Annotated in this window: 42 protein-coding genes and 1 tRNA gene (2 of these 43 running past the window's edge); 21 read left to right on the top strand and 22 right to left on the bottom strand. The window is 52.6% G+C overall.

The features are described from left to right. Positions 1 to 781: the 3' portion of a hypothetical protein gene (locus CA13_RS17215; RefSeq protein ID WP_146398660.1), read on the top strand. It extends 758 nt beyond the left edge of the window; only the last 781 of its 1,539 coding nucleotides appear in the window; its start codon lies off the left edge, out of view; the stop codon is at positions 779 to 781. 33 nt (positions 782 to 814) lie between these two features. Beyond that, positions 815 to 1,234 (top strand): hypothetical protein, encoded by a 420-nt coding sequence (locus CA13_RS17210; protein ID WP_146398658.1) that lies wholly within the window; start codon positions 815 to 817, stop codon positions 1,232 to 1,234. Between the two features lie 109 nt (positions 1,235 to 1,343). Here CA13_RS17210 and CA13_RS17205 read toward each other — a convergent pair whose 3' ends face one another. From CA13_RS17205 to CA13_RS17165, 9 genes are all read right to left on the bottom strand, one after another. Beyond that, positions 1,344 to 2,249 (bottom strand): transglutaminase family protein, encoded by a 906-nt coding sequence (locus CA13_RS17205; RefSeq protein WP_146398656.1) that lies wholly within the window; start codon positions 2,247 to 2,249, stop codon positions 1,344 to 1,346. Between the two features lie 13 nt (positions 2,250 to 2,262). Next, positions 2,263 to 4,773 carry a circularly permuted type 2 ATP-grasp protein gene (locus CA13_RS17200; protein WP_419194488.1) on the bottom strand — a complete coding sequence of 837 codons (2,511 nt, stop codon included), beginning with the start codon at positions 4,771 to 4,773 and terminating at the stop codon, positions 2,263 to 2,265. A gap of 161 nt (positions 4,774 to 4,934) precedes the next feature. After that, on the bottom strand, positions 4,935 to 8,276 hold the full coding sequence (locus tag CA13_RS17195) for a transglutaminase family protein (protein ID WP_146398652.1): 3,342 nt from the start codon (positions 8,274 to 8,276) through the stop codon (positions 4,935 to 4,937). After that, the gene (locus CA13_RS17190) at positions 8,273 to 9,259 is read right to left on the bottom strand and encodes an alpha-E domain-containing protein (protein ID WP_419194487.1); all 987 of its coding nucleotides are present in this window, start codon (positions 9,257 to 9,259) and stop codon (positions 8,273 to 8,275) included. The genes CA13_RS17195 and CA13_RS17190 overlap by 4 nt, the downstream gene beginning before the upstream one ends. A gap of 58 nt (positions 9,260 to 9,317) precedes the next feature. After that, complete coding sequence (locus CA13_RS17185) at positions 9,318 to 10,850, bottom strand: circularly permuted type 2 ATP-grasp protein (RefSeq protein ID WP_146398650.1); 1,533 nt, start codon at positions 10,848 to 10,850, stop codon at positions 9,318 to 9,320. 361 nt (positions 10,851 to 11,211) lie between these two features. Further along, positions 11,212 to 13,440 (bottom strand): NADP-dependent isocitrate dehydrogenase, encoded by a 2,229-nt coding sequence (locus CA13_RS17180; RefSeq protein WP_146398648.1) that lies wholly within the window; start codon positions 13,438 to 13,440, stop codon positions 11,212 to 11,214. A 262-nt stretch (positions 13,441 to 13,702) separates the two neighbouring features. Further along, on the bottom strand, positions 13,703 to 16,081 hold the full coding sequence (locus tag CA13_RS17175) for a hypothetical protein (RefSeq protein WP_146398647.1): 2,379 nt from the start codon (positions 16,079 to 16,081) through the stop codon (positions 13,703 to 13,705). A 602-nt stretch (positions 16,082 to 16,683) separates the two neighbouring features. Continuing rightward, the gene (locus tag CA13_RS17170) at positions 16,684 to 16,872 is read right to left on the bottom strand and encodes a hypothetical protein (protein WP_146398645.1); all 189 of its coding nucleotides are present in this window, start codon (positions 16,870 to 16,872) and stop codon (positions 16,684 to 16,686) included. Next, a complete protein-coding gene (locus tag CA13_RS17165) occupies positions 16,850 to 17,278 on the bottom strand; it encodes a hypothetical protein (protein ID WP_146398643.1) in 429 nt (142 codons plus the stop codon). Before CA13_RS17165 ends, CA13_RS17170 begins: the two co-directional genes overlap by 23 nt. Before the next feature lie 444 nt (positions 17,279 to 17,722). On the opposite strand from CA13_RS17165, the gene CA13_RS17160 reads away from it, so the two are divergent. From CA13_RS17160 to CA13_RS17150, 3 genes are all read left to right on the top strand, one after another. Beyond that, entirely contained in the window at positions 17,723 to 18,019 is a 297-nt protein-coding gene (locus CA13_RS17160; protein WP_146398641.1) for an O-linked N-acetylglucosamine transferase family protein, read from the top strand. Further along, entirely contained in the window at positions 18,000 to 18,473 is a 474-nt protein-coding gene (locus tag CA13_RS17155; RefSeq protein ID WP_146398639.1) for an O-linked N-acetylglucosamine transferase family protein, read from the top strand. The genes CA13_RS17160 and CA13_RS17155 overlap by 20 nt, the downstream gene beginning before the upstream one ends. Before the next feature lie 186 nt (positions 18,474 to 18,659). Further along, on the top strand, positions 18,660 to 18,992 hold the full coding sequence (locus tag CA13_RS17150; RefSeq protein WP_419194486.1) for an O-linked N-acetylglucosamine transferase family protein: 333 nt from the start codon (positions 18,660 to 18,662) through the stop codon (positions 18,990 to 18,992). A gap of 36 nt (positions 18,993 to 19,028) precedes the next feature. Here CA13_RS17150 and CA13_RS17145 read toward each other — a convergent pair whose 3' ends face one another. The 4 genes from CA13_RS17145 to glgC form a co-directional block, all read right to left on the bottom strand. After that, a complete protein-coding gene (locus CA13_RS17145; protein WP_419194485.1) occupies positions 19,029 to 20,672 on the bottom strand; it encodes an AAA family ATPase in 1,644 nt (547 codons plus the stop codon). A gap of 46 nt (positions 20,673 to 20,718) precedes the next feature. After that, positions 20,719 to 22,737, bottom strand: coding sequence for a peptide MFS transporter (locus CA13_RS17140; protein ID WP_146398634.1), 2,019 nt, complete (start codon positions 22,735 to 22,737; stop codon positions 20,719 to 20,721). Positions 22,738 to 22,840: 103 nt separating this feature from the next. Further along, on the bottom strand, positions 22,841 to 23,770 hold the full coding sequence (locus CA13_RS17135; protein WP_146398632.1) for a GGDEF domain-containing protein: 930 nt from the start codon (positions 23,768 to 23,770) through the stop codon (positions 22,841 to 22,843). A 24-nt stretch (positions 23,771 to 23,794) separates the two neighbouring features. Continuing rightward, positions 23,795 to 25,063, bottom strand: a complete 1,269-nt coding sequence (gene glgC, locus CA13_RS17130) for a glucose-1-phosphate adenylyltransferase (RefSeq protein WP_146398630.1) — start codon at positions 25,061 to 25,063, stop codon at positions 23,795 to 23,797. A gap of 217 nt (positions 25,064 to 25,280) precedes the next feature. Here glgC and CA13_RS17125 point away from each other — a divergent pair, with 217 nt between their 5' ends. Beyond that, positions 25,281 to 26,771 carry a Do family serine endopeptidase gene (locus CA13_RS17125; RefSeq protein ID WP_419194484.1) on the top strand — a complete coding sequence of 497 codons (1,491 nt, stop codon included), beginning with the start codon at positions 25,281 to 25,283 and terminating at the stop codon, positions 26,769 to 26,771. A gap of 13 nt (positions 26,772 to 26,784) precedes the next feature. Here the strand turns inward: CA13_RS17125 and CA13_RS17120 are convergent, their stop codons facing one another. Beyond that, positions 26,785 to 27,531 carry a YIP1 family protein gene (locus tag CA13_RS17120; protein WP_419194483.1) on the bottom strand — a complete coding sequence of 249 codons (747 nt, stop codon included), beginning with the start codon at positions 27,529 to 27,531 and terminating at the stop codon, positions 26,785 to 26,787. A 671-nt stretch (positions 27,532 to 28,202) separates the two neighbouring features. On the opposite strand from CA13_RS17120, the gene CA13_RS17115 reads away from it, so the two are divergent. From CA13_RS17115 to CA13_RS17105, 3 genes are all read left to right on the top strand, one after another. Then, positions 28,203 to 28,685, top strand: a complete 483-nt coding sequence (locus CA13_RS17115; protein ID WP_146398626.1) for a response regulator — start codon at positions 28,203 to 28,205, stop codon at positions 28,683 to 28,685. 117 nt (positions 28,686 to 28,802) lie between these two features. Beyond that, on the top strand, positions 28,803 to 29,432 hold the full coding sequence (gene hisH, locus CA13_RS17110; protein ID WP_146398624.1) for an imidazole glycerol phosphate synthase subunit HisH: 630 nt from the start codon (positions 28,803 to 28,805) through the stop codon (positions 29,430 to 29,432). Continuing rightward, positions 29,432 to 29,929, top strand: coding sequence for a hypothetical protein (locus CA13_RS17105; protein WP_146398622.1), 498 nt, complete (start codon positions 29,432 to 29,434; stop codon positions 29,927 to 29,929). Before hisH ends, CA13_RS17105 begins: the two co-directional genes overlap by 1 nt. 266 nt (positions 29,930 to 30,195) lie before the next feature. Here the strand turns inward: CA13_RS17105 and CA13_RS17100 are convergent, their stop codons facing one another. Beyond that, complete coding sequence (locus tag CA13_RS17100) at positions 30,196 to 30,831, bottom strand: hypothetical protein (protein ID WP_419194482.1); 636 nt, start codon at positions 30,829 to 30,831, stop codon at positions 30,196 to 30,198. Positions 30,832 to 31,405: 574 nt separating this feature from the next. Between CA13_RS17100 and CA13_RS17095 the strand changes: the two genes are divergently transcribed. Beyond that, on the top strand, positions 31,406 to 32,401 hold the full coding sequence (locus CA13_RS17095) for a hypothetical protein (protein WP_146398620.1): 996 nt from the start codon (positions 31,406 to 31,408) through the stop codon (positions 32,399 to 32,401). A gap of 6 nt (positions 32,402 to 32,407) precedes the next feature. Here CA13_RS17095 and CA13_RS35310 read toward each other — a convergent pair whose 3' ends face one another. Beyond that, the gene (locus tag CA13_RS35310) at positions 32,408 to 32,539 is read right to left on the bottom strand and encodes a hypothetical protein (protein ID WP_419194481.1); all 132 of its coding nucleotides are present in this window, start codon (positions 32,537 to 32,539) and stop codon (positions 32,408 to 32,410) included. Between the two features lie 4 nt (positions 32,540 to 32,543). Here CA13_RS35310 and CA13_RS17090 point away from each other — a divergent pair, with 4 nt between their 5' ends. The 4 genes from CA13_RS17090 to CA13_RS17075 all read left to right on the top strand — a co-directional run bounded on the left by CA13_RS17090 (position 32,544) and on the right by CA13_RS17075 (position 40,022). Next, positions 32,544 to 33,911 carry a polysaccharide biosynthesis/export family protein gene (locus CA13_RS17090; protein WP_146398618.1) on the top strand — a complete coding sequence of 456 codons (1,368 nt, stop codon included), beginning with the start codon at positions 32,544 to 32,546 and terminating at the stop codon, positions 33,909 to 33,911. Between the two features lie 297 nt (positions 33,912 to 34,208). Next, positions 34,209 to 35,465 (top strand): DNA-methyltransferase, encoded by a 1,257-nt coding sequence (locus CA13_RS17085; protein WP_419194480.1) that lies wholly within the window; start codon positions 34,209 to 34,211, stop codon positions 35,463 to 35,465. Between the two features lie 98 nt (positions 35,466 to 35,563). After that, positions 35,564 to 39,388 carry a DUF7133 domain-containing protein gene (locus CA13_RS17080; protein WP_419194479.1) on the top strand — a complete coding sequence of 1,275 codons (3,825 nt, stop codon included), beginning with the start codon at positions 35,564 to 35,566 and terminating at the stop codon, positions 39,386 to 39,388. Positions 39,389 to 39,494: 106 nt separating this feature from the next. Beyond that, complete coding sequence (locus tag CA13_RS17075; protein ID WP_146398616.1) at positions 39,495 to 40,022, top strand: O-acetyl-ADP-ribose deacetylase; 528 nt, start codon at positions 39,495 to 39,497, stop codon at positions 40,020 to 40,022. Between the two features lie 109 nt (positions 40,023 to 40,131). On the opposite strand, the gene CA13_RS17070 is transcribed toward CA13_RS17075, so the two are convergent. Then, positions 40,132 to 40,205: transfer RNA gene (locus tag CA13_RS17070), tRNA-Arg, on the bottom strand. Between the two features lie 169 nt (positions 40,206 to 40,374). On the opposite strand from CA13_RS17070, the gene CA13_RS17065 reads away from it, so the two are divergent. From CA13_RS17065 to CA13_RS17035, 7 genes are all read left to right on the top strand, one after another. Continuing rightward, on the top strand, positions 40,375 to 41,520 hold the full coding sequence (locus CA13_RS17065; RefSeq protein ID WP_419194478.1) for an MraY family glycosyltransferase: 1,146 nt from the start codon (positions 40,375 to 40,377) through the stop codon (positions 41,518 to 41,520). Beyond that, positions 41,499 to 43,805: an O-antigen ligase family protein gene (locus CA13_RS17060; RefSeq protein WP_146398614.1), complete on the top strand. Its 2,307-nt coding sequence runs from the start codon at positions 41,499 to 41,501 to the stop codon at positions 43,803 to 43,805. Before CA13_RS17065 ends, CA13_RS17060 begins: the two co-directional genes overlap by 22 nt. Before the next feature lie 72 nt (positions 43,806 to 43,877). Beyond that, entirely contained in the window at positions 43,878 to 45,140 is a 1,263-nt protein-coding gene (locus CA13_RS17055) for a DUF1573 domain-containing protein (RefSeq protein WP_146398612.1), read from the top strand. 32 nt (positions 45,141 to 45,172) lie between these two features. Continuing rightward, positions 45,173 to 46,969, top strand: coding sequence for a multiheme c-type cytochrome (locus tag CA13_RS17050; RefSeq protein WP_146398610.1), 1,797 nt, complete (start codon positions 45,173 to 45,175; stop codon positions 46,967 to 46,969). A gap of 11 nt (positions 46,970 to 46,980) precedes the next feature. Next, a complete protein-coding gene (locus CA13_RS17045; RefSeq protein ID WP_146398608.1) occupies positions 46,981 to 47,640 on the top strand; it encodes a toprim domain-containing protein in 660 nt (219 codons plus the stop codon). Next, positions 47,597 to 48,163 (top strand): hypothetical protein, encoded by a 567-nt coding sequence (locus tag CA13_RS17040; protein ID WP_146398606.1) that lies wholly within the window; start codon positions 47,597 to 47,599, stop codon positions 48,161 to 48,163. The genes CA13_RS17045 and CA13_RS17040 overlap by 44 nt, the downstream gene beginning before the upstream one ends. A 109-nt stretch (positions 48,164 to 48,272) precedes the next feature. After that, on the top strand, positions 48,273 to 49,292 hold the full coding sequence (locus CA13_RS17035; RefSeq protein ID WP_146398605.1) for an archaemetzincin: 1,020 nt from the start codon (positions 48,273 to 48,275) through the stop codon (positions 49,290 to 49,292). Between the two features lie 61 nt (positions 49,293 to 49,353). Here CA13_RS17035 and CA13_RS17030 read toward each other — a convergent pair whose 3' ends face one another. The 5 genes from CA13_RS17030 to CA13_RS17010 all read right to left on the bottom strand — a co-directional run. Further along, positions 49,354 to 50,706: a (Fe-S)-binding protein gene (locus CA13_RS17030; RefSeq protein ID WP_146398603.1), complete on the bottom strand. Its 1,353-nt coding sequence runs from the start codon at positions 50,704 to 50,706 to the stop codon at positions 49,354 to 49,356. 87 nt (positions 50,707 to 50,793) lie between these two features. Then, positions 50,794 to 52,173, bottom strand: coding sequence for an FAD-binding oxidoreductase (locus CA13_RS17025; protein WP_146398600.1), 1,380 nt, complete (start codon positions 52,171 to 52,173; stop codon positions 50,794 to 50,796). Positions 52,174 to 52,184: 11 nt separating this feature from the next. Further along, complete coding sequence (locus tag CA13_RS17020; protein WP_146398598.1) at positions 52,185 to 53,405, bottom strand: type II secretion system F family protein; 1,221 nt, start codon at positions 53,403 to 53,405, stop codon at positions 52,185 to 52,187. Positions 53,406 to 53,407: 2 nt separating this feature from the next. Beyond that, entirely contained in the window at positions 53,408 to 55,099 is a 1,692-nt protein-coding gene (locus CA13_RS17015; protein ID WP_146398597.1) for a GspE/PulE family protein, read from the bottom strand. 144 nt (positions 55,100 to 55,243) lie between these two features. Further along, positions 55,244 to 57,671: the 3' portion of a secretin N-terminal domain-containing protein gene (locus CA13_RS17010; RefSeq protein WP_419194477.1), read on the bottom strand. Its footprint extends 671 nt past the window's final position; the window shows 2,428 of its 3,099 coding nt (coding positions 672-3,099); its start codon lies beyond the right edge, outside the window — the gene reads right to left on this strand; the stop codon is at positions 55,244 to 55,246.

Below are 57,671 nucleotides of genomic sequence, written 5' to 3'. Positions count from 1 at the left end.
CGAGCCTTCGTCAATAATCCTTCGAAATTTATCCGAAATTGGAATTCCGCGATGTTGTTTCGGTGACGCTAAGCTAATGGACCAAATCAGTCCCGATCATCGCGCCGCCGCCGTGTTCGTCTACAGCCAAGCTCATACGGATGTGATTGCATACTTGCGAACCGTGGTAGCCGCCATTAATCGCGGTGGACCCGGCGTGACTACGGCGGCAGTGCTTGGACTTAGTAAATGTGAAATTCCCGAAGCAAAGGTATGGCTGCGTGCCGCAATCGTGTTGTCGGGCAAAGACCGCATTGCGATCCAGGCGGACCGCAATGCATCGCTCTTAGAAGAACTAATCGAACTGCTCGATAATCCCGACGCGGCATTGGTCCGATCGGTCCGTCGTATTCTGAAACCATTGCATGTCGCATCGATGCTTGATCGACTTCAAGCGTTGCCGGAGGAACATCGTCGAGCGATTGGCCGCATTGTCTTGGTGATTGACGCCGATGCGATTCCGCATATTCGCGATGGACTTCGTCATCCCGTCCTGAAAAAACGGCTCGCGGCTATCGCTGCCGCAGACGCACTGTCTGCGGTCGACTTGCTCACTGACGCATTCGAGCGAATCTCGCGGGAAGACCACCAAGAAGCTCGCGTGCGTGCCTGTGAAGTGATGGCCAACGCTGAAAGTTTGATATCGCTGTCACTGCTACAAGAAATGGCTGCCTTGCCACCTTGTCCGGTTCGTGACGCTGCTGTGAAGGCCCTCAGCAAACGCAGTGTTGCTGTCGCCTAAATCAAATACGAATCCCCATTTTTTTGTTCCAACATGATTTCGTCCAACATTGCCACTCTGTTCGCTGAGACTCGCATGGCCGAGATCAGCATGCAATACCGCGAATCGACTACCAGTTCTGGTAATTCCACTTTGTGGATCGTCGTGATCCTCGTCGCTGTAATCGCCATTGTGTTCTTCGTGTATCGTTTCCACATTCAAGGTTCTATGCATCAGCATTGCCCAAATGCGTTGCTGACCGAATTGTGCGGCGTTCATCGACTCAACCGCACGGGGACCAAGTTAGTGCGCACCATTGCGACCGAAGCTGCATTGGCTCAGCCAGCATTAATGCTTCTAAGCGAAGCCTCGTTCGACGCGGCTGTGGAAAAAGCAAGAAAATCTTCGGCGATCAAGCCCGAGCAAAATGCGATCCTCACGATGGTTCGCCGCCGGTTCTTTGAGGAAGGATAGGTTGGATATTCGCTGAGCCGCCGAGCGAACACGTGCACTCAGCTTCACAGCCTCTCTTTTTTTCACAGGCCCTTTTTCGACCAACTTGCTACACCGATTGCTTCGTGCATCAAATTTGGCTCACTTCGATTGGCATCACATCAACGCTCACTTTCAATGCCGTTTGCCCACCGCCAATGATGACTCCACGCATCGGACTGACATCTCCGTAATCCCGACCGATACAGATTGGGATATGATCCACTCCGCATAAGCAGCCATTGGTGGGATCGCAGTCGACCCACCCAAGCGACTCGCCGGCGTACAGGCTCAGCCAAGCGTGTGATTCGTCAGCACCGACCAATCGTGGTTTATCCGCTGGCGGGATGGTTCGCAAATAGCCACTCACATAACAGGCTGGCAATCCAATCGATCGCAAACACGCGATTTGGATATGTGCAAAGTCCTGGCATACGCCTGCTCGTAACTTGAATGCGTCGGTCGTCAATGTATCGACGTGTGTCGCCGTTGTGTCGTAGTGAAAATCCTTGTGAATGCGTTTGGTCAGATCCAACGCTGCGTCGAGAATTCCGCGTCCTTGTTGAAACGATACCATCGCATAGTCGGCAAACTCTTGTTTGATGGGCACACGAGGCGAGTCAAATCGGAACTCCTGAATGATGCGTACTGGCGCATCTACGGGATCGCGCGTTTCATTTCGGATCGTTTCCCAAGTTGGCGACGGGGACTGCGAATGAAACCGAGGGGGCGCAACCGTAACTTCGCTTTTCGCAATTGCCACCAATTTTTTATGCAGCTTTTCGATGGCGAATGAATAGACACGGTTGCCGAAATAGTCTTCGTGCTCGGTGACCGTATCTGGCGCGGGGCTAACGGAGATCTGCGAGTGATGACAAATCAAACCATGCCGCGAAGATGGCTTCATTCGCAACTGGTTTTGGCAAATCGCCACCGGCTCGCTGTAGCGATATTCTGTGCGATGCTCGATACGATAACGAACCGATTCGTTGGACACGATTGTAAGAAACCTAGTTCACGTCGATGGGGATAACGCCGGTCAACGCTTGCGCCGTACCAGTGTGGATCAAATAACGGGCTGCGATTGCATCGGACAGACTTGGTAACCCTTCGATCAATTGTCGAAGCAACCGTTGCAAATTTGATCGTTTCCCTGAGCGATCAATCTCACTCAGTACAGAGGGATCGGCCATCCGCAAGCAATGCAATAGCTCACTCGCCAGTTTTTCGTCCGCTCCCAAACCAATCAATTTAGCATCGGTAGGCAATTGCATGATCAACTCAACGATCTCCTGCAATTGGAATCGCAACGACCGCGGATTGGTTTCATCGGTCACCAACAGATCCATCGCGGGTGCAGGGCGTACCAAATTCAAATATCGCGAGCGGTATGTCATTAGACTATCGACAGCGTCAAGCACCGCTTCGCTCAATGTTGCTTCGTTTTCGATCGGTTGAACCAACGTGGCATCGAGTAATTCCGACGTTTGATCCGCCCGCTCGATTCGTCGTCCGAGTTGCAAAAATCGCCAACCATGCGTTCGCGTCGTGCTCTCGTTTGCAATCCCAGCAAACGCTAACAAGTCTGTGATCAGTTGGTTCAATTTTTCAATCAGTCGGCCCATGTTGTCATCGGTATGCGCTGGCACATCCATCGTATCCGATCCGATGCGTTGAATGATCCGATAAGCATCGATCGAAATACGGTCACGAACGGCTCGGGCGTTCATCACAATCGAGCGGATCGTTGCTTGTAAACCTCGTGGTTGATTGGGGTCGTTGACCGAATCTGGAAGCATGTTCTCGACACTCGGCAAACTCCCATCCAAACCGGCGACCGCATAGTCAGGCTCAATCTGTCCAATTGCTGCAAGCGCCGCCAAAAGTCGTGGAATCTCAGGCAACTCATTCAGTTGGTTTTCGCCAGAAATGCGAACGAGGGTGGTTCTTAGAAGTCGCGTGATCGCTTCAGCACGCTCAGCATAGCGGCCAAGCCAAAACAAATTCTCTGCGACACGGCTCGGTAACTCATTACCGCTGCGTTTTAGCGAGATTTCTGCGTCGAAAGATGGCAACAGCGTGGTTTCCGTGTCGACGGGCTGACTACTGGAGATCCAACAATCCATTGTCAACAAGCCACTCACCGTTGACTCTTCCAAATGCTGTTCGGCCGGACTTAACCGCGCAAGTGCACCGGGGAGTACTTCTACCCCTTTTTTGGTTTGCAATTGGAAGCTACGGAGTGCAACATGCCAGGGTTCGAGTTTTCCTTCGGACCAAACCGGCGTCGTGCTGTGATTGAGTTTTTGCTGTGCGACGTACTCATGTGGCTTCGCTTTGATTGCCCCAATCAGTTCTTGTTTGGCTGATTCGGATAGTCCCGACGGAGCAACGGGGGCCGCGCCAGTCACTGCAAATGCTGGTCGAATGATCAGGCTGTTAAGATTTTGCAGCACAAAATCACATTCCTTTTTTCCCCCGCACCAATAGGTGGCAATGCTCGGCAGTTGCAGCGGTTCTTGAAAAAGGAATTGGCTTGCAGCCGGCAAGAACGGTAACAGTGCGGGCGTCTGAGCCATTACGCTGCCGATCGAATTGACCACCGCCACGTTTTCTTCGCGAATCGTTCGCAATAGGCCCGTCACGCCCTTGTTCGAATTAGGTTCCAGTTCAAGTGGATCGCATTTTCGATCTGAGACATGACGCCATAAAACCTCGATCGGCAACAAGCCGCCTAGCGTTTTAAGGTTCAATTGACCACCGCGAACCGCCAAGTCGGTGCCTTCAACAAGTGTCAAGCCGAGATAGCGAGCAAGGTATGCATCTTCAAAATCTCGATAACTGTCACGCCCCGGCGTCAATAGCGAGACACGCGGGTTGTCTCGCATCCGAGAGGCAAGCGAACGAAGATGGCGACGGAGTGAATCAAAAAACGATGCTAATCGACGCGTGTTGCATTGACGAACCAACTGTGGAAATACGCGAGACGTCACGATTCGATTTTCAAGCAAATAGCCAAGCCCGCTCGGTGCCCGAGTTCGGTCACTCGTAACCCACCATGTTCCGTCGGTCGCTCTCGCCAGATCTGTTGCTGTAATATGAAGTCGCTTGCCGCCTACGCTTGGCAATTTGTGATAGGCACGCTGAAAAAACGGGTTTGCCCAAAGGACTTCCGGCGGAATCACCTTCTCTTTTATCAAACGTTGTGGGCCGAGCAAATCATCGAGGACGGTTTCAAGCAGCACGGTTCGCTGAGTCAAACCGGATTCGAGTTTTGACCAAGAAGTTGAATCGATGACCAAAGGAATGGACGACAAACGCCATGGTCGCACCAAACGTCCTTCGTCGCTGTCGACGTTGAAAGTCGTTCCGTTTTCGTAAATCAATTGATCGATCGTCGCCGATCGCTCGCGAAAGCCATCGGGACCGAGAGATTGAAAATAATTCGCAATCGGTTGCCAATGCGGACGGATTTGTCCATCCGCCGACTTGCATTCATCATAGCGAGTCGACGCTGGCACATAATGACTCAGAGAACACGATGCGGTGACCGGTGAGGACAAGACCAGGTGCCTATGAAAAAGAAACTTATTTGTGCAATACGCGGATTCTAACTTAGTTTCAAAGGCGAGATAATAGTACTATTTTCATAATGGTTGTGTTTTAAATAATCTCGTAAGAGCTATTGAAAACGTCTCAAATCCAACGTTATCGGATACTCACATCGTCCGATTAACTTAGGCATTGACGGAACATCGATCGTTCCACCAGTCATTGTCATTGCTTCAAATTGAACCGTACGTCGAGATTCCGCTTCCGCAGCGTTGATAGGAAAGATCTCGTGGCTTCGTCCCGCCGGGTGAACTGCATGATACCGGCATCCGCCAATCGAACGGCGATTCCGCATGTCGACCAAATCGAATTCGAGCGGCGTATGGATTCCGATTGTAGGATGCAGGCATCGTGGTGGTTGCCACGCTCGATACTTGATTCCTGCAACGTATTGGCCTTGTACACCTGTTGAATGCAGCGGCACTCGAATGCCGTTGCATGTGACCGCGTACCGTGTCGCGTCCATCCCATCGATTAGTACCTCCATCCGTTCGAGTGACGAATCAACGTACCTCGCTGTTCCATCCGCCCCAGGTTCTTCACCCATTACATACCAAGGTTCAATGCCGCTTCGCAGTTGCAATCTAATGTCCTGGTAGTTGATCTCTCCAATTTTTGGAAACCGGAATTCAAATTGCGGTGCGTACCACTGTGAATCCAAACCAGCTCCGCTTCGATTCAGTTGATCGATCAAGTCGCATAAATCTTGCCAAACGAAATGTGGCAACATGAATCGATCGTAGAGGCTCGTTTGCCAGCGAATCAGTGGGTCCTTGCAAGGCGACTCCCAGAAGGTCGCAATCGCCGCTCGGATCAACAATTGCTGCGCCAAATTCATCCGCGGATTTGGTGGCATTTCGAAACCACGAAGTTCCACTAGCCCTAATCGTCCTGTCGAAGAATCAGGCGAATACAGTTTGTCGATACAAATTTCAGTCCGGTGAGTGTTACCAGTCAAATCAACCAACAAGTCACGAAACAAACGATCGACTAACCACGGTGGGCGATGATTTTCCAGCGTATCGAGTTGGGCGAGTGCGATTTCCATCTCGTAGATGGCATCCACACGAGCTTCATCCATTCTGGGCGCTTGGCTGGTCGGGCCAATAAATCGACCACTAAATAAATACGAAAGCGCGGGATGGTTGTTCCAGAATCGGATCATGCTAGCCAATAGATCCGGTCGCCGAATGAACGGGCTGTCAGCAGGCTTTGCTCCCCCGAGCACGATGTGACTGCCACCGCCGGTTCCCGTATGCCGCCCATCAATGTCGAACTTTTCTGCACCGAGTCGACTCAGCTTAGCCTCCGCGTAAAGCGATTCGATCTGGTCCGCGAGTTCTTCCCATGATGAGGTTGGATGCGTGTTGACTTCAATCACACCAGGGTCAGGGGTAACTTTGAAATTTTCAATGCGGTCATCGGGCGGTGGCAGATAACCTTCTAGAATCACGGAAATATTCAGCGTCTTGCAAGTCAATTCCACAGCATTGACGAGGTCTAAGTAATCCTCAAGCCGCTGTGTCGGTGGCATGAAAATGTGCAAGCGACCATAGCGGCACTCGACGCATAGAGCCGTGTTGACGATGTCTTCACTGGTCGGCGACTCATCGGGGATTTCTTCGTCGAGTACTTGTTCATTGACAGGCAATTCAAGTGAACTTTGGCTGTCCCATTGGCCTGATTGAACAGCCGCTTCATTTCCTTTGGGCAGTGGCGGTAGTGGAGGACGCGGTGCAAATGGGTCTGCCGGCGAAGTGTAAAACGGACTCGTTACGTTGGTGCTATTAGGCAGCGTCGAGATTGGCAAGCGAAGTCCGATCGGTGAATCGCCTGGGATCAAATAGATCTTTTCGCTCCTTACGGGCCAACGTCCGCTCATCCAACCCGGACGTGTCTGCCACCATGCTCGGCGAATCGGTAAGACAAACCCAATCGGTTTGCTTAGTCCGTTTGTAAAGGTCCGCATCATCATTGACCGCTCGTTTGGGTCGTCCAACTTTGGGTCAGTTGGATCGACGTCGACCGGCAAGCGGTTCTCGCGCCATAAGTAATGGAAAACGTCTTCGAAGACTGGGAACGTCATCTTGGCATTGATGTTCAATTCACTTGCCAAATGGCGGACAAACCGATCTGCATCTTCGTGGGTGTACCCATAGTCGGTACCTTCGTCAGCCATGAACTTCGGATCATTCCAGATCGGTTCGCCGTCACGGCGCCATAGACATGTCAATGCCCAACGGGGTAATGATTCACCGGGATACCATTTGCCTAAGCCGTAATGCAGCAAGCCACCCGGCGCAAATTTGTCGCGAAGTCGCAGCAATAGTACGTTGCTAAGGACACGCTTTTCTTCGCCGACCGCATCGGTATTCCACTGTGGATCGTCCATGTTGTCGATCGAAACAAACGTGGGTTCGCCACCCGTGGTCAAGCGGACATCCCCGGCAATCAATCGCTCGTCAATCTTCTCACCCGCTCGCATGATATCGTCCCATTGGCCATCGGAGTATGGCTTGGTGACTCGCGGGTCTTCGTGAATGCGCACGACCTTCATCTCGTGGTCGAACTCGACATCGCACGGTTCATGTCCTCCGCTGATCGGCGCAGCACCATCGAACGACGGTGTGCACGCGAGTGGAATGTGGCCTTCGCCTGCAAAAAGCCCGCTTGTTGGGTCGAGCCCTACCCAGCCAGCACCGGGCAAAAAGACTTCGGTCCAAGCATGTAAGTCACAAAAATCCTCGGCCGGTCCTTCGGGGCCTTCGATCGGCTTTTCATCGGCAGTCAATTGGATCAAGTATCCAGAAACAAAGCGTGCTGCGATCCCAATTTGGCGAAAGGTTTGGACAAGTAGCCAAGCCGAATCACGGCATGATCCGCTGCCGAGTGTCAAGGTTTCCTCGGGGGTTTGGACACCAGGTTCCATCCTCAGCAAGTACTTGATTCGTTTTTGAGCCAACTGATTCACGTTGACCAAAAAGTCATTGATACTATCGGATTTGGTAGGAAGTGAATCGACCCACTCAGCAAATTTTCCTGTTGGTTTGCTGCAAATGAGATATGGGGCCAATTGCAGCTTGACATCGTCTTGGTAACGGAACGGCCATTTTTCGGCGTACGATTCCACGAAGAAATCAAATGGATCGATCACGGTCATGTCGGCCGTCAAATCGACGGTCACCGTGAATTCCGTCGCCATTTTGTTGAACACAAACCTTGCAATCGGGTTACCGAACGGGTCTTGTTGCCAATTGACAAAGTGGTCCTCGGGTTCCACCTTCAAGTTGTACGCATCGATTTTTGTCCGCCCGTGGTAAGCCGGCCGCAATCGCACCAACTGAGGGCCTAAGGTGATCGGTCGCGGGTAGCGATACGATGTTTTGTGATGAAGCGAAACGCGAATGGTCATGTAGAACTTGGTTGGTTGAAGTAGTCGTGATTTAGAAGATTGCCAATCTCATTTAGCTCGCCTTGAAGCAAATCAATGAATTGGTGCATGCCACCCGCAAGTACCTCTTTGACGTTGGTGCGAGAGAGGCGGTGCTTCAACGCAGCGATTTTTTGTCGGGCCTCTCGTGGAACCGTTTCATGAGACGATTCGCTGATCTCGTACAAAGACCAATCCGCTCCGGCAACACAGGACAGAATCGAACGAGGAAACGTGCGATGAAACAAAAAGAATTCGACAACCTTTTCGAGGTCCACCAAATGGTGATCACGACGGTAGGCCTCAAATCCGCTAATCGCCAGCAGCAGCGTTGACCATTGCAAGTCATCCACTGCCGTACCAACATCTTCGATACGCGGCAGCAAATTGAAATACTTGACATCAAGGATGCGGGACGTTTTGTCTGCTCGCTCAAGCAACCGTCCAACATTGGCAAAGTGCCACGCCTTGTTATGCGCCATGGTGTTGTCGAGCGTTCCCGACCACATCAAAGCGTGCCGTCGAACACTGTCGAAAAACGCTGCCGTAGGATCGGTCAATTGCTCACTCGTTGCATGTTGAACAAAGTGATAGAACTCATTCAATTGTTCGTATGACTCAGACGACAGCGATTCGCGAACGGACTTTGCGTTTTCTCTTGCTGCTCGTAAACACGTTAGCATCGAACTGTGGTATTCCAGATCGAACGCCAAGAATTTGACTACGTTTTGAGCATTCGGGGGACCGTACTTTTCTAAAAACCAAGCGGTATCGCCAGTAACCTGGACAAGGGGTTCCCAAGGGTCAACTACATCTTCGGGTTGGTCGAGGATCAAGTTTAGCGTAACTTCCAAGAATCGAGCGTGATTCTCGGCTCGCTCTACTTGGCGGCTCATCCAATAAATTGATTCGGCGACGCGAGAAAGCATAGTCGGTGAAAGCGTGAAAATGGGGATTCGGGTCATGAGTGGAACTCGCGGAAAGTTCCTATTTGCTTCGCTCTGAAAGCCTTTGTGGCGTTCGTTAGGAGTTGGAGCTTGCGACGGGCTGACCTGCTTCGGCAACGACCCAAGTGTCTTTGCTGCCGCCGCCTTGCGATGAGTTAACCACTAGCGAACCTTTCTTAAGTGCGACACGAGTCAATCCGCCTGGCATCACCCATACGTCGTCCGGACCGCTATACAAAATATAAGGACGTAGATCGACATGCCTTCCTTCGATCGTATCGTTAGCCAACGTCGGAACGCGAGAAAGTTGCAATGTTGGTTGTGCAATGTAGTTCCGTGGGTTTTCGCGAATCTTTGCGGCAAACTCGGCCCTCTCATCGTCCGTTGCATGGGGCCCAATTAGTATGCCGTAGCCGCCCGACTCGCCAGCGGCTTTGACGACCAATTCGTCCAAATGATCAAGCACGTAATTGCGGTCTTCTTCCTGTTGACAAACATAAGTCGGCACGTTGGCAAGAATGGGTTGTTCACCGAGATAGTAATCGATCATCTGCGGAACAAATGCATAGATCACTTTGTCATCGGCTACCCCGGTACCCGGTGCGTTTGCGAGCGCCACATTGCCAGCACGATAGGCTCGCATCAAACCGGCGACGCCGAGTGCTGAATCTTTGCGAAAGACTTCAGGGTCCAAAAACGTGTCATCTACACGCCGATAGATCACATCAACTTGCTGTAACCCATCGGTCGTTCGCATGTACACGAAGTCATCTTGGACGACTAAGTCTCGTCCTTCGACCAACTCGACACCCATCTGCTGAGCAAGAAACGAGTGCTCGTAGTAGGCGCTGTTGAACACGCCCGGTGTCAAAACAGCGACCGTAGGATTGTCAATTTCCCACGGCACCATCGAACGAAGCATACCGTACAGCCTCGATGGATAATCGTTTACTGGACGAACTCGAGAAGCGCCAAATACTTGCGGAAAATTTCGTTTCATGACGTGGCGGTTTTGCAGTACGTATGAAACGCCCGAGGGACATCGCAGGTTGTCCTCGAGCACATAGACCGCCCCTGTGTTGTCGCGGACTAAATCCGTGCCAGTGATGTGACACCAAACATCCCGTGGCGGTTTCAAGCCGACACACTGTGGCAAAAAAGCGGGACAGGAATCAATCAACTCTTTAGGAATGATCCCGTCATTGACGATCGCTTGGTCACCATAGATATCGGACAAAAAGCGATTCAGCGCTCGGATACGTTGTCGCAATCCCGCTTCGATGTGATGCCAAAGCATCGCCGAAACAATCCGAGGGATCACATCAAACGGCATGATCTTTTCCGTGCCGGAGTTGTCACTGTAGACCGTAAATGTGATTCCCATTTGGTAAAGTGACCGTTCGATCGAACGTTGACGCCGAAGCAATTCCCCTGCCGGAATGCGGTTGATTAATTGCACCAGCATCTCGGCATCGGGGCGGGCCATCGTGTGTTCGTCAACAAGTTCGTCGAAGAATCCGTCGGTCTGGTAGGACTCCAACTTGGGTGCGACGATCGACTGCCGGGGGATCGACTGGAATTGGCTTTGCGATGGTATTTCGTTTTGCATCGGGAACAACGAACGAGAAAAGAAGAGAATCGCTCACAATGTTGCCCAGTCCGCCGATCTGAGACTTTCGAAGTTTACAAGAGGGAAGGACGGATGAAAGAGTCATCCGGCAATTATTTCGGTAATGGTCCCGCAACGCCCTAAAGGCACATGGATGATGTTCATTTTCCCATAGACCAATCGGCAAGATCCCGTTGGAAATTATTTTTTTCTCGCCTGCCCGGTTCTTCGAAATGGAACGACCCCATCGCGAAATCCCATGATCGGATCATGACGGAAATTCGAGCTGTCTATCCGTGATTTTCTGATCTGCCCTGAGGGTCAAACGGTGATCATGAACACTGCCTTCACCACTCCAGCTTTATGACAGCTTTGCCAAAATGCTGTTGAGCGTTTCGCTCGGACGCATTGCCTCGGAAGCTTTCTGTTTGTCCGGGAAATAGTATCCGCCGAGATCAACAGGGCTACCTTGGGCTGACGCTAGTTCATCGACGATCGACGACTCGTTTTGCTCCATCGCTTCGGCAATGGGTTTGAATGTAGCGGCAAGCTCTCTGTCGGCGGTTTGATCTGCCAAGTTTCGGGCCCAATACATCGCCAAGTAAAAATGACTGCCTCGCGTATCCAGTTCACCCACTTTCCGCGACGGTGATTTGTTGTTTTCCAAAAAATGTGCGGTCGCGGCGTCCAATGCGTTGGCCAAGACTTGTACTTTGGGATTGCCTTTCTTGCGGCCCAAATCCTCGAGTGATACCGCCAGTGCCAAGAACTCACCAAGCGAGTCCCATCGCAAGTGGCCCTCGCTAACGAATTGTTGGACATGCTTCGGTGCCGAGCCGCCAGCGCCGGTTTCGTATAGCCCGCCGCCTGCGAGTAAGGGCACGATCGAGAGCATCTTTGCACTGGTGCCTAGTTCCAGAATTGGAAATAAATCCGTCAAGTAGTCTCGCAACACGTTGCCGGTGACGGAAATGGTATCGAGGCCTTCCGAGGCCCGCTGGCAAGTCGTCTCGGTCGCCGTGATGGGATCAAGAATTCGAATGTCCAACCCAGAAGTGTCGTGATCTTTCAGGTAGGTTTCAACTTTAGCAATCAGGTTGGAGTCGTGGGCGCGATTTTTATCGAGCCAGAAGATCGCGGGCGTACCGGAGATTCGCGAACGATCAACTGCAAGTTTCACCCAATCTCGTATCGCAACGTCTTTGGTTTGGCACATTCGCCAAATGTCGCCCTTTTCGACGCTGTGTTCGAAAATGGTTTTGCCGTTTACATCCGCAACGCGAACGACTCCTGATGCCGGGATTTCGAACGTCTTGTCATGTGAACCGTACTCCTCGGCTTTTTTGGCCATTAAACCAACGTTGCTAACGGTTCCCATCTTGGTGACATCAAAGGCACCGTTCCTTTTGCAGAAATCGATCGTTTGTTGATAGACGCCTGCGTAACAACGGTCGGGAATGATTGCCTTGGTTGGATGCAATTTGCCGTCCGTCCCCCACATCATGCCGGATGACCGGATCGCTGCGGGCATGGATGCATCGATAATCACATCGCTCGGGACGTGAAGGTTGGTGATGCCGCGATCCGAATCGACCATGGCAAGCGACGGGCCTTTCTCGTAAACCGCCGCGATGTCGGCTTTGATTTCTGCTTGCATGTTCGTCGGCAAGTTTACCAATTTGGCTTCGAGGCCACCCATGCCGTTTTTGGAGTCGACGCCAAGTTCGGCCAGCGTGTCGGCATGCTTTGCAAAGACATCGGCATAGTAAACCTCGACGGCATGTCCGAATAGAATTGGATCGGAAACCTTCATCATCGTTGCCTTGAGATGCAACGATAGCAGGACGCCACTATCGCGAGCATCGTCGATGGCTTTGGAATAAAACTCACGTAGCTTTCGGACGTTCATCACCGAGGCGTCCACGACTTCGCCTGCGTCGACTTTCAAGGATCCCCGCAAAATGGTTTCGCTGCCGTTGTTGTCAACAAGAGTGATCTGCAATTCGCCGGCATTTGCGATGACAGCGGATTTCTCCGTTCCGTAGAAATCGCTGTCGGTCATGTGGGCGACATGGGAAGGAGAGTCAGACGACCATTTCCCCATCGAATGTGGGTTAGCCTGCGCGTATTTTTTTACCGGTGCGGCTACTCGGCGGTCGGAGTTTCCTTCGCGAAGCACTGGATTGACCGCGCTTCCTAGCACGGTTGCATACTTCGCCCGCGTGGACTTTTCGGCATCGGTTGTCGGGGCGGCGGGAAAATCGGGAACGGAGTAACCGTGCGATTGTAGCTCCGAGATCGCTTCGGTTAGTTGTGGGATCGACGCGCTAATGTTGGGTAGTTTGATGATGTTTGCAGATGCCTCTTTGACCATCTCGCCGAGTTCCGCCAATGCATCGCTGATTTCTTGATTCGGAGCAGCTTTTGGGAAGGCAGCCAAAATTCGCGCGGCAAGCGAGATGTCTTTGGTTCCGATGCGGACTCCGGCGGCGCTGGCGTACGCCTGAACGATTGGCAGCCATGAATAGGTCGCAAGCGCGGGTGCTTCGTCGGTGCGAGTGTAGATGAGATCGGCGGTCGCGTTGGACATGGTCAACCTATGCAATAGTTCGTAAACAGACTGTGAAGTGGGAAAGGTTCGCGATTCTAAGGGGCAATGTCAATAACCGGCAGTGTCCCAAAACGCAACGGGCGGCGGTTTCGTGTTGTGAATTGCGTCTATGCCTAGGAAGGCAAACCTAAACGAAAAAAGCCCCGGAAAGCACAAGGCTTTCCGGGGCCGCTCCTATTTCTCACGCCTACGCGACGCTTGAAGGGTTACTTAGGAACGCCGAGGCGTTCGTGATCTGAAACTAGTTTCCGCAGCTTGTGCAACCAGCACCGGTTGCCATCGGAGCCGACTCCATGATTGGAGCCGACTGGATAACAGCACCTTCGCTGTAGCCACCACTGATGACTTCGCCACCCATCACGCTACCACCAGAAGAGATTACTGATGCTGGCGAGCTGTAGACAGGGACTTGGATCGTGGATGGAACTTGAACGCATTTTCGAACTTGGACAGCCTTCATCGACTGAACAGGAACGCAAACGCTGTAAGTTTCAGGCACTTCTTCTTGAACCGTGTCGTAAACCGTAACGTTGTAATTACGAGTACGAGTTTCCGGAACATTAACGGTGTAGCTGACTTCGCGGCTTCGCTCTTGCGATTCCATACGAGTCTTGTTGACCGTACGCGTGCGGGTTTCGGTCGTCATTGTCGTTTGGGGAACCATGCGGGTGCGGGTTTCCATACGAGTCTTGGTGACAGGAACCATACGAGTACGATTTTCAGTACGCGTGCGAGTCACAGGAACGCTACGGGTCTTTGTTTCCGTGTTGTAGCTGGTGACTTGGTATTCACGAGTACGTTCTTCTTGACGGCACTTTTGAACCGTAACCATACGGGTACGAGTTTCAGTGCTCATTTCGGTGTAAGGAACCGAACGAGTACGGGTTTCCATACGAGTCTTGGTCACAGGAACCATACGAGTACGGGTTTCCGTGGTCATCGTGGTCACAGGAACTTCGCGGGTGCGAGTTTCCAAACGAGTGCGAGTGACAGGAACTTCGCGGGAGCGAGTTTCGGTGCGGCACTTCGTAACTTGGTACTCACGAGTACGAGTTTCTTGACGGCACTTTTGAACCTGAACCGTACGCATGCGTTGCTCGGTCGTGTACTTGGTCACGTTGACCATACGAGTGCGAGTTTCGCTTCGCATCTTGGTAACAGGTACCATGCGAGTTTGCGTTTGGCAGGTGTAGCTGGTCGTCGTGTAGGTATAAGGAACCCGGCTCGTTTGACGTTGGTATGACGTCGCAGGAACTTGAACCGTTACAGGGTTTGGAACATAGACGCGACGGTAAGCGATGGTTGGACCGCAGGCAGCCGAAGCTCCAGCACCGTATCCAGCACCCGCACCACATCCAGTGCTACATCCACCGCAAGCATCGCCACAACCGCAGCAGGACGAGCAGCTCTTGCATGAACCGCAACCGCCACAGCCGCCACCACGCTTGCCAAGAAGGCCACATCCGCCGAGGATGCCGCCACGACTGCGACCAGCCGAGCTTCGTCCGCTAACGGCAACCGCTTGACATTGGTAGCTGCCCATGTCCTTGGTAACCGACTTCATCGTTGTAACAGGCACGCAAGTGGAAACGGTTCGGTATGCAGTATGGGTCTGCTGCACAGGAACGCGAACTTGGTAGCTTTGAGCGACTTGTTCGGTGTAAGGAACGTTGACAGTGTAGTTTTGAGCAACTTGCTCAGTAACAGGAACTGATACCGTGTAAGGTTGCTCAACCGCTTCGGTGTAAGGAACGTTGACGGTGTAGTTCTGGGTCATTGTTTCCGTGTAAGGAACATTGACGTTGTAGTTCTGAGTAACCGTTTCGGTGTAAGGAACCGATACTTGGTAGCTCTCAGTGCGAGTCGAAGTAACAGGAACACTTACGGTGTAGTTCTGTGCAACTTCTTCGGTGTAAGGAACCGATACTGTGTACGATTCTTCACGAGTCTTTTGGACAGGAACGCTGACCGTGTAGCTCTGCTCTACTTGCTCAGTGTAAGGAACATTGACCATGTAGTTCTGAGTCTTGGTTTCGGTTACGGGAACCTGAACCGTGTAAGACTGCTCAACGTTTTCGGTATAAGGAACCGTAACGGTGTAGCTCTGCGACACTTGCTCAGTGTAAGGAACCGATACTTGGTAGCTCTGTTCAACTTGCGTTGTAACGGGAACTTGAACCGTGTAGGGTTGCTCTTCGGTGTAAGGAACCGCAACTTGAACCGTGTACGACTCGGTACGCGTTTGAGTTTGCGGAACATTAACCGTGTACTCTTGCGAACGAGATTCAACTCGTGCGACTTGCTTGCTGACCGTACGCATACGGGTCTGCGTTTGACGTTGGTAGGTGGTCGTTGGGACCATCTGAGTCTCGGTGACCATTTGCGACCGCATGACGGTCTGCGTTTGATAAGACACAGCCGGGCCACAAGCCCCTGCACCCATCGAAGCGCCATCAACGATAGCGCCCGAACCACTGCCCATCACGACGCCACCGTCGCTAGAGACACAACCGGAGTTGCTTACGCAACCTCCGCACGAACCACACTGGGCTTGAACACTTACTGCGAACACTAATGTCGCACAAATGCTAAGCACGCTCTTAAGCAATGTTGCTTTCATCTAGGGATACCCTCCAAAATACGTCTCACAGCCTGTGAGGCAACAGAAGAAAATCGAGAAGCTTTAACGGCTGCGTAATTTGGGCGAACTCTCGCCCTGAGCCCGTCAATCTATATCGTGAGGCTACCGTGTCAACAATTACTTGCCCCATAATAGAGGCAAAATCAAAAAATATATGGGATGTGTGCGTTGTGTAGTCAATTTTATGTCATTCTCGCGTTGCACTTAGAAATCGCACACTTTTATCACGCGAAAAGCAGGTCCAAAACAGGCAGAAAAAAATGCATTTGCAATATTGAAGGCAACCGAGACGCCGGTTCGTTTTCAACATCATCGTGTTGGCATCAAAATCTTGACGCAATGCGACTTGTCAATTCGCGGCAGTTCCTGTAACTTTCCTGGCCGAATTTTTGAACGAGTGGTGCGTTGGTGCGAGCAGACGAATCGGCTGATCCGACCAGTTCGTATAGCCTGTCTTTCGTAGATCGCCGAGTGTTCATACTTCCGGGACGAGCCGCGAAGTGCCTCGATAACGGGTCGCCGTCGCTGATGAGGGCGGCTTTGAGGTGCAAGATCGCTTCGCCCGACGCACCATCATTCCATTACGTCTCGCTCCCTTTGACCCGGTGGTTGATCTCCTTGACCGAGGACTCGATCAGGCAACTGGTCGTCGGTAATCCACTCGTCCGATAGCGAGGATAGTCCATCCGTGAAACATTCTTTTGCAAATAGCCGATCGTCTTGGCGAGCTTGCGGCGCGGGTCATTTTTATCGCTGTCTGCTGCCGCCATCCCGCGTGCGATTTGTTCGGCCTCCGTCAACCTGCGCCACGGCGAGCGAAACGACCGACTCAACGATCTTTGCCTGGGCCGTCAGCGGGCGCGCCAGATGTGCATCAGTGGCCGCCTCGCGCGTCGCCGCCAACTCGCTACCGATCGAAATGGTCTTGTCGTTGACCGTTCGCCAAGCCACCTTCAAATCGGTGAGCAACTCGATCATTCGTGCGGCGATTGGAAACGATCCGCAGGTGCCTCCCATGGCCACGATCCGCTCGGAGACTGCAGGCGAGAAGCTGCTGCCGTCGAACCGCAAGTTAATCCGCTGAGGGAAAAAAGAACGCTCGCAGGAGGCGCACCAAAACTCGGGTTCGGAAAGATCGGTCGTCCCGTCGCGGGCGGTCAGGTCGCGGTGTTTCACGCTCGCGCTGCACTGCTTGCCGTATTTCAGGCAGGCCCTGGCGGCATCGAATGTTTCCGCTTGTTGGCGCTGGACTGTCTGGTCAAATTCGGTGGCGGTGAGCTTGCCGATTTCGTGGCCTAGCTCCTCGATCTCGTTCCAAGTCGTTCGATCGGAGGTCCGCCCTCGCCGTAGGTCTCGGCGCTAATGACACGCCCCAACTCCTGCATCAACCGAAGAGCTTCAGGTGAAAACCTAGCACGACGTTTCTCAACCGCTTCTGACATGACTTGAGTCCCTCCTAGACCACGGGCTTTATTCAACTCCTCGCGATTATCGCGACCAACCCCCAAATCTGCGCCACCAATCTCGAATCCAACTTGAACGCCCGATTAGCCTGCCTGCACCCGGCTACTGGAACTGGACCGAGGTGATAGTGCGGCGGCAGCCAACTTTCTGCTCTATATGAACTATTCCGATCGCTACACCGCCGCTGAAATATCAAAGGAACATTTTCGCCTGGCTCTAAGGTTTGCCGAGCGGGCTGACACGATCAACCGACGCAAGCGAACTGACAAAGAAAAAATTCGTGTTGGTTATTTGGCAGCCGATTTTTATATGCATCCGGTTGGCAAGTTGATGCTACCGATCCTCGAGGCCCATGATCGCGACTGCTTTCACCTTTCCGTCTACCACGATGGCGATCATGAAGACGCGACCACACAATTGACCCGACAAACCGTTGACCCGACAAACCGTTGATCGCTTCGTTTCGATTCATGCGATGAATGACGATGCGGTAGTCGAGACGATCCGCAGTCACGAGCTTGACATCATGGTGGAGCTAGGCGGCTACACTGGTGGCGGCAATCGCTTGCGAGTGTTGTCGCGGCGCGTGGCACCGATCCAGGTTTCTTTCTTGGGCTATCCCAACTCAACCGCATTACCGACGATCGATTATCACTTTACCGATCGCTTTGCCGATCCACCGGGAATGACCCAATCCCTGTATGGCGAGCAGCTTGTTTGGCTCGACCATGCTCAATTAGCTTGGCGACCTTATGACGAAGTCAAGAATGTCTCGGTCGAATCGCGCGGCGGTCCGTTGTTGGGTGTTTTCAACAACGTCGCCAAGATATCTCCTTCCGCTCTGCGAGCCTATGCGGAAATCATGCGACGAGTTCCCGAAGCACGGATGATCCTGAAGTACGGATGATCCTGAAGTACGGGGACCACTTCGCGGTAAGATCGTTGCAGGATCGCTACCGATGCGAATTTGCATCGCACGGTGTGTTGCCGCATCGATTGGAATTTCGCACTCGAGGCGAATCACTCGAAGAACATTTACGGACGATGATGTCGGTCGACTTGGCTCTTGATGCGTTTCCCTATCAGGGAAACGATGACATCACTGGAATGTTTATCGGTCGGTACGCCGATCGTATCGTGTTGCGACAACTTCGATGCCCACCGTGCGACCTCGGCGATGATGATACGAATGGGGATGCAAGAATTGGTCGCCGGAGATGAGCACGAGTACGTCGAAATCGCCGCCGAGTTGCTTCAGAATTTATCGGGCTTACGTGAATTGAGAACGCAAATCCGTCATGGTTTTCACAACAGTCCCTTTACCGATATATCGGGGCTGGTGCGAGAACTCGAAGCCACCATGACCGGCTGGGCTACCGGGAGACTGGCACCATTCACAATGCTTGAAACAAGGCGAACGTGTTAGCGTCCGTTTCGTAACCAAGCTGTGTTTGATCCACGACTACGCCCATTCCGGCTCGGCCCAGTCCGCTAGTTGGACGTGGTCGCATTTTTTGCAGCGGACTTTGATGCCGAGCGAATCGGGTTGAATGCGGACCTTTCGATTGCAGCCTTCACATTCGATTCGCAGCGTATGGGGCTGCGCAATCAAATCATCGAGCTTCTTCGTCGGCACACGCGGAACGCTGATATCATCAGCTAGCAAAACGGTCAACAGCGACTCGCTCAATTGAGCAATCTCGGCGATTCGATCGGCTAGTCGTCGCACCGTGTCTTCAAAAGCATTTCGGACCATGCGACCGTTTCCAAAATGGCGGTCGCGGTTTTCATAAAGGTGGCTAAACCCAACCAGTAATCGATGTCGCGCGTCACTGGGTAATTGGTATTGGTTTTGCCGGCACAAGGTTTCAAAAATTCGGCACAAATCGATCGGCGCGTAGTCTTCGAAATTGATCCGTGTGTTAATCCGCGAAGACAAGCCCGGATTGCTGCGGATCATCTTGTCCATCTCGTCACTGTATCCGGCCAAAATCACTGCCATCGACTCACGATCATCTTCCATCCGCTTCAGCAGCGTTTGAACTGCTTCGCGTCCGTAGGCATCGTCGCCTGAAGCGTCGACAAGGCTGTAGGCTTCGTCGATAAACAGCACACCCCCTTTTGCTGAATCGCAAAGCTTATTCGTTTTCGGCGCGGTTTGTCCTGCGTACTCGGCGACCAGTCCGCTACGATCGGTTTCAATCACGTGGCCGCTTGGAAGTGTGCCGAGCGCCCCTAAAATTTGGCCAACGATGCGAGCGACGGTTGTTTTTCCAGTGCCTGGATTGCCGACAAACGTCATGTGCAAACTGATCGGCATGGTCGATAAGCCCGCACCACGACGTTGTTGTTGCAGTTTCAGGAAATTCGCATAGCTTCGTACGCGATCTTTGACCGTTTGCAATCCGATTAATGAATCGAGTTCAGCCATGGCAGCCTGTAACCGTCGTTCGCGATCGGCCTGGTTTTCTGGGTCCGGTGCGATCGTCTCGGGGTCAACCGCTTGCTGCTGATGTTGTTGGTACGCGACCGCTGAAGGCCCTTCGGAAGATACGTTTCCTAAGGGTTGGAGGACCGACTTGGGGTCCGCAGGATGGAGCGCCATGTCGATGGCTCGTTGCAATGTGTGCAGCGCCACGCTTTCTTCGGGCATGGTTTGGCCATCGCACTTGGCGACCAAATTGGCCAACCGCATCACGATCGTTTCTACTTGCACTTTGCTGTCGGCAAGCGGAGCATAGCGGACGAACGGTGCGACGAGCGATTCCCAGCTGAGTTGGTCTGCTTGCTGGAAAAGGCCGACGGCGGCTTCGCGAAGTTGGGCACCGTGCAGTTGTTGGTTCCAGAGGTGCTCGATCATCGCCGCCGCTACCCGCTTTTCAGGAGCGGTCCATTTATCATCCGCGCGAACGATGGTGACATAGACTTTTACCAACAATCCGCGATGTAAATCGTCCATCAACTCGACGAACTTGTTAGCGTCTCCTTCAATTAGATTTGGATAGCGACGAACCATCCACTTTCCGCAGTGGTTGTACAGTTTGCCACAGTCGCGGATGACGCGACGGAGCATACCGATCAAGCGAGATTCGTCGTTGTCATTCATGAGGAAATGCTTCTTCGCGATCGGGGCCGCGACAGAGACCTTCTTTCTAGTCCGCGGCCGATTCGGATTCATGCATCCAATGCGTCAACCAAGGTGCCAGCAGCAAACAAACCGCACCGGATAGTATAGCTGTGATCGCAATGGTTCCGAAAACCCCACCGTAGACGCTGACGGTTTCCGTTGGCGGCGGGATCACCGAACCAGCGTCACCGCCTTCGCTAACACCGGTCAATTGTGAAATAATCGCCGCGAGGTACTGGCTAAACGCAGTGGCTAAGAACCATCCCCCCATGACGGTACTGACCAAGTGACGCGGGCTCAGTTTTGTCATCGTTGATAACCCGACGGGGCTCAGACATAATTCCCCCATCGTTTGGAATAGGTAGCCCAGTAACAGCCATCCAACGAACACCATCCCGCGGCCATTGGCTGATACCGCACCGTACCAAAACGCTCCGAAACCGAGTCCAAGCAGCGCCAACCCAAGCGCGAATTTGACAGGCGCCGGAGGGTCCGCGTTGAAGGTTCGCAGTTTGGTCCAAAGCGCGGAAAAGACGAGCCCCAAGATCAGGATCAAACTTGGATTGACGGACTGAAACAAACTTGCGGGAAGCTCGCCGTTGCGGGTTGCGATTCCCATCCCAATATTATTCTCGGTCACGGGCCAATCAATTTCGAATCCACTTTTCTCATTTTCCTCTCGCAAACGATCGAGATCCGATAAGGAAAAGACTTCGCCGGAATTCCACTGATAACCGACTTGTTCTTGGGTGGGTTGAATCTGAATCGTTTGCCCCACCATCTCGGGTGTGACGACATCGGTTTCGACTACTCGATCGACGTTTCGATCCGTGAATAGGTTCACGCTACTTCCCGCTTGTTCAAAGAACGCAAAGAAGAGCATTTGAAAGAAAATCAACACTAACGCAACAACCATCCTTTGTCGCGGAACATGATCAAGTCTAAAGGTTTGTTGGATCAGGTAGCCAAACGCGAGAATACCGATCACAGTCAATACGAGGCCGGCGGGTTTGCTGACTTCTTTCATGAAAACGACTGCGATGCTTCGCGCCGCTTCCGATATGCCGGAAGCACCTTCTTGGGCATCGCCGGTAAAGCTGTTGATCGTCTCATTGGAGATCAATTGCAGTGACTTTCCATCTTCGGTTAACGGAGAGAAACCGCTGACCAACAGTGTCAAAACGGGGATTGCAATGAGCGTTCCAAGGTAGACTTTCCAATCATGGCGATGGTCGGCCCCGTCGGGGCGTGTCCCCTTATCCGCCGCTAAGCCACCACGCGATAGAGCGACGCAGGCGATGATTCCCGCGGCCACCAGCGAAACGGCGACGAAGATATTGATCGCAGTCGTCCACGGGTTGTCGGGACGAAAGATGAGCATCCCCAAACCGCCAGCCAACGCACCGAGTCCAATCAAAATTTGGGAAACCACCGTGGGCATCACGAATACCGCCAAGCCGATCAGCATGCCGATCGTCGCAAGTCCAAAGCCGTAATGCCATCCATAGGTTTCCCCCACATAGCCACACAGCAGCGGACTCATCGCGGCACCGAGGTTGATGCCCATATAGAAAATCGTAAAACCGCCGTCGCGTTTGCCGCTATATTGCGGGTAAAGCGACCCAACAATGGTCGAAATGTTGGGTTTGAAAAATCCATTGCCGACGATCAGCAGGGACAATGCGAAAAAGAACGGCCATTGCCCTTCGATCATCATCAGCAGGTGTCCACCCGCCATTAGCAATCCGCCAAGGATCACCGCACGCCGTTGACCAAGGACGCGGTCGGCCAACAATCCACCGAAGAATGGCGTCATGTAAACCAGAGCCGTGTATGCTCCATAAACGGTATAGGCTTGTTCGTCGCCGTACTTCAAGAAGCCCTTGATCATGTACAGGACAAGCAACGCACGCATGCCATAGTACGAAAAACGTTCCCACATCTCGGCGAAGAACAACGCGTAGAGCCCTGTCGGGTGTCCGAAAAGGGTGGATTCATTCTCGTAGAGTTCGTCGCTGATCGAGGGGGGATTCTCAATACTCATTGGCTATCATCTCGGAGGGTATTTATCGTTTGAGTTAACGATTTATTGCGTGTAGGGATATTCGGTATGGATCGTTCGTGGCAGCCAAAAGGTTGAAACCCAACTAGCCCCTTGCCACTTCGGGTGCACCAACGAGTGACGTTCCTTTGCCATCGTGGTAATACACTCGGTTGCGTCCAATATTTTTTGCGGCGTATAACGCTTCGTCGGCGCGACGCACCACGGGGCTAACAACGAGGTCGTCGCGCGGTTCGCTTAGCCCGATACTTATTGTGACCGACAAGTGTTTCTTTCCTATCTCGATCTCTTGGGCGGCCAATGATTTTCGGACTTCGTTCATCTTTTCCGCAGCGATTCTCAGTGGCCCATTCATCAACACGGCGAACTCTTCCCCACCAAACCTGGCGACCATGATCGCGCCCTGCAATTCGAGCCGAAGCGTCTTGGCGACTTGTTGGAGCACTTGGTCGCCGACTTGGTGACCGTGGGTGTCGTTGAAGTTTTTGAAATGATCGATGTCAACAAGGACAAAGACGAAGGATCGTCCCCCTTTGCGAAAACCGCCAAACAGTTCTTCGAGTCGCTGGTCGAAGGCGCGGCGATTGTACAGACCGGTGAGTCCGTCGGTACGAGCTTCGGTCAGATAGCTCTCGATCTGCTTGGTTTGCTTATCGAGTTGCCGCTCGGCGGCATCAAGCCGTGTTTGAAGCGCCTCGTTGGACTCCATAATTTGCTGAAGCAACGAGACGACTTTGGGTGCAGTCTTGTTGACACTTGGGTCAACGCGTACGGCGTCATTCAATTCACCCAAGCGAGTTTGGTACTGTGAAACGTTTCCCGAATATTCACTCGTCCACGCACCAAGTTCGTGGAGCATTTGGAGGATGCGTTCACGCTCCTCTTGGCTCATCGAAGATTGACTTGCTTTGTTTCGATTGCGGGCGATACGAATGCCGATCGCAATGCCGATCGCAATAAGTACCAAGGCGACTGCGGATCCAGCCGCCATCATCATCGCGTTTCCCTGCAACATAGTTCGCTCGATCGCATAAAAGACTTATCCGGAAAGGGGGCTGACCCTTTCTGACCGCCCGCGTGACGGTTCAATTTGCTCACCACGAGCGATCACCACGAGACCGCTGTCAGTGACGGTGAAGCCGCGAGCGGCATCCGCGATCGGATCATAACCGATTTCCGTCTCCGCGGGGATATGGACTCCTTTATCGATAATCACGCGACGGAGTCGACACCGGCGGCCCACGTGGACTCCATCGAACAGGATGCTGTCCTCGACTTGGGCGTAGCTGTTGATCCGAACATTTGGCCCAATCACGCTGCGCGCCACGCTTCCGCCGCTGATAATTGCTCCTTGACAGACAATCGAATCGAGAGCCTCGCCACGCCGCGACGAGGGACCGTCACTGCCGAACACGAATTTGGGTGGCGGAAGCATCGGTTGGTAGGACCGAATCGGCCAAACCTTGTCATAAAGGTTCAATTGGGGATCAACGGTGATCAGGTCCATATTGGCTTCGTAGTAGGCGTCGATCGTGCCGACATCACGCCAATACGCGTCCCGTTTCCGGTTTTCGTCGAGAAATGGAAAGGCAAACACGCGGTAGTCTTTGATCGCGGCCGGAATGATGTCCTTTCCGAAATCGTGAGAACTGTTTGTTTTGGTTGCGTCGTCGCAGAGTTGTTCGTACAGGAATCGGGCGTTAAAAACATAAATTCCCATCGAGGCCATACAGATATCTGGATCGTCAGGCGTTGGAATGGGGTTGGCCGGTTTCTCTTGAAAGCCCGTCAACCGATGGTCAATATCGGTCTGCAAAACACCGAACTGTGTCGCGTCGTCGCGTGTGACTCGAAGCGCCCCGATCGTAATATCAGCGTCCATTCTGCGATGGAAATCAACCATCGGTTTGTAGTTCATCTTGTAGATGTGATCGCCCGCCAAGACCATGATGTCCCGGGGCTCCGCACTCTCGATTGCATAGATATTTTGGTAGACCGCATCGGCCGTTCCCTGGTACCAATTGTCATCAATCCTCTGCTGAGGCGGCATCACATCGATAAATTCGCCCAGTTCACGACAGAAGTAATTTCGCCAAGCCATGTTGATATGGCGATCGAGCGACTGGGCTTTGTACTGGGTCAGAAGCAATAATCGCCGCATATCACTGTTGAGGCAATTGCTCAAGACAAAGTCGACGATGCGGTACAGGCCACCAAACGGCACGGCCGGTTTGGCTCGATCTCGCGTCAGTGATTCAAGACGCGAGCCGCGTCCGCCAGCTAGAATCACTGTCAAAGTGTCACGCATCGAATTTCTTACTCCTTGCATTCAATATAGGAACGAATCTAGCCTAACAGATTATGGACCCTAATGTTCGGGAATTGTCATTGAATGGCTGGATTTTGGCCCGAGGTTTGCCCTGCAGGCGGTCAAAGTGATATTCTGTCGTATCGGCAGATCGATATCATTCTAATGAGATGAAACAACGTTCGAAGAATTGACAAGTTCGACAGGAGTTCCAACCGTGGATAATTATTGGAAGAAGATCAGCGTGGTTCTAAGTGCCGGGATTGTCGGTTTGCTCGTCACGGGGGTAATGTTGACGTTACCTCGATCCTTCAACCGCGACACAATGGCGCAGGAGCAAATCCAACGCCAAATCCAAGGGCAAAGTTTGTCGGCTGCGCAAGATTTGTCGGCTGCGTTCCATAACGTTGCCGAAGCTCTGCGGCCAAGTGTGGTCAGCATCAGCACAAAGCAAACCCAAGTCATTGGTGGTGGGCAGCGACAATTGCCTCCGGGGCTGCGTCGGCAATTGCCACCTGGCTTCGATGATTTCTTTGATTTTGGAAACCCGCGTCCACAGAAACGCGAAGCCGAAGGAATGGGGAGCGGTGTCATTGTTCGCGGTGATGGCTACATTTTGACAAATAATCATGTCGTTAAAGATGCGGACACTCTAACGGTCCAAATGAGCGATGATTCGATCGTCGAAGCGAAAGTGGTTGGCACCGACCCGCAAACCGACTTGGCCGTTGTTAAGGTGGACCTGCAAGGACTGCAGCCGGTGATGTTCGGCAATTCAGACGAAATCCGTGTAGGCGATTGGGTCCTAGCGATCGGAAGTCCTTTTGGTTTGGACCAAACCGTCACCGCAGGAATCATCAGTGGCAAGAACCGGGTCCAGGGAATCGTCGATGATGGAAATGGCTTTGAAGACTTCCTGCAAACCGATGCAGCGATCAACCCAGGCAATTCAGGTGGTCCGCTGGTTAATTTGCGCGGCGAGTTAGTCGGCATCAATACGGCGATTCTCTCTCGTACTGGCGCAAGTGCAGGGATCGGGTTTGCCATTCCTGTTTCGTTGGCCAAGCCGGTTTTCGAATCGATCATCGAAACCGGCACGGTCCGCCGCGGTTTCCTTGGTGCCCAGGTGGTCGATGTGACGCCAGAGAATGTCAAAAAATACGATTTGTCGGTTCAACACGGGGCGTTGATCGGAGCGGTGCTCGAAAACCAACCGGCCGCGACCTCGGGACTGCAACCGGGCGACGTGGTGACAATGCTCGATGGGAAACCGATTCGATCGGGAACCCAATTGCGGAATTACATCGCAAGTCGACCGCCGGGATCGGTGGTGTTGATGGAGGTGACTCGCAATGGAACGCAAATTCAGGTCTCGGTGAATTTGGAAGAGCGAACCAATGCCGCGATGGCGATGTTCGGCAGTGGTACCGTCCTGGGGGCTGAATTGACTCCGGTTACACCCGAAAGTGCTCGCCAATACGGCTACGAAGGGCTGACGAGCGGATTGATTGTCACCAGTATTGAAGATGGCAGCGTCGCAGCGCGAGGCGATTTACAGGTCGGCGATGTGATCGAATCTGCAGGAGGCATCCAGGTCGGTTCGGCGGACCAGTTATCGTTGCTTGTTGACGAAGCGGCTAGGCAGCAACAACCATTGCGTTTGGTCGTTCGACGCGGCAATTCTCGGATGCTACTGGTTGTCCGCTAAGGAATCGCTGAAACTACGCGATGGCAACCACACCGGCGACGAGAATCAATATTGGTATTAGCACGATGAAGAATGCTAAGAAGCATGCTCCGAGTGCACGCCAAGCAGAAAATCGATTCACTTCGCCAATCGTCTTGCAACTCGTAAACATTGACCATATCGCTAAAACGATCATGGTCAGTCCGACACCAAGCATGGTGACGGCCGCCAGCGGATTGTTCATGTTCATTGCCGAGGTAAACATTTCGTGCCCCAGAATCATGATCGCGGGCGGCCATAGAACTAATGTCGCCGTCGCCGGCAAAAATCCCCAAGCTAAGGCTGCCCGCATTTCCTCAGTGGTAGCCGTCCCTCCCAGCATTCTTGCGGTAAAACCGATGATCAGCGCGCTCAAATAGATGGTGATCAATCCACCAATCGGACCAACGATCAAGGCGATCAACAAGATGCTAGTCAAGCCCATCTGGTCGCCCAGTGATTTCGATGACGCTCGACTCAACGTCCGAGTGATCCCGTAAAGTGCTGAGAGTAAAAGCACTGAATCCGTGACGTTGGTTTCCACGATCGAGCGGATTGTCGCGCGTGGACGCGTCCAAATCGAAAGCCAGGGATTCAAGTCAGTCTCATAGGGAACGGTTTGATCTGAAACCACTGGGGCATTGATTTCAACTGATGACTGGTAGGGATTCATCGTTGCTCTCGATGGTGCGTTTCCAATGTCTCCACGGTCGTCGCGGCGATTATCGTCGTAGGGGTTCATTGTTCCGTTCACTTTCGAAATCGGGGCTAACGGTGAGAGAAACGCTCGCTTAACCGAGCGACAGTTTCTTTTCGGTGACATCAATATAGCTGTTTGTTTGCGCTACCACTCGTCTGCCCTGCCCTGCTTTGGCCTGCCCTGCCTTGCCTTGGCCTGGCCTGCTTTGGCCTGCCCTGCCCTGCTTTGCGTTAGCGACGGTTGACAAATCGTCCCTTGGATTTGTGATTAGGTCAGCCGAGCGGAGCTGAACTGGCCAATCGAGTACGGCTAAGCCGCAGAGTGGTCAGAGGCGTTGAGCGATCGATAAACGAAACAACGCAAAATTTACTGTATCCCAAGATCGCTGCAACTCGCGTCGTCGGAGACCTCAAAACGAATGTTCTTTCGTGCTTTTTCATTTACGAAGTTACCGCGTAGGGATAGCCAAGCTGCTACCATAGTTGCGTAGAAGTTAGTTGTTTATGAAGATGGATTTTCTGGAAATAACAGTGACACTGCTTCTGTTGGGCGTCGATGGAAAGCACTTGAGCGTGGTGCAAATAGCCTCATCGTAGGTGAACACCGGAGAAACTCATCGAAGTTTTACTGCGTATGTTGTCGTCAGGCCAGTTGCGTTGGGATTTTCAAGGAGGATAAGCAGCCAGCTTGCCTAATTTCCTAGGGGCCGCGAAATGTCTGAATTAAGCAGCAAAGCTAAAGAGCATCTTACGGATCTACCCAACCAAGATGTGGCGCGACCTCGTAAGGTCGAAGAGCCCTTTGCGTTTGAAGGTCTCAAGCTGCTATTGGTCGAAGACAACCAAGATGCCCGAACGATGTTGGCAGAGACGCTCAGGCTCGAAGGATTCGAAGTCGGCGAAGCAGGTGATGGCCCGTCGGCAATCGAATTGTTTGACTCATTCCGCCCTGAGATCGCAGTGATTGATATCGGTTTGCCCGGGATGGACGGATATCAAGTGGCTGCCGCAATCCGCGCGAATAAGAAATTTCAGCTGACCACGCTGATTGCGTTGACCGGTTATGCACGCCAAACCGACCAACATGAAGCGATTGAAGCTGGGTTTGATATTCACTTGGCCAAACCACTTGACCCACACCAGTTGTGTTTGAGAATCGTTGCCGCAAGATCGAAGCCAAAATCGTCTGTGAAATGAATCGCCATTGGAACGGCAAAGTGAACCGCTGGTTGCGAAAATACCTCTTCGCCGATATGGTCCCACGCTGACTCAGCGCCATTTTCATTCTTCCCGCTTCCACATCCAGCATTCGCCATGATCACCATTGTCGATTACCAAATGGGGAACCTTCGCAGCGTTCAAAAAGGGATTGAACGCGTCGGTGGTTCGGCCAAAATTAGTTCTGATCCGAAGGAAATCGCAGGTGCGGAAAAGCTGATTCTTCCGGGTGTCGGGGCTTTTGGCGATGCGATGGCGGAGATCCATCGGCGAGATCTCGCGAGTCCGATTCGCGATTTTATCGCGTCCGGTCGTCCCTTTTTGGGGATTTGTCTTGGTCTGCAATTGTTGTTTGAACGTGGATTCGAGCATGGCGAGCATGAGGGCCTTGGTGTACTTCAAGGGGATGTCGTTCGCTTTGACTTGCCCGAGGGGATGAAGGTACCACACATGGGATGGAATACCGTTTCGCAGCGAAGTGCAGCACCGATTTTGAAAGAACTTCATGATCAGACCCACTTCTATTTTGTTCACTCCTACTATGTGCGTCCCAAGGACCCATCGGTTGTCGCATTAGAGTGCGATTACGGCGGACCATTTTGTGCGATGGTTTGGCGCGATAATCTGTATGCCACTCAGTTTCACCCGGAAAAGAGCCAAGCCGATGGGCTGAAGTTACTATCGGCCTTTTCCAGCTTGAACCAGGCGGAAGGGGTAAATGCCTAATGACAGCCCCTTTGTCCTTGATTTCGCCGGATGGTTCTTTTTCGGTACGCTTTAAGTGGAACGGTGACCGTTACGCCCATTGGTTGATCGGCGAGGATGGCAACGGAAACGAGATCTGTTCGATGAATAGTATCGAGGGGAGAGGCGAAACTGATTGGCCCAGCTCGCCGCCGATTCAGCAATTGTCGCTTGAGAAAATGCAGATGGCCGATGTGTTACTCGGTCTCGGCGGGGCGGGATTGAGCCATTGGAGTATCAGTGTCCATTGGGTTTCCTTGGCCGAGGCCCCCGCCGTTAAATTTGAACTGGCTTGTCGATACAAGACAAAGCCAATTTTTCTGGGGAGCCAATACGAATCCAACGATGGTTTCACGATTACACCTGGCGAAGATTCAGAATTGGTTCGCAGCGGTGATTCGATTTTGGTGCAGCCCCACCGGCTGATGAGCGACCGAGGGACCATTTGTTGGAGCTACTCGATCAAGCCAGTGGGCTAACAAGCTGGTTGGCTAAGTGTCAGTTGAAGTGGGCGGTATGCCCAGGCCTTGTGATTTCAAAGCAAATGGCAAGTGTCCGGTTGGGCGCCAGATCATGGTTGGCCGATAGCGAGCGACCTACGGCATCGCGGGCCGAAAAAGGTGCTTTGGCTGCTTGGCTACTAAGTCGGCATAAGGTCTCAAGTAAGGTCCAAAGTCGGCGCAAAAAAAAACTGCCGCGTTTAAATGCGACAGCTTTTATTTTTGTATTGGATCGAAGCGACAACTTAAAGCGAGATGACATTTACATTTTTGTTATCATCCAGCCCAGCCAAACCTGCGAGGCCAGCGAGTCCGGCAAGGCCCCAGCCCATTCCGCCGCCTCCTCCACCGCCACCGCCACCGCAGCCACCGCCGCAAGCGCTGCCATAGCCGCAGCCGCCCATCATCGGAGCACCCGTTAAAGGCTCACCAACGATTTCTTCAGTCACGCATGTTTCACTGATGACTTCCATCGGTTGCTCATAGATGACTTCTTCGATGATTGGTTGTTGACATTCGCATACGCTTACGGCGCGTCCGCAACATGCAGCAACGGGAGTGATCACTTCGGTGTGGCAAGGTTGCGACAAACGGCAGGAAACCAATTCTTGACGTTCTTCAAGAAGTGCACTGTCATCGGCGTCTTTGTCAAGCTTCAGGTCGATGTCGATGATTTCTGCATCGATTTTCGAAACTAACTGCTCGCAGCTAAGTTGTTCTTTCTCGCCTTCCGCGAGAATTTTGGAAACGAGCGTTTCGCGTGTCTCGATGTTTGCTTGAGCATCTTTTTGTGGTGCATCAGCCATAACACCATAGCTTTTGATGCCCAGCCCGCCCAAAAGCATTGCGGCAAGGGCTATTCGTCCAAGGGTTTTCATCATCGTGGTTGCCTTGATGTTTCGTCGTGTGGGTCAGTTCATTTTCGTTGGGGTCGGGACTATCGCTTCGATCGTTCAAAACCTTCCCCGAGGCATACGTTGGTGATATTACACCTGCCGATATCGAAAATCAACCTCCTATCTGGTTTATTCTGCCTAAATCATCTGTTCCGCAGATTCTGCGTCGAACCACCTGATGGAGGTGTTTTTTGTTCAGTTGTTGTTGGTTTGGGATGAGTTTTCGGCCTGATTGTAGCGGTGTTGCCGGCTGGGGGATTCGCTCCGCATGTTCTGTTCATAGCTGTTACCCAAGGAAAACTTGCCAGATGAGAAGTGTCGGACCCTGAGCGGGTTGATTGCCGAATACTCCCCGATAGACCTCGTAATCCGCAGTGAGTCGGTCGACCGATCGGGTGAATTTAGTCACTAGATCCCCAGAAATTCGATTTGGACACTGCAAGACAGGACGCATCGATCCCATTGGTGGTGATTGAAGTTTCTGTCTGCTTGACGCCCAACGGAAATCGGCGAGCAAAGCAATACGAATCGCTTTCACCCAAGGACAAGGGAATTACAGATGAATCACACGCCGCAGCTTAAGTGCTGGCGGACGTTAAAACGCTGGATAGCCTCTGGGACACTCGTTTGCACGTCGATGATTATCATGGCGATGACAACTGGTTGCTCCACTTGCTGCACATCGTATAACGCTGTCATGTCGCCCGTTTACCAGAGTGGATGTCTCACGGATTTTCGAGGACGTCTCGAAGCCAGAAAGATTTGGGCATCTTCCTATGCCAAGTGCTATCGCAATCACTGCAACGTGAAAGACGTTCGCGATGGCTTTATCGATGGCTTTGTCGATACGTGTAACGGTGGCGATGGATGCCCACCGTTATTCGCACCGGAAGGCTACTGCATGTTATCGCTCGGATGCAAAGACCGCTGTGCATCGGCATGGTTCGAAGGTTATCCGCTCGGGGTCGTTGCCGCAGAAAAATGTGGTGCGTGTCGCTGGGCCAAGAGCCGCTGTAATCCTGCGTTGTTGTCTTGCAGCGAAACTTTGCCATGCAATCCTGGATGTGAACCTTGCAAGGGGCTCGACGCCCATGAGATCACCGGCAGCTGTGGATGCAACAGTCCGGCTTTGATCCAAGCAGACCAATATCACGTCGACGAATATCACATCGAATCGTACGAACCGGTTCCAATGGAGCCGATCCACGAGTCACCGCTCCATCAACCGGATGAAGTTGTTGTTCCCGGACCCGTTACTGAACCCATTCCCGAACCGGTTCCTGAACCGGCAGCACCTGCACATGTGACGGACCTTGATGCGGCGTCTGTCGAGTCGACGGCAGCGGAGTCAGGATTGGTGACCTATGCACAGCCTGTTGCAAAACCAGAACTGATCGAATCGGCTCAAGTCGAAACGCCTTCGCCACAGGACAGCGATCGTGATTCGGCGAAGTTAACAGAAAAGCAATTGATCGAATTGGCAGCACCATTTGATTGGCTCACCATCGATGAATCGGAACAAGGTATCAACGCGGTCAACTACGAAATCCGCTAACGATCCTCATTCCAAGGCGGCAAGCGTGTTACGCGTCTTGGCCGCCGCAATGACCAGAATGCCCAATGGATGGGCGACCACGCTGCCTGACAATGGGTCGACAGCGAAATGATTCACGGACGAACTAATACTGGACATAGCCATGAACTTCAAATGGAAGGGATTCCTGTTAGCCATGGTGCTAACCCCTCTAGCATCAGGGTGCACCTCGTTGTTAGCCCCGATTAACGGAGTGCCTGTTTCGAGCATCCCAAAACCACTATTGGGTGAAAAACGAGCTGACTATATCAACGTGCCATTGGCGTTGCTGCGAATGGAACAGCCGGAGCATTATCTTCTCGATGATGGAGACATCCTCGGGATTTATATCGAAGGTGTGATGCCTGCTTCGGCCAACGAAGACCAACCGGTAGCGATTCCGCCGGTTCACTTCCCCGAGGCTGGCAGCGATTTACCGCCAAGCGTTGGTTTCCCGATTCCTGTTCGTGATGACGGAACCTTGCCCCTGCCCTTGATCTCTCCGATCGATGTTCGTGGCAAGACGATGGCCGAAGTCGAGGAATTGATTCGCAAAGCCTACGTCGATGACGAAAAAATCTTGCGTCAAGGACGTGACCGAATTCTGGTTTCGTTGATGCGTGAGCGAACCAGTCGTGTAATTGTGATCCGTGAAGACGGTGGCACAGACGGTTCAGCGATTGCAGGTGGTAGCCGTCAATTCGGCAACGCTCAAGAAGTGATCAGTGGTACGGAGCGACAAGGCTCGGGCTTCACGCTCGACATGCCTGCCTACAAGAACGACTTGATGCACGCTTTGGCGGACACGGGCGGATTGCCTGGCTTGAATGCCATGAGCGAAGTCAAAGTCTTGAAAGCATCGCGATTTACCGAAGACCGACGTGAAGAAATGATGATGCAAATCTTCGCGGGTCAAGGCGAAAATTGTGGCTGCTGCATCGATTTCTGCGGCAACCAAATGGAAGGTATGGAGGGAATGGTCGAAGATCCGTTTTCGATCACCATCCCGCTTCGTGTTCGTCCTGGTGAAATGCCAAACATCGATCCTGCGGACGTGATCCTCGAAGATGGCGACATTGTCTACATCGAAGCTCGCGATACCGAGGTGTTCTACACCGGCGGGTTGTTACCAGGCGGACAATACCCATTGCCGCGTGATTATGACCTCGACGTGATCGGCGCCATGGCGGTTGCTGGAACCGGACTTGGCGGAAGCAGTTCGACAGGTGGTGGTAGCAGCGGAGCCGGCATGTTACTCAGCGGCGGATTCGGCGGAGCCACGCCAACACAGCTTTTCGTGATGCGAAAAGGCCCTTGTGGGCAAGACTTCACGATTTCAGTGGACCTAAAGAATGCGTACAACGATTCGAGCCAACGTATCTTGGTTCAACCCGGTGACACGTTGATCTTACGATACAAACCATGCGAGGAAGCCTTGAACTTCGGTTTGGTGACCTTCTTCACATTCGGTATTCGTGAGTTGTTTAAATAGTCTTCACCAACCCTAGTTCCGACGGTGGATCTAATCAAAACGCCGGCGAGTCGAGCGACTTGCCGGCGTTTTTTTGTTGATACGACGAATCTGCCTGCTTTCTAGCAAGACGTGGCAAACCTAAGGATACGCGCGGTGAACTCCACTCTCCGGCCCCGTTTCTCGGTGAGTGTGGCCCAGAGTCTCGGTGGGTTTTTATTTGATATTAGGCTACTTTTGTGAAGCGGCATTGATGCGTTGACTCGATTCAGTACGATCTTGGGGTGTCGAACACACAACCCCCGAGGAGAGAACCGCGTGAAAATTGGGCTAAAGGTCAACCATCTACATCAAGGCGATTGTCTCGAGAAACTATCCGAGATTAATGCGGGGTGTGTTGATCTTTGCTTTGCCGATCCGCCATTTAATATTGGCTACAAATACGACGTCTACGATGACAAGCGTGGTGATGAAGAATACCTCGATTGGTGCAAGCAATGGATTCATGGTGTTCATCGCGTGCTCAAACCGGATGGGACGTTTTGGCTTGCCATCGGTGATGAGTACGCGGCAGAACTCAAAGTTTGTGCGACTCGCGAGGTAGGTTTTCATTGTCGCAGTTGGGTGATTTGGTACTACACATTCGGCGTGAACTGTAAATTTGGTTTTAGCCGCTCGCACACGCATTTGTTCCATTTTGTCAAAGACCCCCAATCGTCCAAATTCAACGCTGACGATCCCGCGATCCGAGTTCCATCGGCTCGCCAACTGGTCTATGGTGATGCTCGCGCCAATCCGAAAGGCCGGCTGCCCGACAACACATGGATCTTGCGTCCCCAAGACCTGCCTGACGGATTCGAAACGGATGGCGACACGTGGTACTTCCCCCGTGTTGCAGGAACCTTCAAAGAACGCGAAGGGTTTCACGGTTGCCAAATGCCTGAGCAATTGCTGGGGCGAATCGTTCGAGCGAGCAGCGATCAGGGGGATATTGTTTTCGACCCGTTTGGCGGCAGTGGCACGACCTTGGTCGTCGCCAAAAAACTTGGCCGCAAATGGCTCGGGACCGAACTCTCCCAAGAATATGCTGACAAGATTCGCCAGCGGCTCGACCGTACCGAAGTAGGCGAACCGTTAGTGGGTGCGGAAAATCCGCTTCGGAGTGCCCCCTCAACCAAAAATGGCAAACGGCTCGCCAAAAAGCCCAGCAAAAAGCCCAGCAAAAAGCCCAGCAAAAAGCTCAGCAAAAAGCCCAGCAAAAAGCCCAGCAAAAAGCCCGTCGCCAGTGGAAAGGCAAAGACGCAGGCAAAGAAGCAGGTGACGAAGCAGGCAAAGAAGCAGGTGACGAAGCAGGCAAAGACGCAGGCAAAGAAGCAGGTGACGAAGCAGGCAAAGAAGCAGGTGAACACGCAGGTGAACACGCAGGTGAACACGCAGGCGACGAAGCAGGTAAAGAAGCAGGCGACGAAAAAAGCGAAGAAACGGACCAGTTCGAAGGCCGTGAAAAAGAAACCAGCAAAGAAGTCGAAGGTTGCCAGCCGAAACTTGGTACAGAAATCGCTCTTTCCCTCCTGAAAAATCTCTATTGCATCATTTTGGCAACCGTCCTACGCTGCGCGGCGCTATGAATCGATGAACCCTCTCCGTTCCCCCTGTGAAACGACGAATTTGCCATGGAAGGCTCCACACGATCGCATTTGCGATACCCCTCGTTTTGGCGTTTTGCCTTAATTTTTACGTTCTTTTTGCTCAGTTATCCGTTGTCGACGGCCAAGGCTGACGAGGCACAGTGGATTTGGGCCACCGGCGCATCCCTCGATACGCCGGTCCAAGCGGGCGCGAGTTGCTTTTTCCGAAAAACAATCAATTTGAAGATTCGGGCCGAAGGGCACATCGAAATCGCCGCCGATGACGAATACGAACTGTATGTCAACGGTCGACGGGTGGGGTCAGGAAAATCGTCGCGGCAAATGGATGAATACAACATCACCGATTACCTCGAAGTCGGTCGAAACATCGTTGCGGTTCGCGTTAACAATACACATGGCGACAAATCGGCACTTGCCGCCCGCGTGGCGGTACTGCCCGAAGGCAGCGAGCAGTGGTACACGTTCAGCAGCGACCCATCATGGAAGACCAGTGACGTTGAAGACTCGATGTGGGAAACGACCCTTTACAACGATCACCTATGGGGCGTTGCTTCGTCGTTTGGAAAGCTAGGCGACACAGCGCCTTGGGATCGTGACGAAGATGTCAAAGTGGCTGCACAAACCGAACAACGGGAACGGTTCCAAATTCAACGCGGCTTTGGTGTCCAACGTGTTCTCAAAGACGAACAAATCGGCTCGGTCATCGCAATGACCTTTAACGAGTTCGGCCACATCATCGCTTCACGCGAAAACGGTCCACTGATGCTAGTGTTTGATCGCGATGAAGATGGTGTTCCGGAACAAGTTCGAACTTACTGCGACCAAGTGAAATCATGCCAAGGTATCTTGGCTCTTAACGGTGAAGTCTTCGTTACCGGCGATGGGCCCCAAGGACTCGCCCTGTATCGGCTGACCGATACCGATCGAAACGGGTCTCTCGAAAAAGTCAAAGCGATTGTGAAATTCAAAGGCAAGTCCGGTGAATATGGTCCGCACGGATTGCAACTTGGCCCCGATGGAATGATCTACGTTTCGCTTGGCAACCAAGTCCAGGCAATGGGTAAGACGGGTGCGGGAGAAACCTATCGTGATGCCTACGAAGGCGACCTGCTGCCAAGATACGAAGACCCCTCGGGTCAATCTGCTGGTGTAAAGGCTCCGGGTGGTACGATCATCCGAACCAATATCGACGGCACGGTGATCGAACGAGTTGCCGGTGGCATTCGCAATGCCTACGACTTGTCATTTCATCCATCAGGAAAACTATTTGTTCATGATTCCGACATGGCATCAGACATCGGAACTCCGTGGTATCGCCCAACTGCTCTTTTCGATGTCACTGAAGGTGGCGAATTTGGATGGCGCAGCGGTTGGTCAAAATGGCCCGATCATTACCTGGACCGACTTCCAAACTTGCTCGACACGGGGCGTGGAAGCCCGACGGGTGCGACATGCTACGAACACTACATGTTCCCAGTTCGATACCAAAACACCTTGTTCGTTGCGGATTGGTCGGGCGGACGTATTTTGAATGTTCGCTTGAAAGAACGGGGGGCCGGATTCATTGCGGACAGTGAAGTTTTTCTGAAAGGCCAACCGCTGAATGTCACCGATTTGGAAATCGGTCCTGACGGAGCCCTCTATTTCTGCACAGGCGGACGTGGAACATCGGGTGGCATTTATCGTGTGGTATACAAAGGAGAAATCCCCGATCGGATGAAGAATCTCGGTACTGGAATCGCCGCAGCCGTCCGCCAGCCGCAAATCGGATCGGCTTGGACGCGACAAGAAATCGCTTCGATTAAGCGTGAACTTGGTGACCAGTGGGGCCAATTGATCGCCGGGGTTGCTTATAGCGACGATAACCCACCGCACTACCGAACACGTGCTTTGGATCTGATGGAATTGTTCGGCCCCGTACCAAGTTCGGAACTGCTTCATGAACTTAGCCGAGCCGCCAACGAAGCCGTTCGTGCTCGCGCCGCAACCGCGATTGGATTGCATCCGGATGCGGAAACCACTCAGCGATTAACCGAAATGCTGACCGATCAAAATGCGCAAGTACAACGTGCAGCTTGTGAAGCGATGCTCCGTAGTGGCAAAGTTCCTGAAACGGTCGATCCTGTGTTAGAACTGTTGGCGTCCGATGACCGAACGCTTGCGTTCATTGCTCGCAGAGTACTCGAACGGATGCATTTGCATCTATGGAGAGATGAAGTTTTGTCGAACAGCGACACGCGAATTGCCCTGCAAGGGATGCTCGCGCTGATGAATGCCGATCCCACTCAGGCGAACGCGATTCGAGTGTTAACGCGTGCTAGCGAAATGATGACGGACTTCCTCAGTGACGCTGATTTCGTCGATACCCTACGTGTTTGCCAAATAGCGCTGCATTGTGGCAACGTCGATCCATCGAAACTCACACCGCTACGAGATCAAATTGCCGAAGAGTTCCCTGCGGGCGAAAACCGCATGAATCATGAATTGATCCGTTTGGCCGCTTACTTGAAGGCGAACCAAGTTGCCGATCGAGCACTCGATTTCATCGACTCCGATGCGCCGCTCGCGGATCGATCGTTGGTCGCGATGTGCTTACCACAATTTGACAATGAATGGACTGCTGAACAACGCTTCCGCATCTTGAAGTATTACGAAAACACTGCGACCGGAGCGACCAATAGTGCTTTGTCAATGTATCTCGCGGGTGTCACTCGTGACTTTGCAAAATCGCTTTCCAATGACGACGTTCAAGCGATTTTGGAACAAGGCAATGTTTGGCGCAACGCCGCGCTTGCTGCGATTTACAAATTGCCTCGCCCAATCGATTCCAAGACAACGGATACCTTGATTCAACTTGATCGCAAACTCGTTGCCGATCCACAAGTAGGTGATGTTCAGCGAAGGCTTCGCACCGGTATCACCGCGATGTTGTCCACTTCGACCGAGAAGCATGCCGGGGACTATCTGCGTTCAACATGGCGCAGTGAACCGGAACGTCGTGCGATCATCGCAATGGCATTGGCACAAGCACCGGAAGGCGAAAACTGGGACTACTTAGTTCGTAGCCTCAATATTCTTGAAGGCGAGGCTGCAAGCGAGGTCATCGGGGCGCTTAAGAGCGTTCCGATCGCCACCGATGACCCGATGGCGATCCGCCAACTGATTTTGCTCGGCGTCCGGGCGCAGGCCAGTGGGAAATCCTTTGAAAATGTCGAACAATTGCTTGAGCATTGGACGGGTATGCAGCGACCGAGCGAAGCGAAACTCTCGATGGCGCCTTGGCAAAAATGGTATGCCAAAACTTACCCCGATCGTCCCAATGCGGCGATGCCAAACGCGGATGAGTCGCGATGGGACTTGGACCAAGTCGTCGCTTACTTAGAAAGCGATAAAGGACGTTTGGGTGATCCTGAACTTGGGCACCATGTGTTTGCCAAAGCACGATGTGTTCAATGTCACCAATTTGGAGGAGAAGGCGAATCGATCGGACCTGATTTGACATCGATTTCACGTCGGTTCACCAAACGAGAAATTGTCGAATCTATTCTGTTCCCGGCACACCTCGTGAACGAAAAATTCGCAAGCAAAAAGGTCAAGACGCTTGACGAAAAAACCTATGTTGGCTTGGTTACGACGGAAAGTGACGGAACGGTTTTGATACGAGACAGCAATAACCGAATCGCTCGAGCCGAGGAAAAGCAGGTCGACCAAATTTTGCCTAGTAACGCTAGTATCATGCCGAGCGGTTTACTGGACGAATTAAGCACGCAACAAATTAGCAACTTGATGAGTTACCTAGGAGTTGTCCCGGCTGCGGAAGTGGCAGCACGAGACAGCGATCGCCACTAAGCGATGGGGGGTAGGCGAGCGATCGACGAAGCCAAGCCGGCCATTGTCGAACCGCTCGCCCGAGTGTGCGAATGGCATCCTAAGCGACCTGCTCAGGAAACAAATCATGGCAAGCATCGAAGTCATTCAAGGCGACATCACGACGCTTTCGCTCGATGCGATTGTCAATGCTGCGAATAAATGCATGCTCGGCGGAGGCGGTGTTGACGGAGCGATCCACCGAGCCGCTGGGCCGCAGTTGCTTGAGGCCTGCAGGGCGGTACCGATCGTCAGAGGTGACGTTCGTTGCCCGACGGGTGAATGTCGCATCACGCCCGGTTTCAATTTACCGGCGCGGTATGTCATCCACACGGTGGGCCCAGTATGGGACGGCGGCGGTTATGGCGAACGCGAACAGTTGGCATCGTGTTACCGAAATGCCCTCTCAATCGCAGCGTCACACAAACTCAAAACGATCGCCTTTCCTGCGATCAGTTGTGGTGTTTACGGATTCCCAATCGACGAAGCATCACGCATCTCGATCACAACCATTCGCCATTTTTTTGAAACATCGCCATCAACGGTCCAAACCGTCACGCTGGTTGCATTCAACGACGAACTTTTTCGTCAATGGAAGGAAACGCTCGCCATGTGAGCAGATTGCGCCGTTGCAGCTTCCTTGGCAACCAACGACATCAAAAGCAAACCGTTTATTGATGTTCAAGCCGGCGACGCAAGGCAATGCCTACAATACGAGATGCAAATATCCCGGGCGGGGGTCGAACCCACAACCTCTGGCTTCGGAGGCCAACGCTCTATCCAATTGAGCTACCGGGACGTTTTGTATTGATCTTTACCTTTACTACACATTCTTTCGGTTCATCCTAATACTACCGTTTGTCGCTTGCTAGTGGCGGATGCGTTCGCGACGTTCTCATTGGGAACTTGAAGTGCTATAACAGTGAAGCGTTTGTTGTTTTGATCATGGTTTTTTGGGTGATTGGGCTTTGACGGATCTTACACAGTGGATTGGATGGTTGGTCGCGGTAACCGTTTTGCCACCACTTCTAGTGACACTCGTTTCGCTGTATCCAGTTCGGCGTTTTGCGGATGCGCTCGGTTTGGTTGCTCGTCCCGGTGGTCATAGCACCCATACCAACGTGACTCCGCTTGGGGGTGGAATTGGTATTTGGCTCGGAATCATGTTCACGTTTTTGTCGGCCACGGTGACGCTTTATCTAGTGCGTCAAAACGCAGATTTGCAATCGCATCTGCCCTCTCAATCACTTGTCTACTTGGAAGGTGCATGGTTACGACTTGGACAACTTTGGTCGCTGCTTGGGGCTGCGACGGTGCTAGTGATTCTTGGCGTGACGGATGACCGACGCGGTGGCGTGAATCCGTTTTTTCGATTGGCGGTGGAGTTCGCGGTTGCGGGCTATGTTGTTTACGGTATGGGATTCGGATTGACTGCTTTCATTGGAATCAGTTGGCTGACCGATTTTTTGTCCGTGGTTTGGATTGTCGCCTTGATCAACTCGTTCAATATGCTCGACAACATGGATGGACTCAGTGGTGGTGTCGCTGCGATTATCTCGGCATCGATGGCGATCGTCATGTTGACGACGCCCGATCCGGGGACGAGTCGACCACAAGTGTTTGTCGCAGCGTTGCTGTTGGTCGTTTGCGGAGCTTTGCTGGGGTTCCTTTGGCACAATTTTTCGCCGGCGAAAATCTTCATGGGTGACGGCGGCAGCTACCTGGTCGGGTTTTTGATCGCGGTGGCAATGTTGATGGCAACGTTTGCCAGTAGCGATCATGAACCAAGGCCGCATGCCATGTTGGCTCCATTGTGTGCGATGGCAGTTCCGCTTTACGACATGACAACCGTGTTGTGGATTCGGATTCGACAAGGACGCAGCCCGTTTGTTGGTGACCGTAGTCATTTTTCGCACCGTTTGGTCGAACTCGGTCTGAGTCGGACGCAAGCGGTGTTGACGATATATCTTGTTACCGGAACTTGCGGTCTAGCGTCCGTTTTGCTCACACACGTTGGTATTGTGCAAGCAATCACGGTCATTGGGATTGTGGCTTGTATGCTGCTACTTGTCATTATCTTGGAATCGACCCAGTGGCAAAATACGCAAGAGTAGGCATACACGTCGTTGCAGCTGCGCTATCGGGGTTGTTGGTCTACGCTCAATACCACCCGAGCGATAGTGTCGCGGTTGAAAACGGCGATGCGCTTTGGATGGTCGTCTTCTCGTTCGGTTTGCTCGGCGTTTGGCTTGCCAGTGGCTTGTTGGAATCGTGGTTCTCACCGTCGGATTCTTCACGGACTTTTGAAACGAGCTTCGCGAAGACTTGGGTCAGTCTCTCGCTTGATTGGGGGCCTTGGATTCTTGGTGGCTGGATGATGATCGCTGCTTTCGGTTCATGCCCACCCGGTAACCTTCGGCAAAGTACCAACGAAGCTTGGTTTTGGTTGATGGCTGCCGCAGTCGTGTTTGTCTTGCGTCGTTTGTTTCGTAGTGTTGCCGCCCGTCGTGCGATTTTATGCTTGGTGTTTGGGTGTGCGGTTGCTCAATCGGTGCATGGATTGCATCAGCAAATCATCAGTTTGCCTCAAACACGTATGAAATATGAAGCCGACCCAGAAGGGACTTTGGCGAGCGTAGGGATTGTGGCACCGGAAGGTTCGGCGGAACGAAACGTGTTCGAAAACCGCCTTTACGACGGTGGCCCCACAGGCACCTTTGCACTAGCGAACTCGTTAGCGGCCGTGTTAATCGTGGGCGTGGTGATGGGATTGAGTGTCGTATGGCTGCGAATGCGGTCGATGAAATGGCCTGATCGAATCGCGTGGACCGTCGTGATTGCGGTGCTGCTTGCCGCATTGGTAGCGACACGCAGTCGATCGGCTTTGATTGCGGTGATGGTTGGCGCTACCGTTGTGTTCGCTGGTTCCATCGAGTCAAAAAATCGCAAAGTAATCGGATGGATAGGCGGTGGCGCGTTGATGGCGGGATTGGTCGTTGCATCGGTGATCGCCGTCTTTGGGCGTCGTGAATGGATCGAGCAAGCTCCGGCGTCATTGGCGTTTCGTTTTCAGTATTGGCGATCCACGTTACGGATGCTTTTCGAGTACCCGTTGTTTGGCGCAGGACCAGGGAACTTTCAATCAATTTACGAACGGTTTCGAGAACCCAGTGCGAGCGAGAATATTGCGGATCCGCATCACTTCTTTTTTGAAACGATTGGCAGTGGTGGATGGATCGCGGGAGGATTGCTCGTTCTGCTGATTGTGGCCGCCTGTGTTCACTTTGTGAAACGACTTCGTCAAGATGGACCCGACTGTAATAGTGGTTCCATTGTTCGAGATGAAACAAACCTTGATCAAAGCATCGAGCGATCCGTGTGGATTGGCGCGGGCATTGGTTTGGCGTTGGTTTGGTTGGTTGGAATCGTTACGCTTCAGATCCCCGATTTGGATGCGCACACGTTTGCAATTCCTGCAGCGCTTGCGTCGATTGTATTGGCGACACCTTCGCTGCGTTTGTTTTCGGAGCGCGATATCGATGTTCTTGTAAGTTCGGTTTTGGTGGCGGTGATGGTTCATTTATCGATCGCCAGTGGATGGACAATTCCGGGGGTCGCGATCTTGATTTGGATTTTTGCTGCGATCGCGACGTCTACCTCATTGCAAGTTGCAAGTCAGAGTAGCGGAACAATGCCTAAGCTGAGTCGCGTGAGGTTTGCGATGTTGATGGCGGCTCTGGTGGGCATCGTGCTGGTATGGAGCATGTCGTTGGGGCCGGTACGCCGCGAGACGATGGCGCTCAATGCGGTTCGATTGGAGGCCGAACGCGGTCGATTCCATCAAGCGGATCGATTTCTTCGCGAAGCAACCAATGTTGATCCCTGGTCGGACAAAGCAATCCGATGGCAAGCGGACCTGTATCACTGGGAACTGGTGCGACGTCCAGCGGAGGATACGCCCGGTGGCGATCGTTCGCTCCGAACCGATTGGCAGTCGTTCGTCGAGCAAGCCAAAACGCGTTCGGGCGAGAATCCGGCGACCTACCGAGAATTGGGGACAGCTCAATTGCACGTCTATCAACGTTTCGGTGACCGCGACGATTTGCTCGCTGCGATGGAAACCATCAAGCAAGCGGCACAGTGGAGCCCGTCGGATGAATGGATTGCGGCACAGTTAGCCGAAATTGCACGAGAGGCGGGCGACGAGATGCTGTCGCAAAAAATGGCCCAACGAGCCGAGTGGCTCTCGAATCTGGGCAATAATACCGAGCGACTGCTCGACCGCCAATTGATCCTGGTGGCAAAACGGGTTGGGCCCCCGGCGACCAACTCGATCCGTCAAATCCCGGCAAGCGAGCTACTCGCGAACCAACTGTCCCGAGCCCCCGTAGCGAAATAGACGCGGATTGTCTGTTTCTCCGTTGCTCATTTTTCGAATACCTCAAAAAACTCGTTTGGTTGGGCCTGTATCGTGAATCGTTTCTTCTTGCTATTGGGTTTGGTCGCTGCGGCTGGTTCGGCGATCGGTTGGGGAATTAACTACTCTAAATTTGGGCATCGGACCGGATATCTTGGGGAAATGGAGTACCAAGGAACGGTCACAGCCGAGAATTATGCGGAACATCTCGATTCGATGGTTCAGACCGAAAACCCAAAGATTTACTTGCCCGACGGGGACGAGTTTAACTTTGGCGCTATGCCGCCTGACGCGAAGGGAAAGCACTCGTTTGTCATTAAGAATATCGGCCAAGGGGACTTGGAACTCCGTTTGGGTGCGACAACGTGCAAGTGTACGCTTGGATCATTGAAAACCGATGTCCTTAAACCGGGTGAGGAAACAGAGGTGCTGCTGGAATGGACCGTCAAAACCAACGATAAATTCTTTGGCCAATCGGCCCAAATTCTGACAAACGATCCGCTGCAATACGCCATCGATTTGAAGGTGACCGGGCGTGTGGTTCGCGAAATGGAAATGGTTCCGGATGCAATTACATTTGGCGAAGTCGCTGCGGGAGAAGAAATTAGGCTGTTTGCACGCGTTTACAGCTACTTGAGGCCTTCAATCAAAGACCCTCAATTCACGTTCACCAGCGACGAACTTAATGCATTGGCCGACATTCACATTGAACCATTCGAGCCATCGGAGAGCGATGAAATCAACCAACAAGCGGTTCAGGGATTTGGTATCCGAGTGGTTATTCGACCAGGGTTGAAGCAGGGTCCGATCTCACAGAATGCGATATTTAGCTTCGTACATGAGGAAGATGAAGACGGTACCGATGGAGATGTCGGGGAGGAAGAAGAGGAACTGCGGCGAAAGCAATTCGTTGCTCCGTTGACCGGAAAAGTGGTCGGGGCGATTAGCATGATCCCCAATCCTCGATTGAAGGGTATCGAAGGGGGCAATTATATATATGACTTTGGGCAAGTTGGTAGTGATGGGCCATTTAAGGCCAAAACCTTTGTTGTGTTAAAGGGGGAAGATCGCAACAATGAAAAGTTAAGTGTTGAAAGCGTCATTCCCGAAAATGTTGTTAAAGCAACCTTCGGGGAACCGATCAAAAAAGCATCAATGACGCTGTTCCCTCTGGAAATTGAACTGGTTCCTGGACCGGAACCGATCCAGCGGCTGGGGCGTGGGACAGATGATTACGGAAAAATACGGATTCTCTGCCACGGTTCTGAGGGTGGAAAACTGACGGTTGGCGTCAAGTTTTCGCTGGACCCGATTTAGTCACTTCGTTTTTTCACGGATAGTAGGATCGAATGAGAAACCAAGCCAAATTGCCTGCCCCTCACGATCCGTCAAGTTCAACAACCTCGGCTTTGCGGATCGCAGCTCGGTTGGCATGCGTTTTTGCGGTCGTAATGATTCTTTTGGCATTTCGAAGCGTACCGAGCGGGGCACAGGAATCGGACGACCAGGCCGTTGAACAGCCGCAGCTTGAAACGGTTCCGACGGAGATCGCGGGACCACCGCTTCAAGTCGAAATTATCCCTACGCCTGTCGGGGTGCTTGAATCCGGGATGCCCTCGACTCCTGCGACCGAGCAGCCCCCGGTCGAGGACACCGCACCTGCGATCAACCCCGAGGTTGCAAACTCACCGGCAGAAAATTCGATTGCAGCAAATCCGACAGCAGCCACTTCGATTCCCACTGCACCGGTCGACGCGACTGGGCCTGAAGACTACCGAGACTGGGATACGCCGAACTTAACACTCCTGATTACCGGTAACCAACATGGTTATATTGAACCCTGTGGATGCACAGGTTTGGACAATCAAAAAGGTGGCGTTGCCCGGCGATATACCTTCTTCGAGAATTTACGCAGCAACGGCTGGGAGGTGGCGCCGATTGACGCTGGTAATCAAGTTCGCCGGTTCGGTCGTCAAGCCGAGATTAAATTCCAACGCACGGCTGAAGCCCTCAAGCAGATGAAATACGATGCGGTCGGCTTTGGCCCAGAAGACGTCCGATTGGGTGTTGGCGAATTGATTTCCGTCGCAGCAAGTGAATCGGCCGACGAGGCATTGTACGTGTCTGCGAACGTCGTGTTGATCGACCCTTCGCTGATGCCTCAACACAAACTGGTGGACCGAGGCGGCGTGAAGGTTGGTATGACAACCATTCTTGATCCCGAAATGCTCGATGCACCGCTTGGCGATGAAATTGTGGTCGAGCCGATCGTCGCAGCGACCGCGAAAGCCGCTAAGGAACTTGACGCCCAATCCGCAGAATTCAAAATCTTGACGTTCTTTGGAACCGAGGATGCCGCTGAAAAGTTAGTCCAACAGGCACCCGGTTTTGATGTGATCGTCGTCGCGGGGGGGTACGGTGAACCAACCTATCAAATGCAAGCGATCGAAGGAAGCAAGACGCGAATGGTCGTGACTGGCAACAAGGCAATGTATGTCGGCATGATCGGGTTGTACAAAGACTCGCCGGCGAAGTATTGCCGCTTGCCGATGACTCACGAAATCGAAGATGCACCCGAGATGCGAAAATTGATGGCGGACTACCAATATCAACTTCGCGATCTTGGATTGGATGCGTTAGGACTGCGCCCGATTCCGCCTCCATCGGGACGAACCTATATCGGCACCGACACGTGTGGAAAATGTCATACAACCGCTTATGACATTTGGGAAAACTCGCCTCACGAACACGCCACCGAATCGCTTGTTCATCCCGGTGAACGAGGTGACGTGCCGCGCCATTTTGATCCCGAATGCATCAGTTGTCATGTGACCGGTTGGAACCCACAAGGATTCTATCCCTACGTGTCAGGTTACCTTTCGCTCGAAGGAACGCCTCTATTGACTAAAAGTGGGTGCGAAAATTGTCATGGCCCTGGCGCCGAACATGCTGCGGCCGAAGAAGCAGGGTCGACCGTGAGTGAAGACAAACGACTCGATCTACGTGATGGGATGCGTTTGACGTACGAAGACGCCCGCGAGAAATGTATGGAATGTCACGACTTGGATAACAGCCCCGCCTTCCACGAAGAAGATGCCTTCGAAGACGAGTATTGGCCACAAGTCGAACACTATGGTATGGACTAAGCCCGCCTGTGATGTTTCGCTCTCAACCGGTCAAGCTTCACGATTGCCAGATGCATGGCAGCGGATCGGGAGCGGAGTTGTTTGTCGTTGAAGGAGATTCGGCGTCGCTGTCTGTCGCGCGGGCTCGCGACGCGTCTTTTCAAGCGGTTTTGCCGATGCAAGGCAAACCGCTCAATACGATAAAGGCCAGCAAACGGTCGATGCTCGGCAACGAATGGTTTGCTGCGTTCATTGATTCGCTTGGGTCGGAATTTGGCGAGTATTTTCATCTCGAGTCCGTTCGTTATGACCGTATCGTCTTGTTGTTTGATCCCGATGCCGACGGGATTCACTGCGGCGCGCTGATGATGATGTTTCTTTATCGATGGATGCGACCGTTGCTCGACAGTGGCCGTGTCGGTGTGGTACGAGCACCGATGTTTGAAATCACCGCAAAGCGGTACACCGATTCGATCCTTGCGTACAGCGAGGAACATTACCGAAAACTTCGAGAAGAACTCGATCGCCAAAGTATCGAGGGCGTGAAGGCCAATCGGTTTCGCGGATTAGCGAGTCTCAACGAAGAAACATTGGTCAAGACGTGCATCGATCCAAACACAAGAGCCTTCACCGCGATCGATTCTTCCGATGCCGAAACGGCGATTCGAATCTTCAGCGGGAACGCGTCGTGATTTGACACCTGCCCAAAAGTGGCCCCACGTCACGCTTCCGACCAGCCCATTTGTTGAATTGGGTTTTCCCGTTGGTACAATCTTCTGGTATGCCACGTTATTTCGTTTCGCTTACAAACGGCGTCGGCAAAACCTGTTGTTGGCCACTGCGAGCAATGAATTGAAATTGCCAAAGCGTAACTCGTTCATCGCTGGTTTTGCATGTGCGTTCTTTGCAATGGCCACGTATTATGTTTGGAACCCCTCCGATGTGCTCGGAGGGGTTCACGCGGAATCCCCCAATGGGCTTTATCACTGTTGGGTCATGGCACCGTTGTCGCCTGCGTTTGGAGGAGCATACGAAATTACCGTCATTCAGACAAAGGCATCTACTGTGGTTCGACGCGCAGAAGTCTCAATGCTGCCAACGGAACAAACCGTTTCGCTTCGCGGCGGTGGCGGGGCCGTTGTTTGGGACCCCGGCAACGCATTTGTCGATATACATACATCAGGGAAAATATTGATTCGCATTTGGGTACCATAGCGGGCTGCCAATATGTTTTTTTTTGCGTCGTTCGGAGCAATGTTCGGTAAGCCATTTGTTTGACGGTTCACTCGATCTTTACTACTTATCACTAGTAGGATTTCGTACTATGCGTGTCGATTCTTTGTTCGCGTTCATGGCATTGAGCCATCGCTCCGGTTTCTGTGTGTGTGTCATCGCCGCTGCCTTTTATGCGATGCTACCAACCTGTGTTTCGAGTGCGGATGTTTCAACGTTGGCACCCCCTGTCGTGAAGACCTTTCGCGTTCCTGGCGGGCAAAGCATGCAGCGACGACCGGGCGATTCACGTCAAATGTTGGCCACGATCGACAAACTCGAGTTTCTACATAAGAAGCTTGAATCGCCAAAACCGGGTGACTGGCTTGATCAGCATGATGAGTCCGGACAGACATTTCGACAGTACCTTAAGGCTCGCCCCGCTACGCCGACTGGACGTCGGAGTGTTATCTACGTTCAACCGCTGGGCAAGTTCACGGAAAAGCAGCGTCAAATCGTTGAGCTTTCGGCCGAGTATCTTGCAATCTATATGAATCGAACCGTCAGGATTCTTGGTGATTTGCCACTTTCGGTCATTCCTGACAACGCCCGACGAGTGCATCCCGAGTGGAGGATGCCACAAATCCTGACGACCTATGTGTTAGATGATATTCTCAAGCCCCGTCTGCCGGATGATGCAGCGGCAACCATTGCATTCACGGCAATGGATTTATGGCCGGGGCGCGGATGGAATTTCGTTTTTGGACAAGCATCCTTGCGCGATCGCGTTGGCGTGTGGTCGATCCATCGCAACGGCGATCCAGCGGGCGATGATGAAGCGTTTCTTCTCTGTTTACGCCGCACGTTGAAAACAGCCACACATGAAACTGGCCACATGTTCTCGATGCTGCACTGCACTGCCTACCAGTGCAATATGTGTGGCTCGAACCACCGAGATGAATCGGATCGCCACCCGTTGTATCTATGTCCCGAGTGTCATGCGAAACTGTGTTTTGCGACGGCGGTTTCTCCTATTGCACGCTACCGTCGGCTCGCCGAGTTTTGTGAGAAGCACGGGTTAAAAGCGGAGCATTCCTATTTCAAGAAAGGTCAAGTCGCCTTGAGTGAGTAACGACCGACATCGAGCATTTGCAGATCCTGCTAGTACAGTCTTCCATTATGCATTTGTCCGTTTAGATCTCGCTACGCTCTTGCCCCCTTTTGGCTTCCTCGCGGTAGGCGTTGGCCAAAAGGAGGATCGGGTGAGTGACCGTTGGTGTCGCGATTGGAGGGTTTGTTGGGACCGATTCCTTTAGACCGTTGACGAGTTGCAGATGGCAACCAGGGTTCGCGGTGGCGACGATTTGGGCATCGGTGGCGAGGATATTCGCGATTTTGCGTCTTTGTAGACGATTGGCCGTATCGGGCTGGGTGATATTGTAGATGCCTGCACTGCCACAGCACCATTGTGCCTCCTCGCACTCTACTAATTTCGCCCCTGGTATGGCACGCAAAATCGCACGTGGTTGTGCGCTCACTTGTTGGCCATGACAAAGGTGGCAACTTTCATGGTAAGCAACCGTTGTTTTCGCTTGCGTGCATGTCGGTTTGCGAAAATCAATCTCAACGAGGTACTCGTGAATGTCCTTTAGTTTTGCGTCCCAGCGAGCAGCAAGTTCCGCGTATTTCGGATCATCCTTTAGCAAGTGACCGTAAGATTTCAGGTGAGATCCGCAGCCACCCGCGTTGCTGATGATTGCGTCGTAGTCGTCTGGATTGAAAAGGTCCAATTGGCGACGAGCTAGTTTGCGAGCTGAATCAAGATCGCCGTTATGTGCATGAAGTGAACCGCAACAGGGTTGCACCGTTGGCGTATGGACTTTGCAGTCATTGGCTAGCAGAACATCAACCGTTGCGCGGTTAACATCGGAAAAGGCGATGTCCTGTATGCAACCGGTCAATACCGCGACATGGCGCACCGGTTTCGCAGTCGACTCGGCCGGTGCAATGAGTTGGTGCGAAAACCGCTTTTTCACGGTGGGGGATTGTGGTTCGAGTCGCCGAAGGTTCTTTGGCAACAAACGCATCACGCCACTTCGACGAGCCAGACCTTGTAGACCACTGGATTGCCATACCCAAAGCATGCGTCCAACCAATCGCAGCAGTCGTGGACGAGTAAATAGCACTCGCAGGATTGACCATCGTAGGAAATCTCGCTTGGGATGATCCATCACACTTTGACGTTCGATCTCTGCCCGAGCGGTCTCAAACAGGCTCGGATAGTTCACGCCTGCGGGGCATGCCGATACGCATGCCAAACATCCAAGGCAGTAGTACATTTCGTCACCGAACGCCTTGGTCAGTTCAAGTTCATCGTCAGCGATTGCACGCATCAATGCGATTCGTCCACGCGGGCTATGACGTTCAAGTTTCGTTTCGTCATAGGTCGGGCACGTCGGCAAGCACATGCCACAGTGCATACATTGTTGTAGCACCGAGTAGTCGAGTTCTTTGAGGAGGTTGTCGCTCTTATTGGTCATGGGCATAGAATGGGAGGTGTTGGCAGTTTGGCAATGCGTGCTGCAGCAACCAGGAACCCTACCGCAGCAATCGAGAGGTTAAACTCCAACTTGCTAATCGAATATCTTGCCGGGATTCAGTAGCCCTTGGGGATCAATCGCCCGTTTGACCAGGCGAAGTAGATCATAGGAATTGTCGCCGAGTTGGTGTTGCAAGAACGGTTTTTTCGCAAGGCCAACGCCGTGTTCGCCAGTGATCGTGCCGCCGCGATCGAGTGTCTCTTGGACGATATCCACAATCGCCGCCTCGACGCGATGCATTTCTTCGCTGTCGAGCTCATCGGTCAGAATTGTAGGATGTAAATTACCGTCGCCGAAATGGCCAAAGGTGGCGATATTCAGATTGTGCTTCTTTGCAATCTGTTCCACCGCTCGAATCATTCCCACTAGTTCACTTCGTGGTACGGTCACATCTTCAAGTATCGTCGTGGGCCGGATTCGAGCAAGTGCACTAAAGGCACTGCGTCGGGCGGTAGCTAGTTGGACGGCTTCGTCTGCATCAGCGGCAAGCCGGACCGAGGATGCATCATGAATCCAACACAATTCTTCGATTTTCGAAGCGTCTTCGTCAACAGCGGCGGCATGTCCATCTGCTTCGATCAACAGGACCGCAGCGGCATCACGAGGCAAACCCACATTCGCATAATCCTCGACGCAGCGAAGTGTTTTTTGGTCCAAAAACTCAAGCGTGCAGGGGATGATTTTCGCCGCGATGATCGCTGAAACCGCCGCTGCAGCCGCATCCATTGCCGTAAATGTGGCCAACAATGTTTGCCTAGCAGCCGGTTTGGGCAACAGTTTCAGAATGACTTGCGTGACGACGCCAAGTGTCCCTTCGCTGCCGATAAACAAATCACGTAAGTTATAACCCGCGACATCTTTGACACATTTCGAACCAAGCCGACAGATCGATCCGTCAGCGAGCACCACTTCGAGCCCCATCACATAATCGCGAGTGACACCGTATTTGAGACCACGCAGACCACCGGAATTTTCAGCGACGTTACCTCCAATCGTACTGATCTTCATCGACCCTGGATCAGGCGGGTAGAACAGACCGACCGCATCGGCTGCTGCATAGACTTTTTGCGTTATCACGCCCGCTTCGGCTCGCAATGTCAAATTTGCTGTGTCGACCTCGATGATGCGATCCATTTTGGCTAGGCACAGTACAAGCGAGCCAGCGATCGGTACGCTTCCGCCCGAAAGTCCTGTGCCGCTTCCGCGCGTAACGACGGGCAGCTTCTGCTCGCTGGCAAGCTTGATCGCGACCGCAACGTCCTTTGCGTCGCGAGGGAAACAGACGCAGGCAGGAAGTTGTTTGAGAGTCGCGGTGCCGTCGAACCCGTATGGCAGAATGTCTTCTTTTTCGGTTAGCACGCGATCAGCACCAAGGTGGTGGATCAGCATGTTAACGACCGAAGCGACATCCATGCGAGGCGACCCTACAAGGTGGTGCTACTCTTGAGCACAGGAATCAAAAGTGCCATTACAACGGCGAGAACCAAGATCGCCATGATCAAAAGCATAATTGGTTCGAGCAATCGTACGAAGAGGTCAAGCCGCCGAAAGGTTCGTTTTTCCAATGAGTCAGCGATCTCCGGAAGGACGCGGTCGAGCGAATTGCTTTCTTCGCCGACGCTGATCATCTCGGTCACGCTGACTGGCAAATAACCTGACTGGCGCAGCGGCATCGCCAAACTTTCACCACTGCGAATGTTTTCGGTTGCATCGGCAATCGAACGGCTAAGCAAACGGTTGCCTGTGGCGCTGCGGCTAATTTCCAGCGATTTGATGATTGGGACACCATTTCCCAGCAGCGTTCCAAGGACTCGGCAGAATCGGGCAACCGCCAAATTCATCAAAATGTTTCCAAGGACGGGAATCTTCAATTTGATTCGATCAGCCCATTCTTTGCCCGCTTCGCTACTAAGTTTCACCTTCATCGCAATCACGGCAGCCAGAATTGCAACTAAAACAATCCAGCCGTAATTCTGTAAGAATCCGCTAAACGCCAATAGCCATTCGGTGACCGCCGGCATCTCACCTTTCTTTCGAAGGCGTTCAAACAACATTTCAAATTTCGGCACGAAGAACACCAACAGAACTGTCACGACGACCGTTCCCACGCAGAACAGGAACACGGGATAGGCCATCGCACTAACGGTGCGTCCCTTTAAGTCTTCCTGCAACTCCGTGAACGTACCAACGCGGTCCAATGCGTCTTCAAGAAATCCACCTTCGCTACCAGCTCGAACCATATTCACGCTCATCTCGCTGAATACGCCTGGATATCTAGCGAAAGCTTGGCCAAGTGGTTCGCCGTCTTCCACACGTGCCCGCACATCGGCGACGACTTCCTTTAGCACTTTGTCGGACGTTTGCGAACTAAGCACATTGAGCGAGCGGATCATCGGCACACCACTGCGCAGTAGTGATGCTAATTGGCCATAGAAAATCGACATCGTTTGGCCATTGACCGTTTTGCGTCGACCAAGCATTGACGAAAATGAACGCGTGTCGTTTTGCGCAAGATCTGCGACGTGAACGGGAAATAGCGATTTTTCCGACAATATCGCTGTCACTTCTCGCGGACCATTCGCTTCGATGGTTCCGGTTACTTGCTTGCCCGTCATATCGCGGGCGGTGTAAGCAAACGTCGGCATGATCAAACCGCCTCGCCACGAGTGACGCGGAGGACTTCATCGACGCTCGTTTGTCCTGCGATGACTTTATCCCATGCGTCCATTCGCAATGTCCGCATGCCATGTTTGATTGCTTCGCGGCGAATATCCCAACTGCTTGCACGTTCTTGTGCCAATTGGCGAATCGCCTCGTTCGTTACTAGTAACTCGTAAATACCCATTCGCCCACTATAGCCGACATGGCGGCATTCGCGACAACCGACGCTCTTGTATAAAGTCGATTGACCGGCACGATCCCAGGGGAAATCGCTTGGCAATTCATCTTTGCTCGGTTTGTATGCTTGTTTGCAGTGATTACACAGTCGCCGGACTAGACGTTGGGCAAGCACGGCTTCGACGGTTCCGGCGACCAAAAAGGGTTCAACCCCCATGTCACCCATTCGCGTAAACGCGCCCGCCGCATCATTGGTATGGAGCGTGCTAAAAACCAAGTGACCGGTCAGGGACGCTTGGATCGCATTTTCGGCTGTTTCGAGGTCGCGAATTTCTCCGACCAGAACCACATCAGGGTCATGCCGCAAAATACTTCTCAGCGATGCCGCGAACGTCAAACCAATCTTGGGATGCACTTGGATTTGGTTGATCCCATTGAGTTGGTACTCGACAGGGTCTTCGGTGGTGATGATCTTGGTTTCAGGGCTGCGGATTTGGATCAAACTGCTATAAAGCGTCGTCGTTTTACCGGAACCCGTCGGGCCAGTTACCAATACAATGCCGTGCGGATAAGTAATGATCTCGCTAAATGTTTCATAGACTTCTTCATTCATCCCCAGGCTTTTTAACTCGAAAACCATCGAGGATTTGTCGAGGATACGCATGACCAATCCTTCGCCATGGATCATCGGAATCACGCTTAAGCGAATATCCACTTCGCGACCATGGACTCGCAACTTGATTCGTCCATCTTGCGGCAACCGCTTTTCAGCAATATTCAGCCGAGCCAAAATTTTTAAGCGGCTAATGATTGCAGCTTGAAATCGATTGATCTCTGGTGGAACCGGTTGAGGATGTAAGATGCCGTCGATGCGGTAACGGATCTGTAGGCCTTCGGATTGCGATTCAATGTGAACGTCACTTGCTCGGGTCTCAATTGCTTCGAGCAAAATTTCATTCACCAGCCGAACAACCGAAGCCTCCTGGGCCATTTCGCTCAGTTCGCTGCCATCGGTTTCGATTTGGTCAAGCAATTCGACTTCTTCGTCACCTTTGGCGGCCATCAGGCCTTCGACCGTTTCGCTGCCGACGCCGAGGTGCTGTTTCACCAACCGAGCGATTTCCGCTCGCTCGGCGACGACCGGTATGATGCTTTTGCCTGTCGCAGCGCTTGCTTCGTCGAGCGGATATAAATCGAGGGGATCGGAAGTGGCAACAATAATGGCGCCCTCTTCGAGCCCAATCGGAAACAGCGATTGGCGGTAGATCAGTTTTTGGGGAAAGCCCTCGAGTGCCTTTAGGTCAACATCCGTTTCACGCAAATCGACATAGTCGAGTCCCACTTCTTCAGCCAACGCTTGTAACGCATCACGTTCTTCAACGTAGCCAAGCGAGATGGCTGCTTGGACGATGTTGGGGGAATTGTTTTTTCGGCTCAACTCGAGTTGTTCGCTGCTAAGAAGCCCACGACGTTTTAAAATTTCACCCGCATGCATAATCATTTCTAGCTTTCGTAATCGTTACCCGTCCATTTCCGTTCCTGCCGGAACCTTCGTTAGTCGCTTCTCGCCGACGTTCATTATCGGGGGACTTTGGGTTTTGTGCGACTTTTTTTTCTCCAAGCGTAAACCCGCTGATTGCGGTTATCAACGTCCGCCCCGCGAGCCGCCTCCTGGTCCACCTCGCGAACTGCCACCACCTGACGGTCGACCACCGCCACCTGACGGACGACCGCCGCCAATGCTGCTGCCGCCGGGTCTGCCGCCTTGCATCGAGCGGAACATTTCAATGCGTCTGCGGATCTCATCCGAACTCGGACTACCGCTGGCAGCGGCAGAACTACCGGTGCTTCGCGATGAAGATGACGAGCCGGATGAACCCGATGTCGTTGTGTTGGCCGAGGCGCCTAGCACTGATTCAAGAGCTTGGCGTACGACGTCGGCTTTAATGTTGCCTTTGAGCGTTACCACTTCGACGCTCTCCTCGGTTTGCATTCCACCCTCGTCCAGTGCCAAAACCAGTTGCTGGACTTCTTCAAAGTCTTGGGGCGTCGCCGTGACCACTAACGAATTGCTTCGCTCGTCCACCGCAACGATGATTTTGGATGGTTCACTTTGAGCGGCTTCTTTTCCGCCACCACGACCGCCACCACGTAAAGCTGCGATAAAATCTTGCGGGCTTGGTTGTCCGCCGCCGCGTCCGCCTCCACCTGATGAGCCGTCATTCATTCGATCTGCAAAGACTCCTTTGACAACTTCCGCAACGCTACTTGCATCTTGATAGATCACAGGAATCAATCGTGGCTTGGCTGTGACTTCGACATCCTCGGGACTTTCTTGAATGTCTACTTTTTGCAGTATCATTTCAATCATTTGCAGGTCGATAGCATTGGCTTGAACGATCAATGCATTCAAACGCGCATCGGGAACAATACTGACCGAACCTGTCGATGTCAGAACCGATTTGGCAGCGGATGAATCGCCACCACCGCCTCCCATGCCCATCAGTCCAAGCATTCCGCCACCGAGTCCCCCGGTGATGGATTCGGTAACCGAGGAAAGTGAACTGTCACCACCGCCGAGAATGCTCGAGACCAATTCGGCGGTGATATCGGCCTTGGCATACTTGAGCCAAAAAATGGTTGGCAAGTCCGATGCGTATGCGGTCGTTGACGAAAACGATTCCATCAAGGCCTCAAAAGCATCTAGCGCTTCGGTATCTTCGGAGGCGATAATCATTCCCGCAGGCGAAAATTGCACCACGATATCGGCACCATGAAAATCAAACGTCATCGATGGTGGATCCGATGGCGGTGTTGCCTCGTCGGCTTGGGTCGTAACCAGTGATTCGCTGCGAAACGGGTTCGCCGCGAAATCAGGTGCGTCGGTCGTCACGGGATTCGCTGGCAATTTGTCCGTTGTGGGCGATGGTTCTTGCTGTGGCTTGGGATGAATCCGTCGCTCTGGCATTCCACCACCTTCGGATGTTCGACCATTCGAGGGACTGATCGTGCGGATTTGGTTGCCACGTCCAAGTACCGACCAAACATCTTTGACCTGCTGCAAAGCGTCTTCCGCTGCTTGGCCGCTGTAGGGAAGGACGCGTACTTTGTCACTCAGAGCGCCGAGCGCATCATTGCCTTCAAGTTCGCTGATCAATTTTTCGACCATGGCGATTTGCTCGGCCGAACCACGAATCCATAATCGATTCGTGGCGGGATCGCCGTCAACGGTTGGGCCTTCGCCCCCCGTTTCACTGACGCCAAAGAATTTGTTGATCGTTAGCAAAGCGGATGCCGGATCAAGCTGTTTGAGTGTGATGACTTTGAACTCTTGGCCACTTCCTTCTAGTTTTGCAATTGTCGCTGCGACCAACGCTTGGGTTTCCGGACGAGCGTATGAAACGATCGCATTGGTTTTGGGATCAATAGCGATCCTCGCATCGGGAGTCCCCGCTAACAAGGTTTGTAACACATCAAAAACCGTCGCTGAATCAGCTTGAGTAACCGTATGAGTTTCAAATACCGGTAGCGTCAATTCCGCCGAACCATCGGTATCGGCGGTTACTAATGGTGTGTCAGCCTTTGCGACGATGCTCTCCAATAGGCTAACTTTGCCGGGCAAGCCAGTCGCGTAGATGCGTTCGCCGTAGAGACCCACCGAAATGCGAATCGACTCGTTCGAATTTTGTCCGGCGTCGAGCTCTAACAGTGGCCTCGCGATTTCGAGTACTTCGTCCGCACCACGATTTTTGAGCACGATTTCCGTCACATCCGATTCCGCCTTCTTGGCGTTATCCAAAAGCTCACGGATAGCCAACAGCTTTCCTACCGTTTCGGTTACTTTCACTTGCCTTGCACTATCGAGCACAATGATGCGTCCCCATGGACCAATCAATTGAGCCAACTCTTGTCGAGCCGCATCGGGCGTAAGACTGCCGAGCGGAAAGACGCTGCTGACGATGTCGCTTTGGCTGCGATCATCAAGTTGATCAAGACTAACAAGCTCCGCCATTTCGCTGATTAAATTCGCAGCATTGTCTACTTCTAAATCAATCAGTAGGAGCATCCGACCA

This window comes from Novipirellula herctigrandis (genome assembly GCA_007859835.1).
Classification (GTDB): Bacteria; Planctomycetota; Planctomycetia; order Pirellulales; family Pirellulaceae; genus Novipirellula_A; species Novipirellula_A herctigrandis.
Note: the sequence above shows the minus strand (reverse complement) of the source record. Positions and strands in the feature narration are given on the sequence as shown.

Coding starts and splice junctions, on each gene's coding strand:
- CA13_RS17035 (WP_146398605.1), top strand. CDS start 48,273: ATGCGTGTCGATTCTTTGTTCGCGTTCATGGCATTGAGCCATCGCTCC.
- CA13_RS17160 (WP_146398641.1), top strand. CDS start 17,723: ATGAACTATTCCGATCGCTACACCGCCGCTGAAATATCAAAGGAACAT.
- CA13_RS17050 (WP_146398610.1), top strand. CDS start 45,173: ATGAGAAACCAAGCCAAATTGCCTGCCCCTCACGATCCGTCAAGTTCA.
- CA13_RS17195 (WP_146398652.1), bottom strand. CDS start 8,276: ATGACCATTCGCGTTTCGCTTCATCACAAAACATCGTATCGCTACCCG.
- CA13_RS17020 (WP_146398598.1), bottom strand. CDS start 53,405: ATGCCGACGTTTGCTTACACCGCCCGCGATATGACGGGCAAGCAAGTA.
- CA13_RS17135 (WP_146398632.1), bottom strand. CDS start 23,770: ATGTTGCAGGGAAACGCGATGATGATGGCGGCTGGATCCGCAGTCGCC.
- CA13_RS17120 (WP_419194483.1), bottom strand. CDS start 27,531: ATGAACCCCTACGACGATAATCGCCGCGACGACCGTGGAGACATTGGA.
- CA13_RS17145 (WP_419194485.1), bottom strand. CDS start 20,672: ATGAATGACAACGACGAATCTCGCTTGATCGGTATGCTCCGTCGCGTC.
- glgC (WP_146398630.1), bottom strand. CDS start 25,063: ATGCGTGACACTTTGACAGTGATTCTAGCTGGCGGACGCGGCTCGCGT.
- CA13_RS17190 (WP_419194487.1), bottom strand. CDS start 9,259: ATGACCCGAATCCCCATTTTCACGCTTTCACCGACTATGCTTTCTCGC.
- CA13_RS17095 (WP_146398620.1), top strand. CDS start 31,406: ATGAATCACACGCCGCAGCTTAAGTGCTGGCGGACGTTAAAACGCTGG.
- CA13_RS17180 (WP_146398648.1), bottom strand. CDS start 13,440: ATGTCCAACGCGACCGCCGATCTCATCTACACTCGCACCGACGAAGCA.
- CA13_RS17150 (WP_419194486.1), top strand. CDS start 18,660: ATGACATCACTGGAATGTTTATCGGTCGGTACGCCGATCGTATCGTGT.
- CA13_RS17045 (WP_146398608.1), top strand. CDS start 46,981: ATGTTTCGCTCTCAACCGGTCAAGCTTCACGATTGCCAGATGCATGGC.
- CA13_RS17170 (WP_146398645.1), bottom strand. CDS start 16,872: ATGGCGGCAGCAGACAGCGATAAAAATGACCCGCGCCGCAAGCTCGCC.
- hisH (WP_146398624.1), top strand. CDS start 28,803: ATGATCACCATTGTCGATTACCAAATGGGGAACCTTCGCAGCGTTCAA.
- CA13_RS17175 (WP_146398647.1), bottom strand. CDS start 16,081: ATGAAAGCAACATTGCTTAAGAGCGTGCTTAGCATTTGTGCGACATTA.
- CA13_RS17210 (WP_146398658.1), top strand. CDS start 815: ATGATTTCGTCCAACATTGCCACTCTGTTCGCTGAGACTCGCATGGCC.
- CA13_RS17115 (WP_146398626.1), top strand. CDS start 28,203: ATGTCTGAATTAAGCAGCAAAGCTAAAGAGCATCTTACGGATCTACCC.
- CA13_RS17185 (WP_146398650.1), bottom strand. CDS start 10,850: ATGCAAAACGAAATACCATCGCAAAGCCAATTCCAGTCGATCCCCCGG.
- CA13_RS17030 (WP_146398603.1), bottom strand. CDS start 50,706: ATGCCCATGACCAATAAGAGCGACAACCTCCTCAAAGAACTCGACTAC.
- CA13_RS17080 (WP_419194479.1), top strand. CDS start 35,564: ATGGAAGGCTCCACACGATCGCATTTGCGATACCCCTCGTTTTGGCGT.
- CA13_RS17040 (WP_146398606.1), top strand. CDS start 47,597: ATGCCGAAACGGCGATTCGAATCTTCAGCGGGAACGCGTCGTGATTTG.
- CA13_RS17105 (WP_146398622.1), top strand. CDS start 29,432: ATGACAGCCCCTTTGTCCTTGATTTCGCCGGATGGTTCTTTTTCGGTA.
- CA13_RS17025 (WP_146398600.1), bottom strand. CDS start 52,173: ATGGATGTCGCTTCGGTCGTTAACATGCTGATCCACCACCTTGGTGCT.
- CA13_RS17075 (WP_146398616.1), top strand. CDS start 39,495: ATGGCAAGCATCGAAGTCATTCAAGGCGACATCACGACGCTTTCGCTC.
- CA13_RS17090 (WP_146398618.1), top strand. CDS start 32,544: ATGAACTTCAAATGGAAGGGATTCCTGTTAGCCATGGTGCTAACCCCT.
- CA13_RS17015 (WP_146398597.1), bottom strand. CDS start 55,099: ATGATTATGCATGCGGGTGAAATTTTAAAACGTCGTGGGCTTCTTAGC.
- CA13_RS17100 (WP_419194482.1), bottom strand. CDS start 30,831: ATGATGAAAACCCTTGGACGAATAGCCCTTGCCGCAATGCTTTTGGGC.
- CA13_RS35310 (WP_419194481.1), bottom strand. CDS start 32,539: ATGTCCAGTATTAGTTCGTCCGTGAATCATTTCGCTGTCGACCCATTG.
- CA13_RS17140 (WP_146398634.1), bottom strand. CDS start 22,737: ATGAGTATTGAGAATCCCCCCTCGATCAGCGACGAACTCTACGAGAAT.